We start from the raw sequence: 57,671 nt of genomic DNA, 5'->3' as shown, positions 1-57,671 counted from the left end.
CGGGTATTAGTAGTGTGTGCCGTGTGCTTCTTGAAGAAGGTATTGTTACAGTATGTGATTCGGTTAAAGGGCACGGATGGCGCATTGTTAATCAAAAAGATGGCTATGTAGTAGCCGGATCAGGTGAATTAAAAGCAATGCAGTGGGAACAAAAAATAATTTAAGAAAAAAACTTTACTTTTATTATATTGATATGATATAGTATATTTAAACCATTTTACTTTTAATAATATAGAGATTTAAATGAGCTGTAACTTCCGAGGAGGATAGCAATGTTAAATCTCCTCAGGGGTTGCAGTTTTTTAATATCTGGCTTATTATTGTAAGGTGGTTGAAAATGAATATGTACATATAGGTACATTGTAGGAGGATTTTTTTCATGCAAAACGGTAAAGTAAAATGGTTTAACTCAGAAAAAGGTTTCGGTTTCATCGAAGTTGAAGGCGGAGAAGACGTATTCGTTCATTTCTCAGCTATCCAAGGCGAAGGCTTCAAAACTTTAGAAGAAGGTCAAGAAGTTACTTTCGAAGTAGAACAAGGTAACCGTGGACCTCAAGCTACTAACGTAAACAAGAAGTAATTTTTGAAAAAAGAAGGGCTCGCCCTTCTTTTTTTTTGCATTTTTATAGATGTCCTCCTACTTACATATCATAACGAGACTGAATTTTCATTTATTTATTCGGAGTATTTTTGTATAAAGTACATGAATAAATAAATACTGAAAATAAAGTGTTTGTGTGAAAAGGAATTTAGAAAGAGGTAAATAAATTGAAAAACGCTACACATTTTATTGTGTTTGATATTGAGAGGAATTTCAGACCGTATAAATCAGAAGATCCGTCAGAAATAGTTGATATCGGAGCTGTAAAAATAGAAATAGGTACAATGAAGATAATTGAAGAATTTTCGGAGTTAGTAAAACCAAGTGCACGATTAACTCGTCATACAACAAAATTAACCGGTATTACGAAAAAAGATTTAATGGGTGTAGAAAAATTCCCTCAAATTATAGAGAAATTTATTCAGTTCATCGGCGAAGGTTCTATATTTGTTTCATGGGGAAAAGAAGATTATCGCTTTCTATCTCATGATTGTACATTATATGGTGTTGAATGCCCAAGTATAGAAAAAGAAAATAGAATTGATTTGCAAAAATTTGTTTTCCAAGCATATGAGGAATTGTTTGAACATACGCCAAGTTTACAATTTGCGGTAGAACAGCTCGCTTTAACGTGGGAAGGAAAACAGCACCGTGCTTTAGCAGATGCTGAAAATACAGCAAATATACTTCTTAAAGTGTATAGCGAGAGAGATATTAATAAGCGATACAAAAGACATGGTGAACTTGAACTTGTAAAAAACGGAAAACTAACAGAAAAAGCGAAAAAAAAGATGCGAAAATGGGTGTTTAAAGAACTAAAGAAAAATACAGAACGCCCTTTTGAATGGAGTACATTTGAAAGTGGTGACACGTGGGAAAGTATAACGGAAAGATATTATATAAGTGAAAATACAGTAGAACTCCTGAAAAAACATTTTCGTACAGCAGTGAGAAAAGCGGAACGGCAGATTAGGTATTTGGCTGAGGTGGAGGAGAATACAGAGGTTAAATGAATTGCTCCTCCATCTCTAACTACATACATGTAATAACAGCGTATTGATATTAAATAGGCATCAACTTGTTGTTGTGATTGTGCATTATAATTGCTTTGGGAGTGTTAAGACGTAATAAGAGTTTTAAACTGTATTAATAAAATAAAAATATATATAAAGAAAAGAGTGTAGTTTAATGGAAACAATCTTTAACATTTAAACTGTTTTAGTTTTTTGGATAATATTTACTACACAATTAGCATTAACTACACTTTCTTTCATAGTAAAGAAGAATTGGAAAAAACTTAATATCTCTTTAAGTTGTGGTGTATTAAAGTTTAAAATAGAAGAGTAAGATTGAGTTTTGTATAAGGGAGGTATGATAGTGGTAGACTTGGATATTAAAGATGTCACAGTAAAGATGGAATTAAACGGTGTCTTTTGGAATGAGGATCGGATTGCTGAAATGAAGGTGACTACAAAAGAAGAGCATTCTGTTATTCTTCGTCTAGTAGTTGATTTAGAAAGTAAAACTATTAGGGCGACGAGTGCGGAAATAGTGAATGGATTCTGCCCTCTGTGCAAACAGAAAAAGGACGAATGTAGTGAACTTAATGACTTGCAAAACAAAATGGAAATTTTAGAAGAAGCCTACGATTGGGTGAGAGAACATCCGGAATATCGTTTTCAATTATCTTTTTACGAGTATAATAAATTTGAGGTAGTAAAGTGAAATTTGTATTTTAACAACTTATAGAAGGACTTGGTCAACTAGAAATATTGAAGTAGATATTTCTAATAGAAATAAGCTTGTATAACAAGGAAGGGATATATTTGATTCTGCAACAAATGTCATCTTGCATCAAAAAAATTTGAAAATAAGCATGTTTTATTATAAAGCAGAAAAATCGATTCTTAGTAGAATCGATTTTTAATATAAATAAAAGAGCGCTTATTAAAAGCGCCCAGTAACAACAGTTATATGGAAGTATTTATCCCGTAAAAGCCCGATTGGTGAGGGCTAATAATTAGTGGGGATGAACAAAACCCCACTGATTAAAGTTTCACTTTATTCAATACCGCTCGGATCAAACGAATACTGCTGCTTATTCTCAATCCGCTCAATCACATCTTGCAGCTCATCCGGCTTCAGAAACTCAATAGGAGAGAAGCCTTTTTCAAATGTAAGTGTGTCTGCTTCAATCATAAGTACGTATCGATCATTTACCTTCGCAATATGTATTTGATCCCCGAAATCCGCAAGCAACGCCTTCACAGAGATATGATCGGCTTTTAGTTTTAATTCCACTTCAGGAGCATGCTCGACGATTTGAGCGGTTGCTTCCATTACTTCTTCGGTTGAAAATTGTTCCATAATTTCGCGTTTCGGACTGGCAGCCCATACTTCCATCGCTTGGTCGAATTGTTCGCGTTCTTCCGTACCTTCTTCAAATACATCTTCAATTTGGTCGTATACCATGTCCATTACTTGTGTTTTCATAATTTCAGGCATAGAGCGTTCATATTCGACGAATTTTAAGAAGTCTTCAAAGTAGCGGGCATGTGATGCTTGATGTATTTTTAGTTCGCCTACTTCAGCCATCCCTTCTTCAGGCATGTACGGATATTGGATAGATTTCATATTCTTTGTTGTGATGGCCATTTCAACGTTACGAATCAGTGTTGATTCATCAGAAATAGAAGCAACCTTTGGTTCGAAGTCGCATTTCATTACGAATACAAATGGATCATCAAAGTATTTGCGTAGTTTTGCCTGAGCAATTAAAAATACACCACCACGTACAGCGCTTGTGTCAAGATATGTATAAACGAGAGGTTCGCTCATATCTTTAAAGTTTTCTTTTGTTTCTGCAAAGCGAATACGATTAAAAAGGTTGTAATGAGGGTTTGAATCAAGTTCGTGCCCTTCTTCTACAATAAAGCGACCAATTTTTGTTGGGGCTTGTTCTGTTTTTGCATGACGTTCTACTTTTCGCTTCGATATTTTTAATAACTCACCATTCAAAAATTCTTTTAAGGAACTATCTTCATATTCTTCAGCGTCTAAAGTTTGAAAATGTTTGTAGCGTTTATCAACTGCTTCACCTTTTCCTTCTACTTGTACAACATAAAAGGAAAGATAATTTATTTCAAAATCCATATTTATCACCTTGTTTCATTTCATTAACTCTTATCAGTATAGAGATGGAAAAAACTTTCGTCAATTTATATAAGGAAGGGGGAGCCCCTTCCTTATATAATTTTTATTTTTTCAATTAAAATCCGTCTTCTAATGCTGCGAATGGAATGTTTAGTCTGTTTTCTACTGTGCGTAAACGTTGGTTTAAGCGGTTGAGTCTACGTGTATGGCGCTCAACTGTATTTTCTAGTTGACGTACTCTTTGTTCAAGCTCATTTACGCGTCTTTCTAATTGACGATTTCCAGTGCCAGGAAAAGAGATTGGAAGTTGGAATTGTCTATTTTGGTCGTATGGATTCGTGTGCTCTGCTTGATCTATATAAGATTGATATTGTGTTTGTAAGTCATACTGTGGTTGTTGGTACGCATATTGATTATATGGATCATATGGATTGTAGGGATACATAATAACATCCTCCATTTCTTTAAAATAGGTTGAATACACCATAATGTATGTGCAAAAGCGGAGCGGTGGCACGGCAAATACCTATTTATGTTGACGGGATTTCTCTTTATCCCGCTATTTGCTGGGCAATAAGACCCCCACTGATTACAGTTTCACTTTATAAAAAATAGCTTGAGGGTTTTTGATTTGTATTTCTTTTGTATGATGGTATATACTGGATAAAAGGGAGAGTTTACATAAAAGTTACAATTCTATCAAACTCAAACTTTTATGTAAATATGTATAGACATTTATAAAAGAAAAGAGTAATTTATATAGAGTGAAAAATAACTTGTAACATTTTATAAACATATTGTAAAATGATTGTAACAAAACATACATAAAAATGAAATAAATACATAATAGTGATGTTGGGGAAAGGGAGAGAGTATATTGTTCCGTAAAGTAAAGGGTATATTAGTTGGGGTGTTATGTGTAGCTATAATGAGTGGCTGTGGTGCAAAAGTAAGTGATGTTGCATTTGTAAGTGATATTGGTGGGCACACTGTAGAGGCTAAAGCAGAAGTACAGGATACTATTAGTTTAGTTGATGGTCGAACTGGTACTGAAGTGAAAAAATTAGATTTATCTAGTTTAGGCTATTTTGAAGATGAAGCGAAATTTAAAAAGTCTGTCACAAAGGTTGTTGGTGAGGTTGGAAAAAGCGTCGACAAAAAAATGGTTCCTTCACGTATAGCACCTGATGGAAGTTGGCAAGAAGGAAAACCTTCTTATGAATTAATGGAAAAAGAATTAGTAGATAAATTGTTAAACGTTGGTATGTGGGATGCTACGTATCAGTTGCCGATCGTGGAGAAAAAACCAGTCGCAACATTAAGTGATGCGCAAGGAAATGGTACGGTAATTGGTAGATATGAAACGAACTTAGGTGGTTCAACAGGTGGCCGTATTGAGAATATTCGTTTGTCAGCAGCGAGCATAAACGGAGTTGTGTTAGCAAAAGGAGACCGTTTCTCTTTTAATTCATTAATCGGTGATACAACACCAGATAAAGGATATCAATTAGGGAAAGAAATAGTTGATGGTAAATTAGTAGATGGATATGGCGGTGGTGTTTGTCAAACATCTTCAACTTTATACAATGCAGCAGATCAAGCTGGCCTGAAAATGGTGGAGAGAACTACACATTCTAAAACGGTAGGTTATGTTCCACAAGGAAGAGATGCTACAATTGCATATCCATATTTAGATTTAGTATTTGAAAATACGAATGATGCACCTGTGAAGCTTTATATGGGCATTCAGGGTGGAAAGCTAGTTGCTGAAGTACATAAAATGAGATAAGAGTTATAAAGCCACCTTTTCTGAAATTTAGAAAAGGTGGCTTTTTTATTATGAAAATAAAAATGTATGTAAATTCTGACTTTTCTTATTTACATAGGATGATTTTAGTTGTATCCTTCATAGTAACGGTTATATGTAATGGAAAAATATAGGGATAAGGAGATGGAGTTATTCATGGTACAAATTCATCCGAAAACACGTATTGGTCATGTTGAATTTAAAGTGAAAGACTTAGAGCGTCAAATTGCTTTTTATGAGAATGTTGTAGGATTAGAGGTAATTAAGCAAGAGGGGAATAAAGCATATTTATCTGGAAAAGGTGGAAAGAACGCGTTACTTGTTCTTGAAAAGTTAGAGGACGGGGTACTGCAAGAACCGCGTACGACTGGTATATATCATGTAGCCTTTTTAGTTCCGACTCGTGAAGCTTTTGCTTCTGCGCTATTTGGGGTTCTTCGTAATAAGAATGTAATTGACAGCCCGGATGAGCAAGAAGGGCGTTATACATATTCAAATGAAATTTTACCAATTTCAAGGTTTAATAGTGCAAGTGATCATACATATAGCGAAGCTTTTTATTTGCAAGATTTAGAGGGGAATGGTATTGAAATTTATGCAGACCGTCCGCGTGATCAATGGGGAGAAGGGTCAGGAGGAAGTACACCACTTGATTTAAAAGAATTGGCAACACTCGTTGATTATGAGTTTGATGGTTTGCCTGCTAATACTGTCGTTGGGCACGTACATTTACGAATAGCTGATGTAGAGAAATCACATGAATTTTATGTGGAAACAGTAGGTTTTGAAGTACAACAGCGTGAAGAGGATTGCTTATTTATTTCAGCAGGGGGATATCATCACCATATTGGTGCAAATACGTGGAACGGAGTAAACAATCCACACCCACCAGTATATGCAACTGGACTAAAGGTATATGCTATTGTACTACCGCATAAAGAAGCGTTAGACGATGTGAAAGAAAGATTAATAGAAAAACAACATGAAATAAATGAAACTACAAATGGGTTTGTGGTGGTAGATCCAAGTGGTATTACAGTGCAGTTTGAAATAGAAGCAGTGTAAAATAAGCGAGAAAGTGTATAATCACTTTCTCGCTTATTTGTGATCATTCATAGCTCAATCCAATATCTTCTTACTATATTCCCATCTTCCTCAGTGAAATCATCATCACGAAGCCCGCCGTTATGTAAAATCGTTTTTTCAGAAGCGGTATTCACTGCGTCGCAAACGACAAGTACTTTCGTGATGTCTAATTCCTTCGTTTTTTCTAATGATAATGCTAGTAATTTCGTAGCATAACCTTTTCTTCTTTCAGAAGGGCGAATACCATAACCGATATGACCGCCAGCGTTAAATAAATGTTTGGTTAAACTATGACGTATATTAACAGCTCCCACAATTTTATTTTCATCTGTAACAAGCCAATATGTAGAGTCTGGTACCCAATTTTTAGGGATATTTATTCCGTTATGCGCATCGAGAAGTTCTTGAACCATAGCTGGGAAGTTGGCAGGATTTTTTGAGATAACCCACGGAATCATTGTTTCACCGCTATCTTTCCATTCGTTATAGAAATCTAAGTATTCTTCTTGTAAATCAGTAGTAGGTGTGAGTAATGAGACGTTCATTGTTAGTAAGCTCCTTTATTTATATAGTTTTTATAAAAAATTACGATACAAAATGAAAGCGTTTTCTATAATTTCTCAACCTAATTTTATGTAATCCATCTTTGTTTTTTTAAAAAATTAGTGGAGGTTTAAAATTAGAAGTTATTTATTTTATGTTAATATTTTAAATATTAACATAAAATAGTCGGAGTATTAAGTGTATTTTAGTGGTATTCCTTCATGTTGATAAATGGATATTTGTGATAATTTTTGTTTTATCTATCTATAATGAATGAAAGGGGGAAGTGCCCGTGAGTGTAGATTTTGATTTTATTATACGAATCGGTGTTGCTGGCTTGTTAGGAGCAATGATTGGTATTGAAAGAGAAATTCGATCGAAAGAAGCTGGATTAAAGACTCATTTCCTCGTAGCGGTAGGAAGTGCGTTAATAATGGTTGTTTCGAAATATGCCTTTTCAGATATTGTGTTTGAAGAGCATATGTCTCTAGACCCAAGTCGTATTGCAGCACAAGTCGTTAGTGGAGTTGGTTTTTTAGGTGCAGGCACAATTATTATTCAAAAGCAGGCGGTGAAAGGATTAACGACCGCGGCTGGTTTATGGGCTACTGCCGGCATAGGATTAGCAATTGGAGCGGGAATGTATGTAGTAGGCATTGGAGCGACGATTCTCGTTTTAATTGGTTTAGAAATTGTAAGTCGTATTTTTAAGGTGCAATGTTTATTTCCACAAAATATAGCAGTGCAAATGTTTGTAAATAAACATGAAGCGGTACAACAAATATTAGAAACACTACAAGTGAAAGGCATCCCAATACTTTCATATGAGGTGGAAGCTTCACAGCAAGGTACAGAAACTGTTTATAAGGTAGGGATGCAACTGAAAAATATATCGTCAGAAGAAAAGAATGAGTTTATTCAGCATATACAAACATTACCGGAAGTTACATTTATAAAGTTAAAATCATAGTGTTGAAAACGGGGATAGATGTAGCAGGAATTTTGCTATTATCTATCTTTTTTTGATATAAAATGCACGGAAAGTCAAGCGTTAATTTTATATGGAATGGATACATGTGTGAACGTTACCTTATTTTTCTCAATACAGGACAAAAAGTAAAAATAGTAAAATAATGGAGAGGGACACTAAAAATGTAAGGTAGGGGAGAGCATGAAAGGCTATTCAAAGAAAATGTTAGTAGGGGTAAGTTTTGCTAGTTTAATGTTAGGGAGTTTTCAAGGGGTAAGTTTGGCAGAAGATACTAAGGGAGAGCAAGTTTCTTATCGAAATGTGCTCAAAATGGAGCCAGTCGGTGTACAACTACCAGTACAAGAATTAGCTCATTCATCGAAAGTGCTCGAAAGCAAGTCTTTTGAGAAAAGGTTACAATTTGCCGATTTATCACAAAGACCACCTGAGGTGAAAAAAGAAAGTAAGCAATTAGCTGTAGCGAAAACTTATACAATTGCTGAATTAAATCAATTAAGCAATCAGCAGTTAGTAGATTTACTTGTAACAATTGATTGGGAGCAAATTACGGGGCTATTTCAGTTTAATACAGACAGTCTAGCATTCTATCAAAATGATAGTAGGATGCAGGCGATTATTGATAAATTGAAGCAGCAAGGACAAGCCTATACGAAGGATGATTCAAAAGGGATTGAGACATTAGTAGAGGTATTACGTTCAGGATTTTATTTAGGATTTTATAATTCAGAACTTAGTAAATTAAATGAACGGAGTTATCATGATAAATGCTTACCTGCATTAAAAGCGATGGCTAACAATTCAAATTTCAAGCTGGGTACATTAGAGCAAAATAGAGTGGTATCATCATACGGAAAGTTAATAGGAAACGCTTCAAGTGATGTGGAAACGATAACATCGGCTGCAAAGATTTTTAAACAATATAATGATAATTTTTCTACATTAGTAGATAATCTTTCAGCTGGAAATGCTATTTACGATATTATGCAAGGTGTTGATTACGACATTCAATCGTATTTGTACGATACGAGGAAAGCACCGAAAGATACAGTATGGTATCAGAAAATAGATAGTTATATTAATGAATTAAGTCGTTTTGCATTAATGGGAACGATTACAGCAAAAAACGGTTGGCTTATTAATAATGGCATTTATTATACAGGTAGACTCGGTATGTTCCATAGTACAGGAACGAAAGGGTTACAAGTTGTAACAGATGCGATGAAAATGTATCCGTATTTAGGGGAGCAATATTTCGTAGCTGCTGAGCAAATTGCAACGAATTATGGCGGAAAAGATGCAAATGGTAAAGTGGTGAATTTAGATCAAATAAGAGAAGATGGAAAGAAAAAATATTTGCCAAAAACGTATACGTTTGATGATGGGGCAATTGTTTTAAAAGCTGGAGATAAAGTGACAGAAGAAAAAGTAAAACGTTTATATTGGGCGGCAAAAGAAGTAAAGGCACAATTCCATCGTACGGTTGAAAGTGATCAACCTTTAGAAAAAGGAAATCCTGATGATGTATTAACGATGGTTATTTATAATAGCCCAGCAGAATATCAATTTAATCGTCAATTGTACGGTTATGAAACGAATAACGGTGGTCTTTATATAGAAGGAACAGGTACGTTCTTTACTTATGAGCGTACGCCAGAAGAAAGTATTTATAGTTTAGAAGAATTATTCAGACACGAGTTCACGCATTATTTACAAGGTAGATATGAAGTACCAGGGTTATGGGGACAAGGGAAAATATATGAAAATGAAAGATTATCTTGGTTTGAAGAAGGAAATGCTGAATTTTTTGCAGGGGCAACGAGAACGGATAATGTTGTACCGAGAAAGAGTATTATAGGAGGATTATCTTCAAATCCAGCAGAGCGTTATACGGCAGAGCGAACGTTAAATGCAAAGTATGGAACGTGGGATTTCTATAATTATTCCTTTGCTTTACAATCGTATATGTACAATAAGAGATATGATATGTTCGATAAAATACATGATCTTATTAGGAAAAATGATGTAACAGCATATGATGCATATCGCTCTACATTAAGTAAAGATGCGAATTTAAATAAAGAATATCAAGACTATATGCAAATGCTAGTTGATAATCGTGAGAAATATAATGTGCCATTAGTATCAGACGATTATTTAGCGAATCATGCATCGAAGCCAGTTTCAGATATTGCAGCAGAAATAACAGCGGAAGCAAAATTGAAAAATGTATCAGTGAAGAAAAATAAATCACAGTTCTTTAATACATTCACACTACAAGGAACATATACAGGAACTGCAGCAAAAGGAGAATATGAAGATTGGAAAACAATTACACAAAACGTTAATGATACGTTAAAACGTTTAAGTGCAAAGGAATGGACAGGCTATAAAACAGTAACAGCATACTTCGTAAATTATCGCGTGAATGCATCAGGACAATTTGAATATGATGTTGTGTTCCATGGTATTAATACGGAAGAAGGGGCAGAGAATAAAGCACCAGCTGCAGTTATAAATGGTCCGTATAGTGGAAATGTAAATGAAGCAATTTCATTTAAAAGCGACGGATCAAAAGATGAAGACGGGAAAATTACTTTGTATAGATGGGAGTTTGGTGATGGAGCAGTAAGTAATGAGCAAAATCCAACTCACGTATATACAAAAGAAGGAACGTATACGACGAAATTAACGGTAACAGACGATAAAGGAGCAACTAATACTGCTACAGCGACTGTAACTGTTCAAAAGAAAGAAGATAACAGTGTAGAAAAAGAACCGAATAACTCATTCCAAACAGCAAACAAACTGCAGTTAAATCAAGTTTTACGTGCTAGTTTAGGAAATGGCGATACAAGTGACTTCTTTGAAATTAATATGGAGAATGCTAAAAACCTTCAAATTAACGTAACGAATGAAAATAATATCGGAATGAACTGGGTACTTTATTCTGAAGCAGATTTAAATAATTATGTTACGTATGCTCAGCAACAAGGGAATAAACTAGTAGGTAGTTACTATACGTATCCAGGGAAGTATTATTTACATGTGTATCAGTATGGCGGGGGGACAGGGAATTATACGGTGGAAGTGAAGTAGTAAAAGGGGAGTTATCTTGTTCAATGAATGGAAAAAGGTCTGTACTTTAATGAAAAAACAACTGCAGGCAATGTCTCTAATGATAATAAAAAATTAAGTGTCGCGAGATGTTATATTTATATTAAACCAATCTAATCAGTAAATAAGATAAAATCGATGAACTAGTATTTCATCACGATGTAAGAAAAGTTATAAATATTAAGTGTTTTTAATTGAATTAAACTAAAGGATCAGAGTGTATCTGTAACAATAGATAGGCTCTGATCCTTATTATATTTAATTAACGCATATGAATTTAAGATAATTAATAAGTAAGCTAGCTAGCGGGATTCTTAAAATTCATTTATGTAATTAACTAAACAGAAAATTGTTATCACATTAGCAAGGGATACTAATAGAAAAGCGTGTCCCTTTACCTAATTCACTCTCTATTTCTATATCTCCGTTTAATTCTCTAATAATACTATAAGCAATCATAGTACCAAGCCCAGTTCCTTTTTCTGTTGTTGAATAGAATGGCAAAGCAATTCGTTTTATTTGTTGAGATGACATCCCAATTCCTGAATCAATAATATCAATTATGATATTTCCTTTTACTTTTTGTATATTTATTTGTAATAATCCACCATTTTTCATAGCCTCAATTCCGTTTTGGATGATGTTGTTTAGACAGAGTTTGAATTTTTCGGGGTCCCCATTTATATAAAAGGAATCTGTACTATTTTGTTTGATTTCAACTTTGTATGATAGAGCGAGTGGTGAAATAGTATCTTTCACCTGATTTAAAATGTGATTAATATCTATTTTTTCTTTTAGGGTATTCTGTGGTTTGGTTAAAGATAAATAGTTATTAATAGTAGATTGTATTTGCTGCATTTCAATTAACATGATTTCTAAGTATTGATCCTGAGATAGCTTAGAGGCATGTTTTTCATTTAATAATTGAGTGAATCCATGTACCGTGGTTAGTGGATTGTGGATTTCGTGTGCAATTGACGCTGCTAGTTCGCTAGCTATATAAAATTTTTCAGCCCGTTGCAGTTTTTCTTTCATTTTATATTTCTCAATCATTTCCTCTATAAAATAAACTGATAATAATACTGTGAAAATATTAATGACTATATAATTTAATAAAAATTCTATGAGAGTAGAGTCTATTTTACCTCCTGTATTTATTTGAGTTACAATACCGCAAATAGAAAGGGAAGCTGTACATACTAAAATAAGAAGTAAGCTTAATAATATCTTTTTTTCTTTAAAATACATAGGTAATAAGTAACGAAAGAGCATTGTTATAACAGAAATGATAGTAAAGATAATAAATGATGGAAGAACGCCATTTCCGCCTAAGTAAAACCGGTAAGAAAGATATAAAATTCCTATAAAAACAATGTTTTTTGTATTTCCATATAGAAAAACTAATATTATAGGAATAAAACGTAAATCATAAATAAATCCCACATGTAAATGAAAAGGAAAAGTCATACAAAAAATAATAGCAATGGAGGAAAGGATAGAAAATAACATATTATTACATGTTATTTTTTCTTTAAACTCTAGCCAAAATACGTGATAGCTAAGGATACAAATTATTATAATAAAGGTATTTAATAAAAGAGTAGAAATTCCCATAGTTTTGCATCTCCGATAGTTTGTAAGTAGAATTATGTATGAGTTGGACATAGATGTTTAGTATTAGTAGACTTTTTATCTAAAAAAGGAAGGGTACTTGAAAAGTGCTGTTATATTACTCGTATTAAAATTGATAAGGAAAATAGAAAAAAATAATAGATAAAAAATCTATTTAAATTTATGTACATATGAAATCATAAACTAACTTTTGTATAGGTGAAATTTGGATTGAGTTACTGATAAAATAAGTCTTTTTAAGTATGAATATTCTGTGAAAAAGATATGCGTGGTGACTCCTGTTTTGTAGCCTTCGTTATATTAACATGGAATATATCAAATTACAAAGTGAAATTTTAGAAAAATTTTATTAGTACATTTTATCTGAAATAGAAATGCTATTTATTTGAGTATTTTGGTACTTACTCGTATAAAACTTTGTTAGAAAAAGACTTTAAAATTTACATGTTTTTTATGAAGTGTAATATTGTAGCTTTATCTATGGGGCTTTCTCAATAACTATTAAGGCGAAAAGTTAAAATATATAGGTTTATAGATATGAATTATTACATAAAAACGCACTTAAAAAAGGATGTATGATGGTAATAGAATACAAACATCAAGGGGGAACTTAAAATGAAGTTAAATAAACTAGTGCTTAGTTGTGGAGTAGTTTCAGCATTAACACTTGGTGTGTTAGGGAATAATACTTATGCTGAAGAAGTACACAAAACGAATGATCCAATTCATGTAGTTGAACATGTTTCTGCAGACTTATTATTAACCCAAACAATGAATTATAGTGGCGAGGCTGTAACTTCTTTCGTATATGATGGGAGTACTGACTTAAGCTTCTCTATGAAAAATAATGGTCAAAATACAATGGGATATAGTGTAAAAGGTCCAAATACAGAGCTAATTGTTGGTGGTTATATAAAACCTGGAGAACAACAAATTAATGTTACAAATGTACGGAATGCTTTATCTCCATTACCGAATGGAACATATAAAATTTACGTTTCAAATGATGATGGTTCTAAGGGGCAATTCCAAGTTTCAGTAAGATCTATGAATTAAATTTAAAACGCTTTGTTTTTAAGTTAATTTAATCTTTGCTTATTGGAAAGAAGCTAAAATGAATTGAGAATTACCGATAAAAATGAAAACGAGCACCTTATCTAATTGTGAGAGGGTGTTCGTTTTTTGCTATTAAACAGAAAATAATTATAAATATATTTTGATATCCCCATTGCTAACCTACTAGATTGTGTCAACGAGAGAATGTCTACTATAAAAGATATTTAAATAAAGATGATGTAACATTCTGCTAAATTATATGGGGAAATAGAAAAACCACCCTTATATGAGTGGTTTTTAGTAATTATTTTTAGGTTATACATTTAAAATTAGGCTAAGTTATAGAAATAATAAACATTTAATCCGTTGTTATTATTTTGGTTCTGGATAATGATTATAGTATGAGATTCTAATAAATTCTTGGTAGACATTTGTTAATTTGGCATCTCTAAGAGCATCGTTGAATTTTTGCATACGTACACTCCCTTGAGCGTAGCCTCCACCTGGAGTATAAGGGTTTCTAGCTTCAAAGTCATCCAAAAATACTTTTAATTTTTTATAGTCTTGAGATTGATAGAAAGCCACGGCCTCTTCAGGAGTGACATCAAAGTAAGAGGATGACGTTGAGTTATAAGAAGCTGCTTGAGCAGTAGGTGCCTCTAGCATAGTTGCAGCTCCACCGAACATAGTAAGCGCCATAGAAGATACAATAATTTTTTTAAACATAATAAAACCTCCATGTAGAATATTAGATTAATAGTAATCCTGTAATCATTATAGTTACAATGAAAATGATTATCAAATGCAATATTGCATAATATATCCCGTTATTTTTGGGCAGTAAGACTCCCGCCCAAAAATTCAATGAAAGCAAAGCAGTTAGGTGGGAATCGGGCGGATTAAAGTTTCACTTTATTATTTGAACGAGAAGTCACCTTTATATTTAAATGGAGGAGTGTAATAGATTAAAAGAGGTGTATAAATTACTCAGGTTAACAAGAAAATGAAAAGGCTATTTTTAATAGGGGAAAGCTTAATAACTGGAGTAAAGGAATTGCTATTTATATATTTAACATACATATTTGTCTTTTAAATTGTAGGCGTGTTTTAGAATTTGTATATAGTAAATTCGTTAAAAAACTTGATAAATAATAAAATGTGTAAATTTTTTGACTATTTCATTAAAATTATTTAATATTTGTAATTTATTGTTTTATAATGATAATTGGGTCGATCGTGAATGTTTTAGATATTGCGATATATACTCGGATTAATTTATTTTAGGGAGGTTACAAAATTGGGTAAGAGAGTCATTATAAGAGTTTTTACATTATTATCAGTACTGGCATTATTCCTTAATGTATTTTTACCTAGGGCTAGTGCAGAGGTTATGACGCATGAGAAATATTCAATGGACTGGAGTTATAGTAATAGTCTAGGTAAGTACATTCGCACTGAAATGATTAAAAATTCAAGTGGTCAAATTGCTTATTGCTTAACCCTTGGATTAAAATCACCAAATGGTGAAGATCTTCCTGAAATGGGGAAAACAGATAATGTAGTATATAGAGTCTTATTAAATGGTTTCCCGCAAAAAAGTGCTGAACAGCTGGGAGTAGCTAATAAAAATGAAGCGCATTATGCAACGCAACTTGCGGTTTGGAATGCATTAGGTCAACTCGATGTAAATGAATTAACACATGAGAATAAAAATGTTGAAAAAGCAGCTAAGGCTATTATTAGTAATGCTAACAATAGTGAAGAGACTCAAGATGTTTTTATGAATGTGATTCCTGCTGAAAAGCAAAAAGCAGAATTAAAGGGTGAATTCTTCGAAACAAATCTATATTCAGTACAAACAAATGCTAAGAGTGGTTCTTATAAGGTAGTAGTGAAAAATGCACCTAATGGAGTTAGAATTGTTAGTGAAAATGGAGAAGTGAAAGATCAGCTTTTAGTTGGAGAAAAATTTCGTATCCAAATTCCTAAGAATACAAAAACGGGTGAATTTAATTTAAGTGTTGCTGCTAATTTAACTAAAGTTCAAGCAATTGCTTATCGTGGTACGGATACTGTTCAGAATGCTACAGTACTATTAGAGAGAAATGAAGAAAAGCTTAGTAGTGATCTTGCAGTAAATTGGGAAGCAGCTGGTTCTTTAAAAATTAAAAAGGTTGGAGAAAATGGAGAAGTTTTAGCTGGTGCAGTATTTGAGGTCTTTAATGCAAATAATGAATCAGTCGGAAAAATCACGACTGGTGCTGATGGTATGGCAGAATTAAACAACTTACCAATTGGTACTTACACATTAAAAGAAATTAAAGCACCAACAGGCTATGTTTCAGATGATAAACCACAAACTATTGAAGTTAAGACAGGGGAAACAGGAGCTGTCCAAATAGTAAATAACAAAGTAAAAGGTAACATCGAAATTAAAAAGCTTAGTGATTCAGGAAAGATTTTACCAAATGTTGAATTCACAGTCTTCACTGAAGATGGAAAAGAAGTGAAAAAAGTAGTAACAAAAGAAAATGGAATTGCAAACGTTGAAGATCTTACGTATGGTAAATATTATTTCTTAGAGACAAAAACACCTAATGGATATATTGGAAATAAAACAAAGTATCCTTTTGAAATTAAAGAGCACAATAAAACACTTACTTTTACAGTGGAAAATACCGAAGTGAAAGGTAGTGTAAAATTACTAAAAGTAGATAATGAAGATATTAGTAAAAAATTAGAAGGTGCAGCATTCGAGCTAAAAGATGCAAGTGGAAAAGTAGTTGGGGAATATAAGACAGATAAAAATGGTGAGATTAACGTCAAAGATTTAGCGTATGGTAAATATTCATTTGTAGAAAAGGCTTCTCCAAATGGTTACGTTCTTGTTAAAGAACCGATTATGTTCGAAATAAAGGAACATGGAAAGGTTATTGAGTTATTGGCAGTTAATCATCTTATCAAAGGTGATCTAGAAATTACAAAGGTAGATGTAGCTGATGGAAATAACAAGCTTCCAAATGCAGAATTTACGATTTATAACGAAGCAGGAAAAGAAGTAGTAAAAGGAAAAACAGACGATAAAGGAATCGCTAAATTTGAAAAGTTACCATTTGGAAAATACACATATAAAGAAACTGTTGCACCAAACGGTTATGTATTAAATGAAGAAACGTTTTCTTTTGAAATTAAAGAGAATGGTCAAATCATTAAACACGTTGTCAAAGATGAGAAGATTCCTTCAATTAAAACAACAGCATCTGATAAAAAAGATGGTACAAAAGAAATGCACACTTCTAAGTCTGTAACAATCCAAGATAAAGTGGAATTCAAAGACCTACAAGTAGGTAAAGAGTACACTTTAAAAGGTAAATTAATGGATAAAAAGACTAATAAACCATTCGTTGTAAATGGTAAAGAAGTAACAGCTGAAACGAAGTTTACACCAAAAGAAGCAAATGGTTCTATTACATTAGACTTAACATTTGATGCAACTGGTTTAGAAGAAAAAGAAGTAGTAGTATTTGAAGAGTTACTGAAAGACGGAAAAGTTGTTACGACACATGCTGATATCAATGATAAAGATCAAACAGTTAAGTTCGTTAAGCCATCAGTAAAAACAACTGCTACAAACAAAGCTGATGGTGGAAAAGAGATTCATTCAAAGGATTCTATCACAATCCAGGATAAAGTGGAGTACACTAACTTAGTTGTAGGTAAAGAGTACACTGTAAAAGGAAAATTAATGAACAAAGCTATTAACAAACCATTACTAATTGATGGTAAAGAAGTAACAGCTGAGACTAAATTTACTGCAAAAGAAAAGAACGGTTTTGTAACATTAGACTTTACTTTTGTTGGTGCTGAACAGCAAGGAAGAGAAGTAGTTGTGTTCGAAGACTTATTACATGAAGGGCAAGTAATTGTAACTCACGCTGATATTAACGATGTAGGTCAAACAGTTCGATTTGTAGAGCCTTCTATTAAAACGACAGCTACAAATAAAGCTGATGGTTCTAAAGAGTTAGACGCTTCTAAAACTGTAACAATCCAAGATAAAGTGGAATACAAAGACTTAATCGTGGGTAAAGAGTACGTAGTAAAAGGTAAACTAGTGGATAAAGCAACAAACAAGCCATTATTAGTTGATGGTAAAGAAGTAACAGTAGAATCTAAGTTTACTGCTAAAGAGAAAAATGGTTCTATCACACTAGATTTCACATTTAATGCTTCTGTATTACAAGGTAAAGAAGTAGTAGTATTTGAAGAACTGTATCAAGATAATATATTAGTAGCTATTCACGCTGAAATTGAAGATAAGGGACAAACAGTGAAATTTAAAGAGGGAAAATCGGAACAACCAAAACCAGAACAGCCAAATTCAGGTAAAAATACGCCAACACCAGAGCAACCTAACGAGCAAGTAAAAGAACAACCACAACTTAAGAAAGAAATTCAATCTAAAATTGGATGGTTACCGCAAACAGGTACTAATCTTACAAGTTGGATCTCTATGGCCACAGGAGCATTACTGTTAATTGTTGGTGGAGTGATTTTCTTAAAACGTAAAAATGCATAGAAATTAAAAAATAAGCACATCTGTTTTTATAACAAGATGTGCTTATTTTTATCATTTTAGCCAAGAAGACTCCTATATTTAAGCGTGAATGGCATTTAAAATAGCAACTTTATTTGTAGTAAACAATACATAATTTTGTTTTACTGTTTTAATTAAAATACGGTCTGTTGTCCCATAAGCTGTTCCAATACGTATTACATCTACTTCTTCAACACCAGCATAGGTAGCATCTTCGGTAACCTCAATCACATCACGTAATGGAATTGTAATCTCCGCCAATTGCCATGAAATAATTAACTCTTCATTTGTTTTTTTTACATTAATGCCTAGCATTATACCAAGACCTTTCAATAATAATAATATGCTACACTTCTAATCTTATTATATAAATTTTTAGATTATTTATCTATATATAGGAATAGAATTTATTTCTATTTGTGAGCATCTTAATGATGTCAAACAAATAGAAGGATATAAAGTCTTTCTATTAAGAAATATGTTAAGAACAAAATTTTACTTCAAATTAATATGAATTTGATATGGTTGAGATATTATGAACGAGAAACAGTAAGAGTTGCAGGAAGGAAATGAATAATGAGACTTAAATTAGTAGGGATTTTCATTTGTGTAATTATGATGTTAGGTATCTTTATAATTTACACCAATCAATCTATTGGTAAAGAATCAGATAAGATGAACTATGAATCTCGTGAAAACTTCATAAATAAAGAGAAAGATAGTAGAGGAAAAAGGCAATCAAAATACAATGAAAGTTCTTTTGCTAGTATACAGGCTGTAGTTAATAAGGAATATGGATTACCCGAAGACTTAGTGGACAGGATTGTTACTGCATTAACAGATAAACCTAATGTGTAAATTATTCAGTGTTTATGAATTCTATTATTACTATTTAAAGCCTAATTTCTCAATGTATTGTAGAGAAATTAGGCTTTTTTTATCAATTCATTAAAGTTTTTATCATCCAAGGACTCAAGTTAATGATTATATTTTCAAGTATTCGTTTTGAGCTACATAGATATAGTTTTCGTTGCAACTGTTTGTTGAAATATTTTATCATGCTCAACAATAACCATTGTGGGATTAAATTGTTGAATAAGTTCTTCAATCTGCATGCGGGAATAGATATCTATAAAATTTAGTGGTTCGTCCCATATATATATATGAGCTTTTTCACATAAACTTTTAGCGATAAGCAGTTTTTTCTTTTGTCCACCAGAATAATGAGATATATCTTTTTCAAATTGAATTCGGTCAAAGTCCATCTTACTTAGGATGGACTTAAATAAGGTTTCATCAATCTTGTGCTCTTCAATAAAGCCTGATAGCGATCCCTTCAAATGAGAAGTATCTTGTTGGACATAGGAAATGATGAGTCCTGTACCTAAAGTAACTAAGCCTGTATGCTGTATCGGATGTCCTAGAATTAGTTTTAGGATACTACTTTTTCCGCTCCCATTCGTTCCATCAAGTACAATTCGGTCACCTTGTTCAACTATGAAGCTAATCGGCTCATTCACAATTTGATCATTGTACTTAACGGACACGTCAACTAAAGTAACCAATTCATTTGATTTAAATTGCAATTGTTCCAATTTTAATGACTCAGTTTTTTCCACATTTTTTAGTAATTTTGATTTTTCCTCAATAGCTTTTTGTTGCCTTGATTCAAGGTTTTTTGCTCTTTTCATCATCTTGGCTGCTTTATGTCCTACAAACCCCTTATCCAACTTAGAGCCTGAATTCCTCGTTCCATTTTTTGAAGCTTCCACGTCATGAGACCAACTTGCTGAACGTTTGGAAGACTGTTTTAATCGCCCTATGTCTTTTTGTAGACGCTCATTTGTAGCCTTCTCGTGTTCTTGCTGTCTATCAAAATTTAACTTCCAAGAAGAATAGTTACCACTTTGAACTTCAATATTTGCTCTATTAATAGATAGGATATGGTCAACGCACCCATCTAAAAAGATTCTGTCATGTGAAATTAAAATAAATCCTTTTTTCTTCCTTAGATAATCGGAGACTATCTTTCGTGCATCTGTATCTAAGTGATTTGTTGGTTCATCAATTAATAGAAATTGACCCGCATTTAAAAACAGTGCAGCAAGCAACACTTTTGTTTGTTCCCCATTTGATAATGTTTTAAATGGTCTGTACATGACCTCAGCATCAACATTTAAATAGGATATCTCACGTAGAAGTTCCCAATCTGCAGCTTGGGGACAAATTTCTTCAAGGATTTCATGAGTGAATTTGTTCTTATCTGAAACAGAGTAGGGGAAGTAATTGAATTCTACTGAAGCAAGGATTTTCCCGCTATACTCATAATTCCCTAACAATAAATTAAAGAATGTCGTTTTACCTCGTCCGTTTCTACCAATAAATCCTAGCTTCCAATCCGTATCTATTTGGAAGTTTACACTTTCAAAAATATTATCAAAGCTACCTGGGTATGAAAAAGTTAAGTCTTGGACCTTTATCATTGACATAATAATTCCTCCTTTATATATCGAAACGTTTCATATAAAGTCGGAACATCCATCCATTTTTTAATTCCTCTATATAAGTTTGATGGATATTAACGACTTATATAGAGCATTACATGTGTAACAATAGTATCTGAAGTACTCATTTTTCTCGCTCCTTTATTTGTGAAGTACATTTAACAATTAGTAAGTTTCAACTAAGACAAACGGGAATAAAAAAATCCCCCAATTTGTAATCGGAAGGATTAGTCTTTCGTCTATACTTAATAAGTACTTATTAATCATTTGAATCATGACAAATAAAGTATGAACTGAATTTTAAAAATGGATAGACTAACCCTATATTTTGTAGTTTGAAGTTATAAAATTCAACTTAAAATATAAATTAGTTAATCATTATTCATCCATCATTCCTTTCATAATTCTATTTTTAGAGTAACATTCTTTTTAGGGAGATGCAATATTAGCTTCAATTTCATCTAATTCTAAATCATTTATAATTCTTTGAGTAAGGAGATAAAACTTTACCGCCCTTTTTATAAACATCACATTTTTGTTCAATAGGTCATGTCTTTTGTCCGTTAAAAAGGGAGGATATGAAATTGACATCAACTTTTTGTGTAACTATAATAGTTACAGTTGGTTTCGTAAACTAATTTGAATTTCTATTTTAATGATAGTATATTTTCATTCCTTTTTAAGTGTGACAGATAGCAACTATAATCCAATAGAGGAGTAGATTCTATCTCATATGTAAAGAGTAGATAAGTTGTACCCGCCAAATTTACGATGCTCAAATACTTAAAAAATTACATTTTTCAGCTTATCCTTTTTAGAATCCTCAGTATTGATAATTGTAAACATCTACAAAAAGTTAATAAGATTGTTGTGTGTAGAAAGAAATCTTTTAAAAAGGTCATAATATGGATAATAGGTAGCACACATTTTAATTAGTAGGACTTGTGCCACCATCAAGCCATTTTTTAATAAAAGTATAGAAAAATCAAGAAGGTGAATCCATTGCGTAAACATGTATATGTGCAATTTTATGTATTGATATTGGCTTTAATAACTTATATAAGCTTTTGCTTTATATTTTTATTTGTTTTTCCGAATCATTATTTCGTATCAGATTTTAATATCCGACTATCATCTTTAGTCGTTGAAACTACTGTATTTATCTCATTACTGTATTCTATATTATTCCAAAAAATTAAGTTAGGAGTATTCTGGGTTTGCATTACTATTGCAATAGGGTGTTTTTTGATAGGGAATTTCATATCCGCTTTTCAAGTACTTAATGTAGAATTACCAATACAAAATTTTAATATTTCTGATGTATTTCTACTGTTTTTCTTATTCTTCTTTCTTTTTGCGTTCTTTTATAAAATTATGATGGAATGTAACAAATGGGAGAAAGCGTATTTACTTTGTGATTTATGCATTGTTGTTACTGCTATTTTTACATTAGAGTGGTACCTATTTAATAAACCATCTGCAAATATTTTATTCTTATCAATTGGAGATGTTTTTCTCTCATTTATTTTTCCGATTATAGATTTATTGCTTCTATTACTTGGAGTTACACTGATCTTTCGACCTGCTATTTTCAATGCAAAAAGTAAATTGTTTATTTTTATCCTAGTATTAACTGGATTGGCTATTACGGACTATTTGTATTTTTACTTACAAGGTGATTTGTCAGAGCGTTCAGTTATATTTTTAAGGTGTTTGTATAGAGTTTTCCTATTATTTATCGCTATTGCTGCTACAATCCCAAAGAATACTTCTTCTAAAAGAAATTATTTTATTATTAATCCGACATTTGGAGAGAAACTTCTTGGTATATTGCCTTATCTTGCAGTTGCAGTCTTAATTGGCTTTACTTTGAAAGAGCAAACTTCTTCAGCTACATTAATTACGGGAAATTGTATTGCTTTTGTATTTGTACTGATTCGTCATACAATCGTACGAATGCAAAACAAAGAGTTAACTAAAACATTAAAAGTGTTTAATAATCAATTAGAACAAACAGTATCTCAAAGAACAAGGGATTTAATAAATAAATCTAATGATTTAGTAAAAAATCAAGAGAGATTTAAGTCATTATATGAGTATCATCCGGATCCTATTTTAACGATTGATTCAAACGGTATCGTATTAAATATAAACCAGGCTGGAAGTATGTTATTAGGAAAAGAAAGTGCTGCATTGATAGGGAAAGAGTGCTTCTCTATTTTTTTAGATGAAGATAAATCTGAATTGGAAGCAGCTATAAAGAAAGGGAAACGATGTAGTTCATCTTCACTACAGTTACGTGTGAAAAATAACAATGAGAAGGATATACTCTTTTGGTATGTCACTATAGTTCCTATTATGATAGAAGGACAAACCTTTGGGAGCTATGTAATGGTAAAAGACATAACAAGGATGAAACAACAACAGGAAGAGATAAATTACCTTGCATTCCATGATACGGTGACGGAGATTGGAAATCGTATATTCTTCCAACAAGAATTAGATAGATCTATTAAGCGTGCACAAAAAACACAGGATAAGTTTGGGCTCCTGTATATTGATTTAAATCGCTTTAAGACTATTAATGATACATTGGGTCATTCGATTGGTGACAAGGTTTTAAAAGAAGTTGCCAAACGTTTTAGGACATGTCTGTCACCGACTATTCCTCTAGCAAGAATAGGTGGTGATGAGTTTGCGATCATTGTCCATAACCAAACAGAGCAACAGCTATTGGATTTGTGTAAAACTCTATTTCGTATAACTGAAGAACCATTTGTAGTAAATCAGCATAGTTTTTACTTATCTCTTAGTATAGGAATAGCAGTGTATCCATTTGGAGGAATAAATACTACTACACTTTTACAACACGCTGATATCGCTATGTATAGCGCAAAGGAAAAAGGTAACAATGCTGTTTGTATGTATGACGAGACATTATCTCAAAAAGTAACTCGTCGATTACGATTAGAACAGGATTTACCAAATGCAATTGAAAATAATGAGTTGTTTTTATTGTATCAACCACAAATTGATAGTAAGGCAGGTAAGGTTATTGGTGCAGAGGCTTTAATACGTTGGCAACATCCAGAGCTTGGGCTGATTTCTCCTTTTGAGTTTATACCTATCGCAGAAGAAACGGCGCAGATTATTTCAATTGGGAAGTGGACGTTACAGAAAGCGTGTCAACAACTGAAAGAATGGCATTCTGCGGGCTTTTCAAATCTAAAGATGGGGATAAATTTATCAGCTATAGAGTTTGAACAGAAAGATTTTGTTCAAACCATTATATCTACCATAGAAGAGATAGGAGTACCTGCTAATTCGATTGATTTGGAATTAACAGAGCGAATAGCAATGGTAGATGAAAAGGAAACCTTATCGAAGTTAAAAGCATTAAAATCATATGGTGTACATTTATCAATTGACGATTTTGGTACAGGTTATTCTTCATTAGCGTATCTGCCTCTTTATCCAATTGATACTTTGAAAATTCCAAGAGAATTTGTTAATAGGATTGGAACTTCTACTGATGGAGATGAAATTATACAAACCATTATTTCACTTGCTCATACTTTAAACATGAAAGTGATAGCAGAAGGGGTAGAAACGAAGGAACAATTAACAGTGTTACAACGTAATGCATGTTATCTAATTCAGGGCTATTACTACAGTAAACCTGTAAATGAAGATGAATTTATTGGTTTTTTAAGTACAATACAAAATGAATAAGTGAAAAATCAGTATATGTATGAAATAAAGTGAAAAGACGATCTATCCATATGGATTTGAACGTCTTTTCATTTTATTTTCAGTAGTTATGCAGCAAGGTTTCAGCCTTTGAAAGTAAAATAAGTATCTATATTCCTTGTATTTAGGGCTAATGGGATATGAGGTGAAAGTTGCTTCTTGTGAAACCGCATTAGGGACAGCTCGTATATTCTTAAAGCAATTTGAAAAAGCGGAAGAACATTTCAATCGTTCCATTGACCTTTTGCAAAAACATAATGAAGAAAAATTGATTTTAATAGTAAGGCATAATCTAGGACTATTATATGCAACTCAAAATTTATCTAAATTAGCAATTCGTCATTTATCAGAAGTCACAGAGAAGAATATTGCCCATTTTAAAGCAGTGTTCTTACAAGCGTGTGAACACTATAAGCTAAGAAAAACAAATATTGTAAAAGAACTTATTGAAAAAGGATTAGCAGTTTGTATGGAATTAGGAAATGAAGAGTATGTATATCATTTCAATATTTTACGTTCTCTTAATGAAGATGAAGCAATTAAACTCCTAGAAGAAGTGAAAAAAGTATTTCTTACTTCGAAAAGCAAGGTTTATGGGATTTCGTAGAAGAATATGCAGATCTAAAAAAGGAAGAAATTATACAATAATCACATGCTATCATTTTTAATAGCTAATTAACAAAAGGACTCCAATTATGGAGTCCCTTTGTTAATGGGATAATGCTTTAGTTTATCTAATTATAACAATATTTGTAAAAAGTGTAAAGGGGTCCTAGTTTGGAGGGGGAATTATTTAATCTTTTTTATTTAATAAAGGGATGATATTTAGTTATCTGCGCTTCTTAATTATGTTTTTTATCACAATTTGAAGTAAATTTCAGTTAATCTTATTTATTTTATAGGAATTATAAGTTATACTAAAAGTAGGTGCAAAATGTACCATTTGAAAAAGAGTGCATTGCAAAAAGGAATCCGTAAAGGATTCCTTTTTTGTTTCTTTTAAAATGAAGCAACGTTCTAATTATCTCTTTCTTTTTTTATGAATGAACTACCAATGTATAAATTTAAAAGGTATTTTTGGAAAATTGCCATATTCCTGTAACAAAACAAAGGTATGTTATGTGTGTTAAATATAAAGAGAAAGAAGGAAAAGTTGTGAAAAAAGTTTTGCCAATTGTTGCGTTATTAGGCATGATGAGTTTTGGAGTACAGGAAATGAATGTAAGAGCTGATACATACCACAAGGGCGATTCAAAAATTAGTTTTTGGGATTCGAAAAGAAAGGGTACTAATTTCATGAATAGTACGTCATTACCTGAAAACTATAAAAGTGCAAAAGAAGCTAATATTGAATATGTACGTTTAGCACCTGATAAATGGGCAAAAGATAAAGATTTTCTATTTGAGGATAAACCAGATACTTCTGGAAAGGATTTTCTGATAGGTAATGCAGATAACTATCGGGGATTAGTAAAGGAAGATCTAAAAAAATTAAAGGCGGATTTAGATGCCGCACAATCACAAGGAATGAAAGTCGTTCTTACAATGTTATCCTTACCTGGTGATCGATGGCGCCAATTTAATAATAATAAGAATGACGACAGAATATGGGAAGAAGAGAAGTATCAAGAACAAGCAAGTCAATTTTGGAAGGACCTCGCTCTGGAACTAAAAGATCACCCCGCGGTGGTTGGTTATAATATTATAAATGAACCACATCCAGAAACAGCTAAAAATAATAGATATAATGATTTTTGGACGGAAGATTACGAGAAATGGTATGCAAAAGTAAAAGGAACGACAGCTGATTTAAACAGATTTTATGAAAAGGTGATTAACTCCATTCGTGAAGTGGACAAAGAAACACCGATTATTTTAGATTCAGGTTTATATGCTACTCCATGGGCCTTTAAATATTTAAAACCAGTAGAGGATAAAAAAACACTATACGCATTTCATATGTATGAACCATATGAATTAACGAGCCAAGGTGAAAAACAAAACAAGGAATATCAATATCCAGGATTAGTAAAAGTAGGGGGTTTAGAGAAACCTGTAATGTGGAATAGACAGGGATTAGAGAAGTTTTTGAAGCCAATTCAACAATGGTCTAAGAAAAATCATGTACCATCTAATCGAATTATTGCAGAGGAGTTTGGAATTAACCGTACTGTTCCAGGTGTTACCCAATACATGCAAGATCTTATTTCTATCTTTAACCAAAAAGGATGGCATAAATCATTCTATGCATTCCGTGAAGACACATGGACAGGGATGAATTATGAATTGGGAACAGAAAAAATAAAATGGGATGAAGAGGGTAAACCGATGCGTCAAGATAATTCACTCTGGGATGTAATAAAAAAAGATTTACAAACGCGTAAATAGTTTAGAATATTAGGTTTAAGGACTAAATATAAGCATCTAATTCAAATAGAATTAGATGCTTTTTATTTCGAAAAAAGGTGGAGTTGAATTAAAGGTTCCATCTTTTCTTTTGCATAAAGGGTACCAATCAGGTTTATTTACAACGAAAAATAAGATTTTTAGAGAATAGCTTAGAAAAAATTGTGGAGGTTTAAACAAATGTGGTCACAATTGTTTAAACCTTTAAAGTAAAATGGAAGTTGGACAGTTGCTATACAGGCAGCAAATTTACAATATGTTTCGGCTGAGCCTTCGGGAAATATAATAGCAAATCGTAATGCAGTTAATGAATGGGAGAAATTCGAATTAATTCCGACTGGGGAATTATATACGTACGCTTTAAAAACTAAAAGTAATCGGAAGTATGTTTTGTTTGAGCCAAATGGTAGAGTAGTAGCAGATCGTACATCAATTGGTGCATGGGAAAAGTTTATCTTATATAATGGTGGAGACAATAGGATATATGTATTACAAGCACTAAGTAATAGTAGATATATATCAGCAAATGGTGGTAGAGAATTAACAGCTACTAGTTATGTAGCTGGAAGTTGGGAAAGATTTGTTATTGTATACTTCTAAACTTTGAAGTGTTATATATCTAAATGATAATGGCATGTTTAGTTGGTATAAATACCTAATACAATAAAGTTTTAAGCATGTAATACAAGTGTATATTAACGTGTAAAAGGGCTGCAAATAATTAGCAGTCCTTTTTGCATGGACTTACTGAGGTTATAATGAGAAGAAAAAGAACCCTATAGGGTTCTTTTTCAAGGCATATTAACAGTAAGGAGAATCATGAAATGCTACTTCAAATCTTTATTAGGGGAAAGATTTTGAAAAAGCTTAACATGTATTTATTTTTACATAAATGTAAGATGTAGTAAATTGATAATGTTTATACTTACTATTACTAATATTCAATTAAGATAGTTAATACTATTTATATAGTGTTAACTGGTGTATAGTACAGTATAGATTTAGAAATTTAATATTAGATTACATTTGTTAAAAAAGTTAATAGATATATTATTTCAAATTCTAACTAACATTTAAACGGTTTTAATTGAAATTGGTTGTGTATTAACCTTTATAAGCCAATAAAAGTAAATAAAATAAACAAAGACCCTGTAATAAATACAGGGCCGGATACAGGGTTAAGGGAACGCATAGTTTCTTAATATCATAGTAGCATATATTCTTTGTATAGCTACATGAGGATTTTGACAGAATTAAGAACAAGACAGAAAATCTGTAAGAAAGCAAATATAGTGCTGGAAATGTGATTTTAAATTAAGCTATAGGTATATTGAAATGGATGAAAACTCTTGAGTACCATGATTAAATTGCCTTTAATTATGAGGTTTAGGTTAGAGGGATAATTGGATCTTACTGAACAGAAAAAATGTTTTTTAGATTAAAAGAAGAAAAGACACCTTTTGGTTGTCTTTTCTTTAGGTAAACAGTTCACATATTGCTGAATTAGATACGAAACTATAATTCGACTACGAAGTAAATCCTAACATAATCTGAACAGAAAAAATATGTAATATTATATTTTTAGTTTTTAATTATTTTATTCAATATAGAGAAGCAACGTAAATAAAAGGGCATGCAGTCGTATCTGCAGCCCTTTTTAGGAGGAATTCAAGACACCATTAGGACACGTATCGGTAAACAGGTTCAAAAATAGTATGTGTGAAAAGAAAAAGTCCTATACCAAAAGTAGACAGGATCTTATCTTTTTTACATTTTTAAAAATGAAATGCTGTCCTTTTGAAATCAGTACAGCACACATTTGGTTTGTAATGAAATTAGAAAAAGTATACATGAAAATGGCAGACAACTATTTTGTTGCCTGCCGGTGCCAGTGGATTGAATGAGTTAGTCAATTCAATAAATTGTGCTATCTCATTACCAGAAGAGTGAAGCCGCTAGTTCAAACGGCTTAGACATAGTTTGTCTAATAAAGAAAAAATTATGAGTAGAAATTTTGTTTGCTCTATATGAAAAGATAAATAGATATTCATCAGACAAGGATAATTTAGCATATCTTGAATAGGGTGTAGGAACGAATTAAAGAAAGGGATATTTGTTTAGGAAGGGACTGACTCAGGAGTGGGACTTTCGGACAGGGTTTGGGGAGCGGTGATTGCCTTTGGCGTTGCGACTAATATCGTTGCTTGTATAATGGCAGTATACATTCAAAAATATGAGCTAATGATAAATCATCTTACAAATATTTTATTTTTAATAATTATCTCTTTAACGTTTATAAAGATGAAAATTAACAGATGGGTGGCTTTAGGATTTACATTAGTTGTAATAGAGAAAGGTATTAAAGCGGGCTATGACTTCTACACACATAATTATTATAGTGTCAGTTGGAGTTTAGCTATCATTGTCTATTGCATATACGAGATGGAAAAGTATCATATTGAAATAAACGAATAGGCGCAACAAAAAGGTGTTAGTAGGTGGAATTCTTTTTAAAATACTATAAAAAAGACACTACAAGAGTGTCTTTTTTTTGAAAATACTCTATAATTAACTTTGGGGAAGGTAATGTTAGAGTATTCGTTTAGCATTATCTTTATATTTGATAAACCATGAAATCGAAAGATTTTGTGGTTTATTTTATGAACAATAGATATTACAGTATTGGCAGTGAGTTATTAATCATTTTAAGCATTAGGGGAGAATGGATTAAAAGTCTAACATCGAATAACGGTTCCGGAATATAGTGTTGCGAAATGATCTCCCATATCCCAAACGGTACTTGCCTGTATATAGCCCTTAAAGCCTTCTGAAGAATAATAAATCTTTTTTGGTATACTTTCTTTAGTTTGGAAATGTGCTTTAGAGTACTTTACATAATGGTTTTTAACAACTTTTGCTTCTGGAACAATAGTGTTTTTTTGTTCCAATTTTGGCCTAGCACTAGAAGGTGGTATGAATTTTACATTGTCTTGGTAATTAGGATCTAAGGTGTCAGCTTGTACACTGTGTGACGAAACAAAGGTGCTTAGACTACTTCCCGCGATTAAAGTTGCAAATACTAACTTTGAGAATTTTGTTAATCTACTCATTCTATAATCTCCTTTTTATTATTTTGTAAGGTATCTCCTTACACCTCACAGTCTATATCCACTACAAAAGGGTGTACATACATATTGATAGACAAAATTCTACAAAATACCGCATGTTTTTGGGATTTATGTATAATAATCCAATGTCTAATAATCTATTAAAAGTAAAAAGGTAGGTCTTATATAAAAGAAAATGAATAATTTATGCAGGTAATGTATATGGGATTATTGTTTAAATATTCTAAAATGAGTTGATAAAGATGTTGGTAGGTTTTTTGGAAAACAAATAATTCCCTAGGTGAAATTTGGAAGGAAGATTCTCTGTTAGAGTTTTTATAAGGGAATTCATTTTCGTAGATTCAAAATGCAAAAATAACTAAAAGAGCAAGTGTTTCAATGGGTAAAAAGCTATGTTGAGTCTTTTTTCTCTGTCGGTGGTCGTCTAATCAATGAAATGACGGATGCTTATGATAGTTTGTGTCTAGCAACATTCGCGTATAAACGAATGAATTAAGAAAAGGGTGAAATATTGGATAACTCGAAATGGATGCCTTTAAGTAATGTTGATGAGGAAATTTGGATAGGAGCAAGAGTTAGGTTGTACAATGTTGGTATGAATAGAGAAGATAAAGAAAATAATTTCTATGAATATATTATTTCTTATATCTACGACAACACTAACTACTTACAACTAACTAATTTAACAACAGGAAAAGCAGGTTATATTATTTGTGTCATTGAAAAAGAATTACCAAATAATTATGCTTTGGGCAGAACATTAAAGCAAAGAATAGGTTTAGAAAATACCTATTTTAGATTTGAATAATCAACAAATAAGGGAAGCACCAACTCTAAGGTGTCTTCCCTTATTTTATACTTTTTATCAATAATCAATATTAATAGAGCCTAAATAAAAAAGTGAGAAAAATGATAAACACTCTTCTCACTTTCATCAATTAGGGTGGCATATACATAAATATGCGTTTGGGTGGATTTTAGATGAAAAATCCACATGCATAGTATAACAAAAAAATTATGGCTTTTCGCATGTAATATTGCATATGAAAAATAGTAAAATTTTAAATTTTAATATTAACAACTTATATATATGTGTTACAATGTAATTCTCTAATTTATTTTATTCTCCTATTTAGAATTTATAGTTTAGTGATTCAATAATACAAAAGTGGTTGTAATAAATAGATAAAACGATGAAATAATACAGTTAGAATGGTTAAAAGGCAGTTAAATATAAGTATTAAAAGAAATAAATTTACTTATTTATGTTTAGTGAATGTATTATGGTAAGAATTTCATCCGATTGGATTAGCGCTAAACTAGATTTTTATCCAAACAAATCCAATAATTATTTTTTAAATGAAGTATATGTTGCATCAAGTTTATTTGGAATAATTCGTAGTCTAATAATTGCTGAATCTAGAAAAATAACATATTCGAAAGGAGAGCAGATAAAACTCTGTCTGTGAAAATTAAATCTCTAAATTATAAAGTACGGATAATAGGATGTAATTGTGGTTTCATTTCGAATGGTACCATAAATGAATGTGGAAAAGTAAAGGAGAAAAATTTAAATAAACTATATAAGTAGTAAAAATGAAAAGGAGAAGTAGCTAGTGTTTAATATAAAAGAAAGATTGGGGCAAATAAAGCTTAAAACGAAGTTGTCTATGGCATTTATAGCAATATTAATTATACCAAGCCTTATCGTAGGAGTATCATCTTATAATAAAGCAAAAACAGATCTTAATGAAACAATTCTACAATCAGCAAAAGATAATATAAGTATTTTAGATAAGATTGTTGATGATGAATTAGAAAATAAGCATACAGATATCACTCATTTTGCAAAGGTACTCACACAAGGGGATTATAATCCTGAACAATCGCAAAATGTACAGAATAAATTTGATCAATATATACAGTTACATCCAGAGATAGAAACGATTTATACGGCATCCAGTAACAATCAATTTATTCATGCACCTGTTGGAAAAATACCAGAAGGGTTTAATCCGTTAGAAAGTAGTTGGTATAAGGATGCAGTAAAAGCAAATGGAGAGATTATTGTTTCATCTCCCTATAAATCAAAGTCTACAGGAAATATGGTAATTGCAATTGCAAAGCAGAATGCAGATAAAAGTGGTGTCATTGGCGTAGATTTGAATATTAAAGATATCGTAAAAACATCCAAAATGATAAAAATTGGGAAGCAAGGATTTGTATCTATAGTTAGTCAAGATAAAACTATAGTTGTTCATCCATCACTAAAACCTGGAGAGAAATTAGATAAAACTTTAGTGGATGAATTGTACAAGACAGAAGATGGAGTAATTACTTATAGCCTCAATGGTGAAGATCGAAACATAAGCTTTAAGACAAATAAAAAAACAGGTTGGAAAATAGCTGGCGTAATGCCTACGAAAGAAATTGAAGAAGCTACCAATCCTATTTTTTATAAAACGCTCACTATAATAGGTGCTTCATTATTGTTAGGTGGAATTGTAATTCTATTCATACTCAAATCTATAATTACTCCACTAAGACAATTAGTCATTTCAGCTCAAAGAATTAGTCAAGGAGATTTAACCGAGAAAATAGATATTCGTTCAAAGGATGAACTTGGTCAATTAGGTGGTAGTTTCAATACAATGGCAGAGTCGTTACGTAATATTATTTCTCAAATTAACACATCTGCAGGACATGTAGCTGCGTCTTCTGAGGAACTAACTGCTAGTGTAGAGCAAGCAAGTGTTGCGACAGAACAAATTACAAAAGAGATGGAAGAAATCTCGAACAGTGCAGAGGTTCAAAATAATGAAGTTGAGTCTGGAGCTGAATTAATTGGTGAGGTAACACGAAATATTCAATACGTAGCTGAGAATGCTTCTGAAGTATCGGCTTCATCCATATACACTAAACAAAAAGCCAATGAAGGTGAACAATTAGTAGAACAAACTGTAACACAAATGCAGTCTATCCATCACTCTGTTTCTCAATCCGATAATGTCATAAAATTATTAGATAAGAAATCACAGCAAATTGGCAGTATATTAGAAGCGATTCAAAATATTGCGGAACAAACAAATTTATTAGCATTAAATGCAGCGATTGAAGCAGCTAGAGCTGGGGAACAGGGGAGAGGGTTTGCAATTGTTGCTGATGAAGTTAGAAAGTTGGCGGAGCAATCATCCGAATCTTCAATGGAAATTGGAAGTTTAATTAAGGAAATACAAGCAGACGTACATGAGACTGTAAAAGCTATGAATGAAGTAGGCGTAGAAGTACAGTCGGGAATTAAGGTTGCGAATGATACAAAACAAAGTTTTTATGAGATTTCAAAATCTGCAAATGATATTGTATCAAAAGTGCATGGTATGGTAGAACTATCAAATAAAATGACAACTGATGCAATGAAAGTTGATACATCGATTGATCAAATAGCTATGGCTGTAAAAGAAAATTCTTCAAGTATGCAAACGATAGCTGGTTCATCTGAGGAACAACATGCTTCTATGGAAGAGATAAATTCTTCAGCAATACAATTAGCACAGATGGCGGAAGAACTTCAAGAGTTAATTGGTGGATTTAAGATTTAAGTTGAGATTCTAGGAGAGAATGCTAGAATCTTGTTACAGAGTGGAAATGAAAAATCTTATAACATAGTAAATAAGTATAATATGTACTCTCTATGCGTATTGAACAGGCAGATAAGCCATTTAAAAACCCTCCATTTGGAGGGTTTTTAAATACATTTACATTAAATTTTTGGTGGTGCACCACTATAATCGCCAACACTATATGAAGGAGCAGGATAATGCCCATGAGTAGCAAGCTGATCTGTTTTAGAAAACTGAAAAATTCCCACCGTTAATACCCCAATAAAAGCAATGCCTGATAATAATAAGCTAATTTTTTTCATTATTTTAACACTCCTTTTGCGATTGATTTTTGTCTTGCTTGATAACAAATATGGAAATAGTCACTTACTTTTTGGTGGTTCTCTAATTGTCTACATTTTGTGGCAAATAATTCGGCGTATTCGACAACATATTCCCATAATTCTTCTTCCTCAAAGTATAAGATTCCTTCTTGAATGATTTTTTCTAATTCTTCCAATGGAATATTTTCGTTTAATTTTTTTAAAATAGAGAAGTGGTGTGTGTATTCTTCGTTATGAATTTCTCTGCAAATCTGTAGACCCTTATCAATGAGTTGGCTGGCCGTTGATTGTTCTCCTAACTTATAATGTTCCTTAGCTTGTAGGAAGATGGCCTTGAAGTGTGTAGGGATTTTCTCTGTTACTTCTGAAAGGTGACGAATAGCTAAAGTAGACATACTTTGATCAGAATACAGCCACCCCATAGTATTTTTTACGTATAACAAGGAATCTTCTTCCCTATTTTTTTGTAGTAAATCAATTGCACAATGTAGATATTCTTCTGCTTGTTCGTACTGTTTTAAATAGATGCAGCAACCACCTAGCAAACTATTACAAAAGGCTGTTTTTACTTCATAACCTTCGTACTTTGAAAAGATTGCTCTCGATTTATTTGCGTATTCGATAGAAGCGAGATTGTTATAGGTATGGTGATAGAAAGTAGCAATTCTATAGTAAAATTCGGCGTGTTCAATTTCATCTGGTATAGCTACCAATATTTTTTCTGCTAGTTTATAATGTTCCTCTGCCTCAGTATAATTTGATATAAAAGTGGAATGAATGGATTTGAAAAAATGATAATAGAATTGTAGAAATTGATCTGTAGGCATATCATAATCGCTAATAGTATCAAAACTATTTTGTTGAATACCAAGGCTATCTGTTAAGACCTTGTAACGAAATTCGAGTAGTGAATAGTATAGTAACAAATTTTGATCCTGATGCTCTTGATTCGGTTCAATGCTTAACTTATTAATTTTTTCATCAATTTTCTTTTTTAGATTAGTAGCTTTTATAACTTGCTGAGATAGCATAGATCGATACCAGTCGTTCAATAGAGAGGTTAATTGCTCATTTCCTTTTACTGAGACACTCATAATATACGCCCCCATTTTCTAAAAAAATCCTAATCCAATTTAATTATAAACATCATAACAAAATAGAAGAAAAAATGGAGTGATATTACAATATTTTTCAAGAAAATTCATAAAAAACAATCAATTTGTGTCGAATATACGTAGAATAAAACATCCAAAAATAATCAAAAGATGATATGAGTCTTTATACGTTCTATTAGGTGAACTAAGAAACTGTGATTGAAGATTTATGAAATCTCTTTTTCTTAAAACGATCAATTATGTGTTAATTTTTAGATTATTTTATCGGATAAATATAGTATGTATCACCACCAAATGTATAAATCTTGCGTATGTAATAAGAAGAGAATAAAGGAAATAAAAAAGAACTTGTAAGAATTCCTACAAGTTCTTTTTTAGATAATGTAAAAGGTGAAACAGACTATGTCATTATTTGTAATAGTAAAATTATCTTATGTATGGTTTTGTTTTATTTTATCATTTTAGCCAAGAAGACTCCTTCCTCAAGGAGCGTGAAGGGTCACAGTCCAGTGAGTAGGCGGGAGATGAATTGGCCTCGAACAAGAGATGGCAGGAAGCCATCTTAATTGTTCGACATATAGAAAGTATTACTCTACTATCTATCGAATATATGTTTGGTGTATAATAGTCATATACCGAAATGGAGGTGAATCAAATAATGATTAATAAAGCCTATAAGTTTCGTATCTATCCAAATCAAGCACAAGCAATTCTAATCAACAAAACGATTGGGTGTTCTCGCTTTGTATTCAATCATTTTCTATCCTTATGGGATCACGCATACAAAGAGACAGGAAAAGGCTTGACCTATGGTATATGCTCTGCCAAACTACCTGCCATGAAGAAAGAGCTTGTTTGGCTAAAAGAAGTGGATAGTATTGCGATTCAGTCGTCTGTTCGCAACCTTGCGGATGCTTATACGCGCTTTTTCAAAAAACAAAACAGCGCACCGCGCTTTAAATCTAAGAAGAACAACGTACAATCTTATACCACAAAACAAACAAATGAAAACATTGCCGTTGTAGGGAACAAAATAAAGTTGCCGAAACTAGGCCTTGTTCGATTTGCCAAAAGCCGTGAAGTACAGGGACGTATTTTAAATGCTACGGTTAGACGCAACCCTTCTGGTAGATATTTTGTGTCACTATTAGTTGAAACAGAAGTACAAGAACTTCCGAAAACACATTCTTACATTGGAATAGATGTAGGACTAAAAGATTTCGCTATTTTGTCAGATGGAACACACTATGAAAATCCGAAATTTTTCCGATCATTAGAAGATAAGTTGGCGAAAGCACAGCGTGTTCTTTCTAGAAGAATGAAAGGATCTTCTCGCTGGAATAAACAACGAGTAAAGGTAGCTAGAATTCATGAATACATATCAAATACTAGAAAAGATTACTTGGACAAAATTTCAACTGAAATCATCAAAAACCACGATGTTATCGGTATAGAGGATTTGCAAGTATCGAATATGTTAAAGAATCATAAGTTAGCAAAAGCAATTAGTGAGGTATCTTGGTTGCAATTTCGATCAATGTTAGAATACAAAGCAAAATGGTATGGCAAACAAGTCATTGTCGTATCGAAAACATTTGCTTCCAGCCAATTATGTTCTTGTTGTGGATATCAAAATAAAGACGTTAAAAATCTAAACCTACGTGAATGGGACTGTCCTTCTTGTCGTACACACCATGATAGGGATATTAACGCAAGTATCAATCTAAAGAGTGAAGCGATAAGGCTTCTAACCGCAAGGACTGCGGGGTTAGCCTAATCAATTAGAGTTCGATAGAACTCTTTACTTAGGAATCCCTCACTTCTAAACGAAGTGAAAGTGGGGGTAGTTCAAAGAAGATGTACTATATTGAAGATTTGTTCTTATTGTTGATTAAAGGGAAATTTAAGAATGGTAAGGGGAAAGTGCATAAAAGAGAAAGTCTCCTTTATTTATTCTGAAAAGATAATTCAAAAAGCTATTTGTGTATAGAATAAGCTATGCATAAATTCATCAACATTGGTGATAATAAATAAGAGAATCAATATATAAGCATAAACTTGTTAAAGCTCAGTGTAATTCTATAAATAGTAGATGTAATCATCTGAAAAATAACATTATTTACTTTTCGAGTAGGATAAGTAGAAAAAAAGGAAGTTTTTCTTTGAAGAAAGCTCTTTTGACAGGAATAGATTTTTTCATAACTAGAACAAATAAATTAATAATCACATATACTGTATTGTCGTTAAAGCAAGACATTATTTTCTCAGAACAAGGGAATCACTAGAAAAATACGTGATTCCTTTATTCTTCAATATAATGTCAATAGTTGATTTGAAATAACCGAAGAAATAAAATTTTTGTTAATGGACAATCACATAATTTTAGGTATAGTAGGTTTATAATTTAGACTATAAAAATTAATGTATCTTTTATTATTTTAACCAAGAAGACTCCCTCCATAAGGAACTCACAGCAAGTATGGGTAAGTGGGAGTAGTTCAAAGCATGCAATATTGTTTGATTTGGCTAATACATAGATTTCTCATCTCAGAACTGGTGTAAGAATTATAATGTTTATACCATTCTATTGTATTTTCTAAAGTCTGTTGTAGGGACCATTTTGGCTGCCAATTAAGATTGAATTTTGCTTTGCTAATGTCAAGGTTTAGTAAATTTGCTTCATGAAAATTTATTGGACCTATATTTTCTGCTGTCCAATCCCCGCAGCTCCAAATATCTAGTAAACTGGTCACTAATTTTTCTACTGAAACAATATTGCTTAGGGATGGCCCGAAGTTCCATGCTCCTGAAAAAAGGATACCATTATTTATAATTTTTTCTGTAAGGAGTAAATACCCGCTTAAAGGTTCTAGTACATGTTGCCAGGGTCTAATAGCAGTAGGATTTCTAATAATAATCTTTTTGTTTGATTCTAATGCTCGTATACAATCGGGAATAATTCTATCTATTGACCAATCACCACCACCAATTACATTACCAGCTCGAACACTTGCAATTATTTTCTTGTGTTGAGAAAATTTTTCTTCTGAAAAGTAAGAATTACGATAGGAAGAAATTAAAAGTTCGCAGCATCCTTTGCTTGAGCTATATATGTCATGGCCGCCCATAGGGTCAATTTCACGATAACCCCAAGGCCATTCTTTATTCTCATAGCACTTGTCACTTGTCACCATAATTCCTATTTTAGCTGATTCATGTAATCGAATTGCCTCTAGTACATTCATAGTTCCTACAACGTTTACCTCGTATGTTTCTCTAGGATATTCATATGAATACTTAACTAGAGGTTGGGCAGCTAAATGGAATACAATTTCAGGTTTATAATCTGTAAAAACCTTATTTAATTTATTAAAATCTCTAATGTCTCCACGAATATCAATTATATTATTTTGAAGGTTAGTAATGTTAAAGTTATCATTTTTATTTTTAGGATCTAATGAATATCCGATTACAGCAGCACCTAATTCATTCAACCATAGGGATAACCAAGAACCTTTAAAACCAGTATGTCCAGTAATTAAAATTCTTTTTCCGTAAAAAGCATTATTAAAGTTTTGGTTTAACAATTAGTCCACCTCCTTTAGTACCCTATTTTTAGGGGGTTAGGTATAAATGTTTATTATTTTTATACCAATTAACAGTTTTTATAATTCCTTCTTCAATATTAATTCTAGGTTCCCAGGAAAGAGAGTTTTTTATTTTTTGCACATCCGCTTCAGGAACCCATCTTTCATTTGTTCTAGAGGAAATTGCACCGTAATTTGGTCTGGAATTGGTTTTCAAATGTTTGAATAATAATTCTACATAATGTTTCAAGGGGTGAATAGTGCCGCTCCCAATATTAAAGATTTCATTTTGTACAGTAGTATTTTCTACTGCTAGGATACAGGCATCTATTACATTTTCTATATAACAATAATCTCTTAATTGATTACATAAAGTTAAATTTACATCTTTGTTTTGTAATACTCGCAAGATTATATAGCTAAAAATTTTATGCGGCTCTTCGCCTTCTCCGAATATGCCAAAAGGTCTTAATGTTATAAGATTAATATTGTTTTCGCTAGCAATTTGATGGGCCAGTATAGTAGCAGCAGCTTTGGTACTTCCATAGATGTCCACAGGAGTTAGTAACATATTTTCATGAATAGGTTCCATCTTGTTACCGTATTCAGAACTACTCCCAAAATTGATGATTTTTTTACAATTCACCAATTTTGCTGCTTGAATAATGTTACAAGTCCCTATAACATTTGTTTCTATAGCATGGATGTAATCTGTATGGGCAGAATTTACACCATAGGCTGCCAGGTGAAAGATATAATCGGGATTAATTTTCTTTATTGCATCTTGTACTTGTTTTTTATCTCGTATATCTATTTCATAGGTTTCAATATATTTTAGAATATCCTTTAGTCTCCAAGAGTTTGATGGTGTTCTTATGAAAAGAACAATTTTTGCTTGTAAATTTAAAAGTCTTCGTGCCAAGTGAGAACCAATAAAACCGTATCCACCAGTAATAAGGAAAGTTTTATTTTTAAATGAAGCAATCATAGTGATAATCTATCCTTTATTAAGATGTATTTTTAGTTGCTGAAATAAATAGATTTATTTTTAAATAAGGAAAGTATCAGTCTTAATTGTGATGAGGGGAGGGGTATTTAAAATAATTTTTTATTGTTGTTGTATCAATTTGGTCAGCAAATAAAGAGGAGGGAGATTTTTGAAAAGTATTATGAAGGGTATGACATGTCTTGTTCAATTGTTCAATATAAGGAATGTATATATAATCTAAAACTGCTGGAGGTAATTCTAAAGTTTCTTGTTTCCATAAATCGAACTCATTTGGATTAATAATTTGCATACTTCCAAAATGAAAAGCTATTAATTCATCTTGATCAATAAAAACTTTATTATCTGTTTTGGATATAGAACTGCTATTTAAAATGACATTCCAAGGTGCTGCATCAATACCTTTATGAGTCATGATTTTTATATTAGAAAAGATGTTAGGAATGTGATTTAAATATTTTTGGTCACCCCATCTATTCATTTCAACATCATATTGATTATTGCAATATTCTAGGCATTTATCTTTCCACCATGTTAAAATTTCTTTACTATTTTGATCATTTTTGAAGCCTACTAAACCAGCTTGGTATATACCGTGTATGCTTTCAATTTCAGTAGAGCTTCTTTGAGGGCAAAGGAATACAGAGTACTTCCACCATTCATCAAGAATGATATTAGGTGCTGTAAAGAAATACATATCAGCATCACAATATATAATGTGATCAACTTCCGGATAAAGACTAAGGACATGTAGACATAGGGGCGCTTTTAATGTCCAACAATACTCTTGTAAACTTCTATCATTTTTTATACTGAGGAGTTCATGATTTTCAATTTCTTTTACCGGAATTAGTATGGCGTGCTTTAATTTTAATTTCTCTAATATTTGATACGTTAAATCATCCATACAACAGATCCATACAGTAAATTTAGCGTTGAAATTTTCTAAGGAATAATAAGAGGTCAATCCTTGAATTAATCGTTCTTTACTTATAATCATGGAAAAGTTCATAAAATGATTGGATTGATTCATTTTTCTTCTTAATTGTGAATCTTTATATAAAGTTTGAGCTTTATTTATATCTTTTTTACTTAAAAATTGTTTAGTATCTTTATTGAATTTATCCTTTAATTGCTTTAAAACAAATTGAATTCTCTCTAAATACGGAGTGTAAATATGGTTTAATATATTATTGGGTATTGAAATTTCTCCCAAAGACCAAAGATCAAAATCATTTTCAGTAAAGATAGTAATACATGCAAAATGGTAAACAACTAGTTTGTCGTTTTCAATAAATATATCGTTTTTAGTCTTGTCAATTTTATAATCGTTATTATATATACAGTTCCAAGGCGCAGCATTTATACCTAAGTTATTTGAAATTTTTACTTTTGGAAAATATATAGGGATATAATCTAAATACTTTTGGTCTCCAAATTTCCCCTCCTCAGCCTCGGCACTGCACCAATCTATACATTTATTTTTCCACCATCTTACACTTTTTAGTCCATAGAGATCATTCTTAAATCCAATTAGACCAGCCTGATATTTTCCATACATTTTTTCTACCCAATCACGATCTCTTTGGGGGGTTAGGAAAATAGAATGGTCACCCCATTCCTCAAAAATAATATTAGGGTCAGAGAAAAAGCATAAATCACCATCACAATATAGAATAGATGGTAAATCATAATTGACCAATAAATATTCTATCAAGACAGATTTTAAAGTCCAACAATATTCATTTACTTTTCTTTTTCTCTTAATTGCTTTTAATTCACGATCTTCCAATTCTTCAACTTGTAAAAGGTTTACATTAATTAAACTCATTTCTTTTAATAGTGAATATACAAAAGGATCTATACAACAAATCCACAATGTGAATTTTTCTGAGTACTGCATTAATGATTGCTGTAAAGCAATAATTTTCAAGACATACTCACTACCTACAATGACGCAGAAATGATTATTTAGATCATGTTGTTGATTATAGAATTGGGGATCAATTCTTTTTTGAGTATTTTTTTTGGAGAGATTTGAAGCTTTAATTCCTGTTGAAAGTGGGTTAACTATTTTCTCATTAGAGGGGATATACAATCGAGGTAAACTTATTTTTTTATCATTAGAGTTCAATGCTTATTCAGTCCTCTCCACTAAAATTTATTTGGATTCCAACTTTCATTTACAGTTTTTAAATCTTTAGGTGTATCGACACTAGCCCAAAAGTCATTGTGTTCATAGACTGCGAGCTCATTGTCTTTTATTAAATTTCGAAGAGGATCTTCTTCTAGAACACAATCATCATTATTACTTAAATAATCGAATATTTCTTTGTTAAATACAAAAAAACCGCCATTAATTACTTCATCAAGTAATGGTTTTTCTTTAAAATCAATAGCAATTCCATCTTCGACCGCCAATAGGCCGTATTGACTATTTTTTTTAATTCCAGTTAATGTAGCAATTTTTCCTTTTTCTTTATGGAATGCTATTAGTTGATCAATATCTATATTGGCTAATCCGTCACCATAAGTTAATAAAAAGGTTTCACCCTGTACAAAGGATTCAAGTTTTTTTAGTCTTGCCCCGGTCATTGTATCAATTCCTGTATCTATAAAGTGTATATTCCAATTTTCTAATTTCTGAAGTAGCGTATATTGACTGGTTTTAAAATTCAAACTAAAGTCATTCTCTTTCCAGCTAAAGTCCATAAAATATTCCTTAATTTTCTCACCTTTATATCCTAAGGGCAAAATGAAATCAGAATGTCCATATTTTCTATACCAATTCATTATATGCAAGAGGAGAGGCTTTCCTTGAACTCGAACTAATGGTTTGGGAATGTCCTCTAAAATTCCTTGCATCCGAAGCCCTTTTCCGCCACACAAAATTATGACTTTCATAGATTTATTTCCTTCCTCTCTATATATTTTACTAATTTAAACTATGTAGTTTGTTTGGTAAATGTATACACGGTTGTACCATAATGACAATCAACTAAAAAAAATATGTTAGATTTATAATTCAGATGCTGATTAAACGTGGAGAATACACATTGTAGTTTATCATTAATTATATGTAAATTAGGTTCTTTTAAAATCTATGCTTTAGTTTATTTAATATTAATGAAAGAAATTGCTTGTTCTTAAGATAAAAGAAGGGGAAGGAAATCAAGGGAATTGAAGAAGCTTATAATGAAATATCCAAGAAGACAAAATATAAGATAAAGTATGGAAGTAAGTAGTCGTGAATGCACTACATAAGCAGAATATGCTGATCGCATAAATGATTATACAGAAATCAACAGAAGAATAACAAAGGGAATTAGTCATTTGAAGGAAAATGGAACAACTATTTTTACATTTTATAAATTCAAAAAAGAGCACCGCATAAAGGTGCTCTAGTGATGGAACTAATTTTGTAAAGAACTATTTATTCAATAAAGAAGGACTTACGAATTATTATATGAACGTTTTGTTAATTAAGTGTGTATCAATTAGACAGGAATTTTATTTCTCTACACCTATTTGATTTTACGGGCCAAATCATGTTAAAAGTAAGAAGGAAATTATTAAGTTAATGTTATTTTGTTTAAAATAACATCCCAATCGGAATCATCACCTTCCCATCTATCCTGATAACGTGGGAGTTCAATTGAACAAACCCGCGATATTCCCCAATTTTGTTCAACAATATTAGATATACCCTCCTTGAAATTAACAATAAGGATATTAAAATCCTTATTTGTAATTTTAGATAATACGTTTTGTAATTCAACCGCTTCATCTCGATTTCCCCAAATTCTAATGAATAAAATGGATTCACTACTATTTATTTTTTCAAGGAATTGATTAATTCTAGTGTCTAATTTAGCTTTAAAAGAAGGATAGGTTGATTTCAAATCCTTTTCTGAATTAATAGGAAAATCATGCATTGAAAAACAATTATAATAAGTGTCCTTTATACAGTAGGTAATTCGTTCTGCCCATTTAATTTGATTATCAAATTCTGATTCAATAAGACCGTAACTTTCTGAACCTTCTATAATCATATTTTCCAACTTCATAAATTTTTTAAATCGATTTTGAAGTAATCTGTTTACATCTGAAAGTGATGGATAATAAAACCAATCTAAAGGTCCAGAAAATGTTCTTAAATTGTGTCTTTTGATTTGGTTGGTGACTTGACACAATCCTCCTAAACTTACAATTACGCCATAGGATTTTTGTATATCTTCTAGGTTCATCCTCATCATCCTTTATAAAAGTAATTTAAATTATCTGTTCAGTATATGATGCAATAACATATTGATGTGGACCTATATATCACAGTACATAGAGCTAAGACATTTGTATAAATTTAAAAAGTCAAATACCTAAGTTGAGGGATTTCATCTTTGATGTTATATCATGGAGTTACTATTGGAATGAAAGCTGGTAGGGATATTGCGCCAGAGTTATATTTTCTGCAGTAACTTAATTTAGAAAACTGTTCTTGATTACTGTAGTAAAATTGTTGTTTTTTAAACATTACTTATCCGGATTCATGAAAAGTATTTTAATGTATTATTTTATATAACAATATTTAGTTTTAATATTAAAACTAAAATATGGAAGTAACATAGGGGATTTACGCATATAGTAATGTTGATGGTAAAATTAACAAAATTTTCATTTAAATCAGATAAAACTATGGTGTTTTTAACTTATAATAATGTTACTACGATGAAAAAATGGCTACTAATTAGTTAATTTAAAAATCAATTTTAGATAGGAAGAGGATAATGAAGATCAGAGATAGTTATAAAATTATTGTAATTGGTGCTGGGACAGCAGGACTATCTTCTACTGCACATTTATTACGAAATGTACCCCTATTTAAAGAAAGTATAGCAATTATTGATCCATCAAAAAAACATTACTTTCAGCCACTATGGAGTTTAGTGGGGGGAGGAATTGTTTCAAAGGAAAGTACGATGCGTAATCAGGAATCGCTTATTCCAAAAGGGGCAACGTGGATCCCTAAAAGTGTTGTTAAGTTATTTCCATCTGAAAATAAGATACTTTTAGATGACGGACTGTTACTTGAATATGAAATTCTTATTGTAGCAGCTGGTATACAAATAAATTGGGACAGTATTAAAGGCTTAAAAGAGTCTATTGGCACTAATGGGGTATGTAGCAATTATTCTTATACATCTGTTGATTCTACTTGGAGAGAAATCGAAAAATTTAAAGGAGGAAATGCGCTTTTTACCCACCCTAATACTCCTATTAAATGCGGTGGTGCTCCACAAAAAATTATGTACTTAGCAGAGGAGTATTTTTGTAATAGTGGTGTAAGAAACAGAAGTGAAGTAATGTTTTATTCTGCAAACAATAACATATTTCAGGTTCCACGATATGCAAATACTTTAGAACAAGTACTAGAAAGAAAGCAAATTATAACGAATTATAATAAAAATTTAGTGGAAATTATCGCCGAAAAGAGAGAGGCAATTTTTGAAGATACGCAAACACTAAAAAGAGAAACCGTACCATATAGTATGATACATGTTGTTCCACCAATGGGGCCACCTAATTTTATTAAAGAGAGTGAGATAAGTGATCATCAGGGATGGGTAGATATAAGCCCTTATACTTTGCAGCATGTGCAATATAAAAATATTTTTGGACTTGGAGATTGTACCAATTTACCTACCTCTAAAACTGGAGCAGCAATTCGAAAACAAATACCCGTCTTAAAACAAAATATTATGGACGTACTTAGCGGAAGAGATTTACAGGCTAAATATGATGGATATACATCATGTCCGATTATTACAGGATATAAAAGTCTTATACTCGCTGAATTTAACTATGAACATGAGCCACAAGAAACGTTTCCATTTAATCAAGCGAAAGAAAGGTATAGTATGTTTTTACTTAAAAGATATATGTTGCCATATATGTATTGGAATTTAATGTTGAAAGGGATTCTATAGGAGAAGATAAAAAGTGGTTACAAAAATTGAAAATCAATTTGAAATAACTAATTGGAGGGAGTAGATATGCTTTTAAAATATTTTTATGATGAAAAATTAGCACATGCTTCCTATTTAGTCGGTTGTCAGAAAGAAGGCGTAGCAATCGTTATTGATCCTAGTCGCTATATAGAACAATATATAGAATTTGCTAAGAAAGAAGGGATGGAAGTAATTGCTGCGGCTGAGACTCATATTCATGCTGATTTTCTTTCTGGGTCTAGAGAACTTTCTACTCTTTATCATGCAAATTTATATGTATCTGATGAAGGAGATTGTGATTGGAAATATCAATATCTTAACGAAGGTCGATACAAATTGGTTAGAGAGGGTACAGAGTTTAAAGTAGGTCATATAAAATTTGATGTAATTCACACCCCAGGGCATACGCCTGAAAGTATTTCTTTTTTAGTAACTGATACAAGTCAAAATAACTATACGAATGATAAGCCGATAGGGATATTCACAGGTGATTTTATATTTGTAGGAGATATAGGAAGGCCGGATTTATTAGAAACTGCAGTCGGTATGAAAGATACTGCAAAAATAGGAGCAAAACAATTATTTGACTCTATACAAAAAATAAAAATACTTCCTGATTATTTGCAAATATGGCCATCACATGGTGCAGGAAGCGCATGTGGAAAAGCATTAGGAGCAATTCCAACTTCTACATTAGGTTATGAAAAGATGTTCAATTGGGCATTTCGGTGTAATGAAGAAAGTGATTTTATATCGACTTTATTGACGGGACAGCCAGAGCCTCCAAAGTATTTTTCATTAATGAAGAATTTAAATAAGTATGGTCCGCCAATTCGTAAGAAGAGAAAAAGTACTGCTATTAATACAGTAGAAGAACTTCAAGAAATTTTGAAGAGCGTTTATCAAATAGTTGATATAAGGGATGTAGAGAGTTTTGCTGCAGGTCATATCGAGAAGTCAATTAACATACCTTATAACAATTCTTTCACAACTTGGTGTGGATGGTTATTAGATTATAAAAAAGAAACTTTAATAATTCTAGATGAGGAAAAAGTTAAAGTAGAGGCAGTTATTAGAGAATTTGAATCTATTGGGTTAGATAATATTATTGCTTTTGCACCCTTAAAAGTAATACAAAGACTTGATAGATTTGAAAGTTACAAAGAAAAAACATCGATTGAATTATATCCGCATATAAAAGGTGGAAGCGTTAAGGTTATCGATGTGCGTAGTAAAAAAGAGTGGGAGGAAGGACACCTTCATGATGCAATACATATCACTTTAGGTAATCTATTTGAACAACTAGATTATATACCGAAAGATTTTCCAATAGTTTTGCAATGTCGAACCGGATTACGTTCCGCTATAGCAGCTAGTATTTTACAAAGAGCTGGTATAAAGGAAGTAGTGAATTTAAAGGGAGGATTTCTTGCATGGAAAGAAGAAGGGCTTCCTTATACAACATGCAATCTCAATGTGTAGGAAAATATTATATGCTAGGTAAGAATAATTAAAAGAAGTTATAGATGACGTGTTAGAAAAGGGAATCATAATTGTCGCAGATTCAGGAAATACATTAGGATTATTAATTGATTATCCAGTTAAATATGAAAATGTAATATTTGTTTTAGCATTAAATAATTTAACATTGGATCCATCTTTTATGGAATGGCAGTGTTGGAAGTACTTAGGTATTATCAATAAGAACCCAATTTAAAATTCTCTTTGATGCAAGAGAATTTTTTTATTGGGAATAGTAAGGGGGAGGGGAGGTGCATTACATATGGGAAAAGGTAGAAGTAATAATGCTGGTAAAAAGCAACCGAATTTTGATGATTCATCTAATTTTGCTAAACAAAGCCAACCGACAGAAAAGAAGAAGAAATAAGAACAGGAGCTCTCTTGATAAAGGGAGCTCCTGTTAAAAGTGGACTGACGTTTCAGAATAACATATCGATGGATTAACCCAATAGCCATAAATACAAGGTTTTAATTTTTCGAAGGGCACCTAATTTAATATTATTGTCCTGCTTTTTTATACTTATTGACGCGTTAAATCCATTTAAAATGCTCCTTAATGGCGTTGGGCGTGACCTTCATTAAAATTTTTTAAACCTAATGGGACTTACCATTAAGAGGGCGAGGATTAAAGTAATCCATGCATTACTATATGAAAACAATGCCATACCAGCCAATGATAATCCTGCAGCTGGAATAGGTAATCCCTTAAAATATCCAATAGTTGGTTTAATACTAAATTTAGCTAATCTTAAAGCACCCATTGTTGGGAATAGGATAAATGCCAAAGAAGTTAAAATAGAAGGTGTTGCTATCGTATGAAATAAAAGCGCAGGAGCGACGCCGAAACTAACAATATCAGCTAAGGAATCCAATTCTACGCCAAACTCACTGTTCACTTTTAATTTTCTTGCAATTCTTCCATCAAGAAAATCTAAAACAGCTGAAAAGAAAATGAGAATGGAGGCTGCTCCTAAATATTCACTCATATTCAAGGTGATTGAGAAAACACCGCACAATAAATTTCCAATCGTAAATAAATTCGGTATAACTTTTACAAGCTGATTAAACAAGTTTGTTCCTCCTAAATTAATTAAACTTCACATTTCTGTAGCAATTTCTATATATTCTTCCGTTATTCTTAAAAATATATGACCACTGTATTACTGTAAGCTAATTAAATTTCGATAAGAGAAAAATTGATTTCTTAAATGTTCCACGGGTTTATAAAAATGTTTAATCATTTTCAGTACGCGTTATTGAATATTAGCACTTGATAGTTGATCTTTCGAGTAGTCAGGGATTTTCCGGTTCTGGTGCAAAAAATTAAAGGTAATTAAAAATAATCTCTAAAAAGGAGACATAATGATACTATTATTTTAAAAAGGTTCGTGGTTGGTATCGAATATAAAAAAATAGAATTTTTATACAAAAATCACCCGAAAGGGTGCCTTTTGTACCTCTTAAAATGACTGAAGATGTGTTTACTTGAGTTCATTAGGTAGTTAGAGGTTGATAGACTATCTTTAACGAAAATGTTGAGTAGTTCATCTTCATTATATATCAATTTAATAATGATTGGGGATTTAGAAAGTTCCATGGAAAGTACATATCAACCTGATTGGAAGATTGGAAATTTAATAACTGGTGATACATTTTACTTAACGCAACATTTTGGTGCGCAAATGAAAATTTTTAAAGTCCACACAAATGGTACCCTAGAACGATTCCAAACAATAGAACCAGAATTAAAATAAAATTTTTGTAGCATCAATTAAATTCATTTCTTGTTATGCAAACACACTTTCAGCGGAACTAACTTCTTCACTATTTTGCGCTGGAAAGACTGTATAAAAAATGGTTACGTTTTCTGATCTTGAAATAACCCTTTCAAATTGCAATCCTGCTTTTTCTAAAAGCTTTACTGCATCAACAATAGAAGTAATTGCTACAAAAGTTTTTCAAATAAAATTTATAAAAGCTTGATAGGTAATACCAAGGGAAAAGACCGTAGCTACTATATGTGCAGTCCATTTAGGCATATTTAAATTTAATACGGTATTGTACAACATTCCATATACGATACAAATGATTAATATGAATGCAATGAATTGAAGAACTAATAAAAATAGCGGTTGTTCCATTTATTCTCACTTCCTTTATTTGATATATTAATATAATTTATTTAAATGTGAAAGTTTTATTTCTATGAATTTCCAAAAAATGTGATATGAAAGGCATAGTAGTAATCACAAGAATTACTGCAAAACTATAAATGGAACTAAAAGTATTATGACGAGATCAGTAAAATAGTAAAGAAGGTCACCATTCACGGCGACCTTCTTTACTATGCGTTATACCCAAATAATTTTAAATCTTCTCCTGAATCTGAAATGATTTTCTCAAATCGTAATCCTACTTTTTCTAAAAGCTTTCCTGAGGCGATGTTATCTACAGAAGTAATTGCTACAATTCGTTTCATGCCGAGCTTTTGTACACCGTATTCGATTATCGCAGAAGCTGACTCGTAGCCATATCCTTTTGAACGGAATGTCTCTAAAAAGGCAAACCCGATATCAACGTCTTCTAATGAATCTCTTTTAATAAGGCCACACATACCAAGTGGAGTGAGATCTTTTTTTCGTTCTACTAAGTAAAGGCCGAATCCAAGTTTGTTATACATATCGATGGGACCGTTTACAATATAATTTTTTGCATCTTCTAAGTTACTAACTCCTTTGTCACCGATAAACTGAATCCATGCAGGATCGTTTACTAACTCAAGAATAAAAGGAGCGTCTTTTATATCAAACCAGCGAAGATTAAGACGTTCAGTTTCAAGAACTATCAATAATTACACCACCTTTAAAAAGTTATAACAATTAGTATGGATTGTGTAAAACAAAAGTGCAACATATTTTAATGGGGGTGTTTGTTCACATAAAGTTCGTTTGTTTTGTATAGAGAGATATCTTATAATTAGGATTAATTGTAAAGAGTGAGATGCTTATACAATGACTCCTAGGTGACTAGGAGTTTTTACTATATAACTATCATTATTACTAAATATGACACACTATACATTCTACTCAAGGAGGTACATAATGAAGAAATTATATAATGCATCGTTTACGTATTTGATTATCGGTTTATTATCAGGGATTTTCGCTAGGGAGTATGGTAAGTATAAAGGGATTTTAGGGTCTACTTTGTTAAATCTTTTGCATACGCATACACTTGTACTTGGCTTTTTCTTCTTTTTAATTGCTTTAGGATTAGCAAAAGTATTCGCGTTTCATGAAGTGCAAGGGTTTAATAAGTGGTTTGTTTTACATAATATTGCATTAACATTAATGTTAGGTTCGCTAGCAGCGAGAGGGCTTCTTCAGTTAAATGGAGCTGACTTTAAAGGGTTAACTTATATTGTAGGATTTTCTCATTCGTTGATGGCAGTTACTTTAATTTGGTTTATGTTGTTAATAAAGAAATCGTTTAAAATGTAGTGAAAAAGAACTTGTAGCGTGTGCTGCAGGTTCTTTTTTGTATGTTCAGGTTTAATAATCTTATTTTTCTGATTATTTTGTATGAAGATGGTATACTTGTTTTAAAATTAAAAAGGAGAGTTGATTATGGAAATAACAATTGAACATGTAGTAAATGAATTAAAAGGCATACTTCCTGAAGATCGAGTAGTAATAAATATGACAGTACGAGAGTTACATAGTAAAGATGAATCTTACCATAGTAGTAGTTTACCTGATGTAGTTGTTTTTCCAAAAACGACCGAAGAAGTTAGCGCGATAATGAAAATAGCGATTCAGCACGGAACAGCTGTCGTTCCATTTGGAGTAGGGTCCAGTTTAGAGGGACATGTAATTCCTTACGAAAAAGGAATTACAATGGACTTTTCTCTTATGAACAAAATACTTGAAATAAGAGAAAAGGATTTTCTTGTGAGAGTACAGCCAGGGGTGACGCGCTCTCAGCTTAATAAAGAATTGAAAAAGTATGGATTATTTTTTAGTGTAGACCCAGGAGCTGATGCAACGTTAGGAGGAATGGCTGCTACAAATGCGAGCGGAACGACAGCGGTAAAGTATGGGGTAATGCGTGATCAAGTTCGAGATTTAGAAGTCGTTCTTGCTGATGGAGGAGTAATACATACCGGGAATTTAGCAGCGAAGTCATCATCAGGTTATCATTTAAATGGTATTTTCGTAGGCTCAGAAGGAACACTTGGATGTTTCACGGAGTTAACTTTAAAAGTATACGGTATACCAGAACATGTTATGGCTGCGAGGGCATCGTTTCCAACTATAAATGATGCAGTAGAAGCTGTAATTAACATATTACAAGCAGGTATTCCAATCGCGAGAATTGAACTCGTTGATGAATTATCTATGAAACAAGTAAATTATTACAATGAAACAAGTTACAGAGAAGAACCGACACTGTTTTTAGAGTTTCACGGCAATGAAGCAGGGTTAAAGCAAGATATTGAATTTACGAAAGAAATCGTTCTTGATCATAAATGTATAGAAATTGCGTTTGAGACGGAAACAGCAGCGAGAAATAAGCTGTGGGATGCAAGACATAACTTAGCGTACTCTTACGTGCATAGTTATCCTGGTAAAAAGCTAATGAGTACAGACGTATGTGTACCAATTTCGGAATTAGCTGGAGCGATTCAACATGCGAAAGAGGTATTACATAAAGTAGGGCTTATTGGCGGTATTCTCGGTCATGTTGGGGATGGGAATTTCCATGTACTCTTAATGATTGACACAAATGATAAGGAGGAAGTGAAGAAGGCAGACGAAATAAATGAAAGTATCGTTCAGTATGCTCTTAAACGAGGAGGAACGTGTACAGGAGAACATGGCGTTGGAATCGGGAAACGAAAGTATCAAGAAGAAGAACATGGGGCGGCATTATTTGTAATGGAGAAAATAAAGAAAGTTCTTGATCCGCAAAATATTTTGAATCCGAAAAAGGTGTTTCAATTAAAAGATAGGGGCTGAGTGGATGAAAGTAATATAGCTGGAAAGTATTTTGCATTTTGGACCGGTTGCTGCACTCCCAAGTGTATTAGCGGCAGTATGGCATAACATTGCAGGGCCAATATTAGCAACCATCTGGTCAAAAAATAAAAAGAATACTTTCAGCGATGAAAATGTATCAATAAATATAGAAAAATAGGAATGATAAATAATGCAAAAACGTATTGTACATTTTGAAGGAATGGTTGTATTTTTAGCCACGATTTATATGTATTCGATATATGAGTTTAGTTGGATTATATTTTTTGTATTCCTTTTAGCGCCGGATCTATCAATGTTAGCATATGGGATTAATAATCACGTTGGTGCGAAAATATATAATGTATGTCACACATATATCATATCCATATTAATTGTTCTAATAGGTGTCTATTTTAAGATGGATATCGTTATAATGATTGGCTTAATATGGACAGCACATATTGGAATGGATCGAATGTTTGGATATGGATTGAAATATGAGACGGATTTTAAGGATACTCATATTCAACGGTTATAATTTGTTTTGAGAAGAGGGGTACGTTGAAGCAGAGAATTGCTATCGAAGAATATAATGTCAAATGGGAAAGTGAATTTAATAAAATATACACTCTTATTAACAATGTAATGGAAGACAGCATTGTATCTATTGAACATGTTGGGAGTACATCTGTTAAAGGGCTTGCATCAAAACCAATACTAGATATTGATATTGTAATAGAAGAGTACGAAATTTTTCATGAGGTAGTAAAAAAACTTGAGAAGATAGGGTACTATCATCAGTTAGAATGGAGCTTTAAAGGAAGAGAGGCGTTTGGAAGAAAGGATACGTTCGTTCCATGGAACGAGAGAAATACAGTTTGGATGGAACATCATTTATATGTGTGTGATAAAAATAGTGAAGAGTTGAGAAGGCATATAGTGTTTCGAGATTACCTTCGTGAACATACTGAAGTAGCTAATGAGTATGGAAACTTGAAGGAAGAGTTAGCAAGAGAGTCGAAAAATCGATCTAGTTATATTGAGGGTAAGACCGTATTTATTACAAATATATTAGAAAAAATAAACTAAAGCAGCATGGAATACATGCTGCCTATTGTTTTGAAATAGAAAGCTGCCATTATAAAACAAATACAAACTGGCCCTGTTGATTGATGCGGTTACTAAATATAATAGGAAACAAAATAGAAAAGAGCGGAAAAGAGGGAGCTTATGTACATACCAAAATATTTCGCAATACAAGATGAAGAGATGAAGTACGAAATAATGGAACAAAATAGCTTTGCGACATTATTTTCTCAACATAACGGAGAACCATATGCAACGCACTTGCCGTTGTTATTAAATAGGGAGACCCTTACTTTACATGGTCACTTCGCACGGCCGAATGAACAGTGGAAAGATATTGGGACTCAGCAAGTACTAGCTATATTTCAAGGACCACATAGTTACATCTCTCCGTCATGGTATGAAACAAACAATGCAGTACCAACATGGAATTACGTTGCAGTGCATGTATATGGTGAATTAGAAATTGTTGAAGATGAGAAGACATTAGTAGATTCTCTTCAAGATTTAGTAAATAAATATGAAGATCCAGAGAGCACCTACTCACTTAATGATGTAGATCCGAATTATATGGGAGGATTAAGTAAGGGAATAGTTGGATTCAAAATAAAGATAAATAAAATAGAAGGAAAAGCGAAGTTAAGTCAAAATCATTCTGTAGAGAGACAGAATTTAGTTGTGGAGAAACTTGAGAAAGTTGGTAGTGAGGAGAGTAAGAGGATTGCGGAGTTGATGAGAAAATAAAGCCTACATGAAAGGGAAATATTCTAAATAAGCGTATTTAAAAAGACCTTCTTAATTGAAGGTCTTCCGTTTTTTAAAGTGCTTTTTCAGTTGTTGTTGAGTTGTAGTCTTTACTTACGTCAACGGATTGAACAAGGTCAGGTCTTTGGGGTGCCGGGGTGTCCCCAATGTTTAATGCTACATATCCTAACTGTGTTTTCGGTGTTTCTGAGGTGAAGCTTAATCCAAGAGTTGTGATGCTAATAACAGCTAAGCCAATGATGCTCAATTTAATCTTTTTCATTATATCAAAGCTCCCTTTTCTTCATGTTTTTTTCTTGCTTGATTGGCCATGTAAAAGTATTGACTAGCTTTTATATGGTCTTCTTTTTCATAAAACATATTTGCTAGAACATCAGTGTACTCTTGTATACATTCCCAAAGGTTTTCTGTTTTAAAGTAAGAAATTCCTTCCAAAATTATCATTTCTAAATCATTTATAGAAGTTTTATTATTTAGTTCTCTTAAAATCATGAAACGATATTGAAACTCTTTGTTTTCTAGTTTATTTGAAATGTTTAATCCTTTTTTTATAAGTTCTTTAGCCTGAGTATATTCTCCAAGCTTGTAGTATTCACGTGCTTCAACAAAAAGTGCTTTAAAGTGATTTGGTTGCTTAGTTGTAACCTCTGAAATATGACGCATTGCTAACTCTGAAAGGTTTTGACTTGCATATAGCCAAGCTAAATTATGTCGTACTCTTAATGATAAAGTCTCCTCTGAATACTTCTGTAGAATATTTAATGCTGAATCAAGTCTAATTTCAGCTTGTTCAAACTGTTTTAAATCAATACAAGATAAACCAAAGATGTTATCACACAAAGCAACATTAATTTCACAGTTTATATGTTTTGAAAAAATCGCTTTAGCTTCATTTGCAGATTGGATTGCTACTAGTGGTTGATATGTTTGATAATAATAGGAAGCTAAGCGGTAGTTAAATTCAGCATTCTCTAGTTCGTCAGATACGTGTATTAGCAGCTTTTTAGCGTTCTCGAAAAGGTGTTTTGCTGCATTGTAGTTTCCAATAATTGTATTGTGAATAGCCTTGAAAAAATGATAATAATAAGAAAATAGCCCATTCTCTGGAAGTGGGAAAGAATCAATTTTATTAAAATCATCTTTATTAATATTTAAACCATCTGTTAAAATTTTGTATCTGAAATTAAAAAGTGAATAATACAATTGTAGGTTTGTATCTTCTTCTGAATTAGAGATGATATTTTCAATATCTTTTTTTATTTTTGTTGCATGGGTAGTTTGATGCTGTAAGATAGCTCTATACCAGTCATTAAATAATTTTGTAATTTGTTCATTACCTTGTAGTTGAACGTTCATGAAATCCCCTCACTTTTTGAATATTCTTATAAAATATAGTATCAAAAATAAAAATATTTAGGAATGATGTTTTATATTTCTCAATATTTGTTTAACAAGCTTACGAGTAAGTCTATTGGAATAATGTAGAATTTGTTTTGGATTAAAGAAATGGCATCGGGGGATGTGCATTTTAAAGTTTTAGTTGAGTGGGGGATATAAAAAGGGTGCGTTCACACAATTTATATGAACGCACCTTTTTACATATTAAACAATCAAGTCCCACAAAAAGTACGATAAGGGCGATTCGTCGGTGCAGGCGGAATGCAGTATTCTTCTTGATCTGTAGAATACGCATAAGGATTTGATAAAGCTTCAAGAAGTTTCTCCATTACGCTATAATCGCCATTTGTGACAGCTGCTTCTAGTGCTTCTTCTACACGGTGGTTCCTCGGGATGATGGATGGGTTATTATTTTTCATCATCTCGTAGGCGTTTTCTTTCGAATGTTCTTGTCTTTCTAATCGAGATTGCCACAGTTTGTACCATTTTTTAAATTCAGGACTATCGAATAGAGGGATATTTTCTAACGTATCAAGAGTTAATGAACGGAATGTATTAGTGTAATCTGCTTTATATTTCTCCATCATTTTTAAAAGTTGCTCAATAAGTGGTTGATCTTGTTCTTCGGTACTAAATAGTCCTAATTTCTTTTTCATTCCAAGGAACCAATGGTTTTCATACTGTACGCTAAATTTCGAAATTTCGTCTTGGGCGATTTTTAATGCTTCTTCTTCATCTTCGTGCAGAATTGGTATTAAAGATTCTGCTAATCGAGCGAGGTCCCATGCGGCCATATATGGTTGATTTCCATATGCATAACGACCTTGTGTGTCAATAGAGCTAAATACGGTTCCTTGATTGTAATTGTCCATAAATGCACAAGGACCGTAATCAATTGTTTCGCCACTAATCGTTATATTGTCAGTGTTCATTACACCGTGGATAAATCCAACAAGTTGCCATTTTGCGATAAGACTGGCTTGTCTTTTAATGACTTCTTGTAGTAATGCAGTATATCGGTTTTCATGAGCTTCAATTTCTGGGTAATGCCTTTTTATCGTATAGTCAGCTAGTGATTTCAGGTCCTCTATTGAACCACGAGCTGCAGCATATTGAAATGTACCGACGCGTATATGGCTACTAGCTACTCTAGTTAAAATTGCTCCAGGTAACTTTGTTTCACGATATGTTGCTTCACCAGTTGTGACAACTGCTAAACTGCGAGTAGTCGGAATATCAAGTGCATACATTGCCTCACTAATGATATATTCACGTAGCATCGGACCGAGTGCAGCACGACCATCTCCTCGGCGTGAATAGGGAGTAGGGCCAGAACCTTTCAGTTGAATATCGAAACGCTTACCTGAAGGAGTAATTTGTTCGCCAATTAAAAGAGCACGACCGTCGCCTAACATATTAAAATGTCCGAATTGATGGCCAGCATATGCTTGAGCTAATGGATGAGCTCCTTCTGGGAGTGCATTACCAGCGAAAATAGCAATTTCAGCTTCCTTTTTCAGTTCTTCAGGGGTCAAGCCAAGAGATATCGCTAATGAATGGTTTAGTTTAACTAACTCCGGTGAACTTACGGGAGTAGGGGGGATTTCTGTATAAAATGATTGTGGTAAAGTCGTATAACTATTATCTAAATTCCAACCTGTTTCATTATTTTTAGTCATTGTATCTCCTCCTTTTTGTATTTTAAGTTATGTATTTGTACGTATGTATTCTTTGTAAAGTTAACTAAAAGTATAATATAATATTTCCCCTTGCAATCTATTGTAAGGACTTCATTGCACTATGTCTATTTAACAGCAAATTTAAAACCTCCATTTTAAGAAAATGGAGGTTTTTATTAT

The 57,671-nt window shown here is 32.2% G+C and carries 47 protein-coding genes and 3 pseudogenes (2 of these 50 running past the window's edge); 28 read left to right on the top strand and 22 right to left on the bottom strand.

What is annotated here, in order from left to right; genetic code table 11:
• The 4 genes from NST27_RS17295 to NST27_RS17280 form a co-directional block, all read left to right on the top strand.
• Window positions 1-164, top strand: the end of a protein-coding gene (locus NST27_RS17295; RefSeq protein WP_000449493.1) for a WD40/YVTN/BNR-like repeat-containing protein. 736 nt of this gene lie to the left of the window's left edge; the window shows 164 of its 900 coding nt (coding positions 737-900); its start codon lies off the left edge, out of view; it ends in the stop codon at window positions 162-164.
• Between the two features lie 215 nt (window positions 165-379).
• Complete coding sequence (gene cspB, locus NST27_RS17290) at window positions 380-580, top strand: cold shock-like protein CspB (protein WP_001179150.1); 201 nt, start codon at window positions 380-382, stop codon at window positions 578-580.
• Between the two features lie 188 nt (window positions 581-768).
• Complete coding sequence (locus tag NST27_RS17285; protein ID WP_000786418.1) at window positions 769-1,614, top strand: exonuclease; 846 nt, start codon at window positions 769-771, stop codon at window positions 1,612-1,614.
• 364 nt (window positions 1,615-1,978) lie between these two features.
• Window positions 1,979-2,326: a hypothetical protein gene (locus tag NST27_RS17280; protein ID WP_000227982.1), complete on the top strand. Its 348-nt coding sequence runs from the start codon at window positions 1,979-1,981 to the stop codon at window positions 2,324-2,326.
• A gap of 336 nt (window positions 2,327-2,662) precedes the next feature.
• Here NST27_RS17280 and NST27_RS17275 read toward each other — a convergent pair whose 3' ends face one another.
• Both NST27_RS17275 and NST27_RS17270 read right to left on the bottom strand, forming a co-directional pair.
• Window positions 2,663-3,754, bottom strand: a complete 1,092-nt coding sequence (locus tag NST27_RS17275; RefSeq protein ID WP_000345039.1) for a DUF3900 domain-containing protein — start codon at window positions 3,752-3,754, stop codon at window positions 2,663-2,665.
• A 115-nt stretch (window positions 3,755-3,869) separates the two neighbouring features.
• Complete coding sequence (locus NST27_RS17270) at window positions 3,870-4,199, bottom strand: hypothetical protein (protein WP_000283715.1); 330 nt, start codon at window positions 4,197-4,199, stop codon at window positions 3,870-3,872.
• Window positions 4,200-4,631: 432 nt separating this feature from the next.
• Between NST27_RS17270 and NST27_RS17265 the strand changes: the two genes are divergently transcribed.
• Together NST27_RS17265 and NST27_RS17260 are read left to right on the top strand one after the other, a co-directional pair.
• Window positions 4,632-5,543, top strand: coding sequence for a VanW family protein (locus NST27_RS17265; RefSeq protein ID WP_000488969.1), 912 nt, complete (start codon window positions 4,632-4,634; stop codon window positions 5,541-5,543).
• Between the two features lie 174 nt (window positions 5,544-5,717).
• A complete protein-coding gene (locus NST27_RS17260) occupies window positions 5,718-6,626 on the top strand; it encodes a VOC family protein (RefSeq protein WP_000249876.1) in 909 nt (302 codons plus the stop codon).
• Window positions 6,627-6,673: 47 nt separating this feature from the next.
• On the opposite strand, the gene NST27_RS17255 is transcribed toward NST27_RS17260, so the two are convergent.
• Entirely contained in the window at window positions 6,674-7,192 is a 519-nt protein-coding gene (locus tag NST27_RS17255; RefSeq protein WP_001103124.1) for a GNAT family N-acetyltransferase, read from the bottom strand.
• A 290-nt stretch (window positions 7,193-7,482) separates the two neighbouring features.
• On the opposite strand from NST27_RS17255, the gene NST27_RS17250 reads away from it, so the two are divergent.
• Both NST27_RS17250 and colA read left to right on the top strand, forming a co-directional pair.
• Window positions 7,483-8,160, top strand: coding sequence for an MgtC/SapB family protein (locus NST27_RS17250; protein ID WP_000109718.1), 678 nt, complete (start codon window positions 7,483-7,485; stop codon window positions 8,158-8,160).
• 201 nt (window positions 8,161-8,361) lie between these two features.
• Complete coding sequence (colA, locus tag NST27_RS17245) at window positions 8,362-11,277, top strand: collagenase ColA (RefSeq protein ID WP_000679522.1); 2,916 nt, start codon at window positions 8,362-8,364, stop codon at window positions 11,275-11,277.
• Between the two features lie 378 nt (window positions 11,278-11,655).
• On the opposite strand, the gene NST27_RS17240 is transcribed toward colA, so the two are convergent.
• Window positions 11,656-12,909 carry a sensor histidine kinase gene (locus tag NST27_RS17240; protein ID WP_000513017.1) on the bottom strand — a complete coding sequence of 418 codons (1,254 nt, stop codon included), beginning with the start codon at window positions 12,907-12,909 and terminating at the stop codon, window positions 11,656-11,658.
• A gap of 633 nt (window positions 12,910-13,542) precedes the next feature.
• Between NST27_RS17240 and NST27_RS17235 the strand changes: the two genes are divergently transcribed.
• Window positions 13,543-13,983, top strand: coding sequence for a hypothetical protein (locus tag NST27_RS17235; RefSeq protein WP_000773525.1), 441 nt, complete (start codon window positions 13,543-13,545; stop codon window positions 13,981-13,983).
• A 372-nt stretch (window positions 13,984-14,355) separates the two neighbouring features.
• Here NST27_RS17235 and NST27_RS17230 read toward each other — a convergent pair whose 3' ends face one another.
• A complete protein-coding gene (locus tag NST27_RS17230; RefSeq protein ID WP_000473483.1) occupies window positions 14,356-14,709 on the bottom strand; it encodes a hypothetical protein in 354 nt (117 codons plus the stop codon).
• Window positions 14,710-15,280: 571 nt separating this feature from the next.
• On the opposite strand from NST27_RS17230, the gene NST27_RS17225 reads away from it, so the two are divergent.
• A complete protein-coding gene (locus tag NST27_RS17225; RefSeq protein ID WP_000520170.1) occupies window positions 15,281-18,562 on the top strand; it encodes a VaFE repeat-containing surface-anchored protein in 3,282 nt (1,093 codons plus the stop codon).
• Window positions 18,563-18,640: 78 nt separating this feature from the next.
• Here the strand turns inward: NST27_RS17225 and NST27_RS17220 are convergent, their stop codons facing one another.
• On the bottom strand, window positions 18,641-18,895 hold the full coding sequence (locus tag NST27_RS17220) for a SunI/YnzG family protein (RefSeq protein ID WP_000900695.1): 255 nt from the start codon (window positions 18,893-18,895) through the stop codon (window positions 18,641-18,643).
• 261 nt (window positions 18,896-19,156) lie between these two features.
• Here NST27_RS17220 and NST27_RS17215 point away from each other — a divergent pair.
• Window positions 19,157-19,390: pseudogene (locus NST27_RS17215) on the top strand (hypothetical protein); the annotation flags it as partial.
• A 200-nt stretch (window positions 19,391-19,590) separates the two neighbouring features.
• On the opposite strand, the gene NST27_RS17210 reads toward NST27_RS17215, so the two are convergent.
• Complete coding sequence (locus tag NST27_RS17210) at window positions 19,591-21,069, bottom strand: Lsa family ABC-F type ribosomal protection protein (protein WP_000061795.1); 1,479 nt, start codon at window positions 21,067-21,069, stop codon at window positions 19,591-19,593.
• Window positions 21,070-22,086: 1,017 nt separating this feature from the next.
• On the opposite strand from NST27_RS17210, the gene NST27_RS17205 reads away from it, so the two are divergent.
• From NST27_RS17205 to NST27_RS17185, 5 genes and pseudogenes are all read left to right on the top strand, one after another.
• Window positions 22,087-24,816, top strand: coding sequence for a sensor domain-containing protein (locus NST27_RS17205; protein ID WP_047386593.1), 2,730 nt, complete (start codon window positions 22,087-22,089; stop codon window positions 24,814-24,816).
• 151 nt (window positions 24,817-24,967) lie between these two features.
• A complete protein-coding gene (locus tag NST27_RS17200; protein ID WP_047386592.1) occupies window positions 24,968-25,441 on the top strand; it encodes a tetratricopeptide repeat protein in 474 nt (157 codons plus the stop codon).
• A 512-nt stretch (window positions 25,442-25,953) separates the two neighbouring features.
• Window positions 25,954-27,222: a glycoside hydrolase family 5 protein gene (locus NST27_RS17195; RefSeq protein WP_001986412.1), complete on the top strand. Its 1,269-nt coding sequence runs from the start codon at window positions 25,954-25,956 to the stop codon at window positions 27,220-27,222.
• Window positions 27,223-27,453: 231 nt separating this feature from the next.
• Window positions 27,454-27,840 (top strand): annotated as a pseudogene (locus NST27_RS17190) (fascin domain-containing protein); the annotation flags it as partial.
• A gap of 1,539 nt (window positions 27,841-29,379) precedes the next feature.
• Window positions 29,380-29,715, top strand: a complete 336-nt coding sequence (locus tag NST27_RS17185; RefSeq protein ID WP_000524435.1) for a hypothetical protein — start codon at window positions 29,380-29,382, stop codon at window positions 29,713-29,715.
• A gap of 260 nt (window positions 29,716-29,975) precedes the next feature.
• On the opposite strand, the gene NST27_RS17180 is transcribed toward NST27_RS17185, so the two are convergent.
• The gene (locus NST27_RS17180) at window positions 29,976-30,350 is read right to left on the bottom strand and encodes a hypothetical protein (RefSeq protein WP_000088961.1); all 375 of its coding nucleotides are present in this window, start codon (window positions 30,348-30,350) and stop codon (window positions 29,976-29,978) included.
• A gap of 547 nt (window positions 30,351-30,897) precedes the next feature.
• Between NST27_RS17180 and NST27_RS17175 the strand changes: the two genes are divergently transcribed.
• On the top strand, window positions 30,898-31,176 hold the full coding sequence (locus NST27_RS17175; RefSeq protein WP_033689314.1) for a hypothetical protein: 279 nt from the start codon (window positions 30,898-30,900) through the stop codon (window positions 31,174-31,176).
• An 808-nt stretch (window positions 31,177-31,984) separates the two neighbouring features.
• The gene (locus NST27_RS17170) at window positions 31,985-33,967 is read left to right on the top strand and encodes a methyl-accepting chemotaxis protein (RefSeq protein ID WP_000481860.1); all 1,983 of its coding nucleotides are present in this window, start codon (window positions 31,985-31,987) and stop codon (window positions 33,965-33,967) included.
• A 161-nt stretch (window positions 33,968-34,128) separates the two neighbouring features.
• On the opposite strand, the gene NST27_RS17165 is transcribed toward NST27_RS17170, so the two are convergent.
• Both NST27_RS17165 and NST27_RS17160 read right to left on the bottom strand, forming a co-directional pair.
• Window positions 34,129-34,290, bottom strand: a complete 162-nt coding sequence (locus NST27_RS17165; protein ID WP_000724108.1) for a hypothetical protein — start codon at window positions 34,288-34,290, stop codon at window positions 34,129-34,131.
• On the bottom strand, window positions 34,290-35,405 hold the full coding sequence (locus NST27_RS17160; protein WP_000116962.1) for a Rap family tetratricopeptide repeat protein: 1,116 nt from the start codon (window positions 35,403-35,405) through the stop codon (window positions 34,290-34,292). The genes NST27_RS17165 and NST27_RS17160 overlap by 1 nt, the downstream gene beginning before the upstream one ends.
• Before the next feature lie 679 nt (window positions 35,406-36,084).
• Between NST27_RS17160 and tnpB the strand changes: the two genes are divergently transcribed.
• A complete protein-coding gene (tnpB, locus tag NST27_RS17155) occupies window positions 36,085-37,203 on the top strand; it encodes an IS200/IS605 family element RNA-guided endonuclease TnpB (protein WP_146738449.1) in 1,119 nt (372 codons plus the stop codon).
• Window positions 37,204-37,924: 721 nt separating this feature from the next.
• Here tnpB and rfbG read toward each other — a convergent pair.
• The 5 genes from rfbG to NST27_RS17130 all read right to left on the bottom strand — a co-directional run bounded on the left by rfbG (window position 37,925) and on the right by NST27_RS17130 (window position 44,266).
• A complete protein-coding gene (rfbG, locus tag NST27_RS17150; RefSeq protein ID WP_000934339.1) occupies window positions 37,925-39,013 on the bottom strand; it encodes a CDP-glucose 4,6-dehydratase in 1,089 nt (362 codons plus the stop codon).
• Window positions 39,014-39,041: 28 nt separating this feature from the next.
• Window positions 39,042-40,001 (bottom strand): NAD-dependent epimerase/dehydratase family protein, encoded by a 960-nt coding sequence (locus tag NST27_RS17145; protein ID WP_000561952.1) that lies wholly within the window; start codon window positions 39,999-40,001, stop codon window positions 39,042-39,044.
• 82 nt (window positions 40,002-40,083) lie between these two features.
• Window positions 40,084-42,153 carry a hypothetical protein gene (locus NST27_RS17140; RefSeq protein ID WP_001087526.1) on the bottom strand — a complete coding sequence of 690 codons (2,070 nt, stop codon included), beginning with the start codon at window positions 42,151-42,153 and terminating at the stop codon, window positions 40,084-40,086.
• 20 nt (window positions 42,154-42,173) lie between these two features.
• A complete protein-coding gene (locus NST27_RS17135) occupies window positions 42,174-42,923 on the bottom strand; it encodes a sugar phosphate nucleotidyltransferase (protein WP_000864432.1) in 750 nt (249 codons plus the stop codon).
• 668 nt (window positions 42,924-43,591) lie between these two features.
• Window positions 43,592-44,266 (bottom strand): papain-like cysteine peptidase, encoded by a 675-nt coding sequence (locus tag NST27_RS17130; protein WP_001047148.1) that lies wholly within the window; start codon window positions 44,264-44,266, stop codon window positions 43,592-43,594.
• Window positions 44,267-44,803: 537 nt separating this feature from the next.
• Here NST27_RS17130 and NST27_RS17125 point away from each other — a divergent pair.
• Both NST27_RS17125 and NST27_RS17120 read left to right on the top strand, forming a co-directional pair.
• The gene (locus tag NST27_RS17125) at window positions 44,804-46,003 is read left to right on the top strand and encodes an FAD/NAD(P)-binding oxidoreductase (protein WP_000701886.1); all 1,200 of its coding nucleotides are present in this window, start codon (window positions 44,804-44,806) and stop codon (window positions 46,001-46,003) included.
• Window positions 46,004-46,069: 66 nt separating this feature from the next.
• Window positions 46,070-47,506, top strand: coding sequence for an MBL fold metallo-hydrolase (locus NST27_RS17120; protein WP_000925327.1), 1,437 nt, complete (start codon window positions 46,070-46,072; stop codon window positions 47,504-47,506).
• Between the two features lie 617 nt (window positions 47,507-48,123).
• Here the strand turns inward: NST27_RS17120 and pssA are convergent.
• Window positions 48,124-48,615 carry a CDP-diacylglycerol--serine O-phosphatidyltransferase gene (gene pssA, locus NST27_RS17115; protein WP_000483080.1) on the bottom strand — a complete coding sequence of 164 codons (492 nt, stop codon included), beginning with the start codon at window positions 48,613-48,615 and terminating at the stop codon, window positions 48,124-48,126.
• A 501-nt stretch (window positions 48,616-49,116) separates the two neighbouring features.
• Between pssA and NST27_RS17110 the strand changes: the two genes are divergently transcribed.
• Window positions 49,117-49,299 (top strand): DUF5065 family protein, encoded by a 183-nt coding sequence (locus tag NST27_RS17110; RefSeq protein WP_002000399.1) that lies wholly within the window; start codon window positions 49,117-49,119, stop codon window positions 49,297-49,299.
• 204 nt (window positions 49,300-49,503) lie between these two features.
• Here NST27_RS17110 and NST27_RS17105 read toward each other — a convergent pair whose 3' ends face one another.
• Both NST27_RS17105 and NST27_RS17100 read right to left on the bottom strand, forming a co-directional pair.
• The gene (locus NST27_RS17105) at window positions 49,504-49,686 is read right to left on the bottom strand and encodes a hypothetical protein (RefSeq protein WP_000437513.1); all 183 of its coding nucleotides are present in this window, start codon (window positions 49,684-49,686) and stop codon (window positions 49,504-49,506) included.
• 203 nt (window positions 49,687-49,889) lie between these two features.
• Window positions 49,890-50,393 (bottom strand): GNAT family N-acetyltransferase, encoded by a 504-nt coding sequence (locus NST27_RS17100; RefSeq protein ID WP_000636208.1) that lies wholly within the window; start codon window positions 50,391-50,393, stop codon window positions 49,890-49,892.
• 253 nt (window positions 50,394-50,646) lie between these two features.
• Here NST27_RS17100 and NST27_RS17095 point away from each other — a divergent pair, with 253 nt between their 5' ends.
• The 6 genes and pseudogenes from NST27_RS17095 to NST27_RS17070 all read left to right on the top strand — a co-directional run bounded on the left by NST27_RS17095 (window position 50,647) and on the right by NST27_RS17070 (window position 54,393).
• Window positions 50,647-51,045 carry a DUF2871 family protein gene (locus tag NST27_RS17095; protein WP_000737896.1) on the top strand — a complete coding sequence of 133 codons (399 nt, stop codon included), beginning with the start codon at window positions 50,647-50,649 and terminating at the stop codon, window positions 51,043-51,045.
• Between the two features lie 126 nt (window positions 51,046-51,171).
• Window positions 51,172-52,563, top strand: coding sequence for an FAD-binding oxidoreductase (locus NST27_RS17090; RefSeq protein WP_000406571.1), 1,392 nt, complete (start codon window positions 51,172-51,174; stop codon window positions 52,561-52,563).
• A 34-nt stretch (window positions 52,564-52,597) separates the two neighbouring features.
• A pseudogene (locus NST27_RS17085) lies at window positions 52,598-52,741 on the top strand (bile acid:sodium symporter family protein); the annotation flags it as partial.
• 12 nt (window positions 52,742-52,753) lie between these two features.
• Window positions 52,754-53,101, top strand: coding sequence for a DUF4260 domain-containing protein (locus NST27_RS17080; protein ID WP_001172065.1), 348 nt, complete (start codon window positions 52,754-52,756; stop codon window positions 53,099-53,101).
• A 23-nt stretch (window positions 53,102-53,124) separates the two neighbouring features.
• Window positions 53,125-53,652, top strand: a complete 528-nt coding sequence (locus NST27_RS17075) for a GrpB family protein (protein ID WP_000813523.1) — start codon at window positions 53,125-53,127, stop codon at window positions 53,650-53,652.
• A 141-nt stretch (window positions 53,653-53,793) separates the two neighbouring features.
• Window positions 53,794-54,393, top strand: a complete 600-nt coding sequence (locus NST27_RS17070) for an FMN-binding negative transcriptional regulator (protein ID WP_000275795.1) — start codon at window positions 53,794-53,796, stop codon at window positions 54,391-54,393.
• Between the two features lie 73 nt (window positions 54,394-54,466).
• Here the strand turns inward: NST27_RS17070 and NST27_RS17065 are convergent, their stop codons facing one another.
• The 4 genes from NST27_RS17065 to NST27_RS17050 form a co-directional block, all read right to left on the bottom strand.
• Complete coding sequence (locus NST27_RS17065; protein ID WP_000721431.1) at window positions 54,467-54,676, bottom strand: hypothetical protein; 210 nt, start codon at window positions 54,674-54,676, stop codon at window positions 54,467-54,469.
• The gene (locus NST27_RS17060; RefSeq protein WP_001102728.1) at window positions 54,676-55,770 is read right to left on the bottom strand and encodes a response regulator aspartate phosphatase; all 1,095 of its coding nucleotides are present in this window, start codon (window positions 55,768-55,770) and stop codon (window positions 54,676-54,678) included. Before NST27_RS17060 ends, NST27_RS17065 begins: the two co-directional genes overlap by 1 nt.
• Before the next feature lie 254 nt (window positions 55,771-56,024).
• Complete coding sequence (locus NST27_RS17055; protein WP_000164925.1) at window positions 56,025-57,491, bottom strand: protein adenylyltransferase SelO; 1,467 nt, start codon at window positions 57,489-57,491, stop codon at window positions 56,025-56,027.
• A 176-nt stretch (window positions 57,492-57,667) separates the two neighbouring features.
• Window positions 57,668-57,671, bottom strand: the 3' portion of a protein-coding gene (locus NST27_RS17050) for an NADP-dependent oxidoreductase (RefSeq protein ID WP_000646448.1). The gene runs 998 nt beyond the window's last position; the window shows 4 of its 1,002 coding nt (coding positions 999-1,002); its start codon lies off the right edge, out of view; it ends in the stop codon at window positions 57,668-57,670.

Source organism: Bacillus sp. FSL W8-0770, assembly GCF_038008705.1.
GTDB classification, from domain to species: Bacteria; Bacillota; Bacilli; order Bacillales; family Bacillaceae_G; genus Bacillus_A; species Bacillus_A cereus.
Note: the sequence above shows the minus strand (reverse complement) of the source record. Positions and strands in the feature narration are given on the sequence as shown.

Bases quoted from the DNA above. Each gene is read 5' to 3' on its own strand.
- cspB (WP_001179150.1), top strand. From the start codon at position 380: ATGCAAAACGGTAAAGTAAAATGGTTTAACTCAGAAAAAGGTTTCGGT.
- NST27_RS17275 (WP_000345039.1), bottom strand. From the start codon at position 3,754: ATGGATTTTGAAATAAATTATCTTTCCTTTTATGTTGTACAAGTAGAA.
- NST27_RS17270 (WP_000283715.1), bottom strand. From the start codon at position 4,199: ATGTATCCCTACAATCCATATGATCCATATAATCAATATGCGTACCAA.
- NST27_RS17260 (WP_000249876.1), top strand. From the start codon at position 5,718: ATGGTACAAATTCATCCGAAAACACGTATTGGTCATGTTGAATTTAAA.
- NST27_RS17255 (WP_001103124.1), bottom strand. From the start codon at position 7,192: ATGAACGTCTCATTACTCACACCTACTACTGATTTACAAGAAGAATAC.
- colA (WP_000679522.1), top strand. From the start codon at position 8,362: ATGAAAGGCTATTCAAAGAAAATGTTAGTAGGGGTAAGTTTTGCTAGT.
- NST27_RS17240 (WP_000513017.1), bottom strand. From the start codon at position 12,909: ATGGGAATTTCTACTCTTTTATTAAATACCTTTATTATAATAATTTGT.
- NST27_RS17235 (WP_000773525.1), top strand. From the start codon at position 13,543: ATGAAGTTAAATAAACTAGTGCTTAGTTGTGGAGTAGTTTCAGCATTA.
- NST27_RS17230 (WP_000473483.1), bottom strand. From the start codon at position 14,709: ATGTTTAAAAAAATTATTGTATCTTCTATGGCGCTTACTATGTTCGGT.
- NST27_RS17220 (WP_000900695.1), bottom strand. From the start codon at position 18,895: ATGCTAGGCATTAATGTAAAAAAAACAAATGAAGAGTTAATTATTTCA.
- NST27_RS17210 (WP_000061795.1), bottom strand. From the start codon at position 21,069: ATGTCAATGATAAAGGTCCAAGACTTAACTTTTTCATACCCAGGTAGC.
- NST27_RS17200 (WP_047386592.1), top strand. From the start codon at position 24,968: ATGGGATATGAGGTGAAAGTTGCTTCTTGTGAAACCGCATTAGGGACA.
- NST27_RS17195 (WP_001986412.1), top strand. From the start codon at position 25,954: ATGTGTGTTAAATATAAAGAGAAAGAAGGAAAAGTTGTGAAAAAAGTT.
- NST27_RS17180 (WP_000088961.1), bottom strand. From the start codon at position 30,350: ATGAGTAGATTAACAAAATTCTCAAAGTTAGTATTTGCAACTTTAATC.
- NST27_RS17175 (WP_033689314.1), top strand. From the start codon at position 30,898: ATGCCTTTAAGTAATGTTGATGAGGAAATTTGGATAGGAGCAAGAGTT.
- NST27_RS17165 (WP_000724108.1), bottom strand. From the start codon at position 34,290: ATGAAAAAAATTAGCTTATTATTATCAGGCATTGCTTTTATTGGGGTA.
- NST27_RS17160 (WP_000116962.1), bottom strand. From the start codon at position 35,405: ATGAGTGTCTCAGTAAAAGGAAATGAGCAATTAACCTCTCTATTGAAC.
- tnpB (WP_146738449.1), top strand. From the start codon at position 36,085: ATGATTAATAAAGCCTATAAGTTTCGTATCTATCCAAATCAAGCACAA.
- NST27_RS17145 (WP_000561952.1), bottom strand. From the start codon at position 40,001: ATGATTGCTTCATTTAAAAATAAAACTTTCCTTATTACTGGTGGATAC.
- NST27_RS17135 (WP_000864432.1), bottom strand. From the start codon at position 42,923: ATGAAAGTCATAATTTTGTGTGGCGGAAAAGGGCTTCGGATGCAAGGA.
- NST27_RS17130 (WP_001047148.1), bottom strand. From the start codon at position 44,266: ATGAACCTAGAAGATATACAAAAATCCTATGGCGTAATTGTAAGTTTA.
- NST27_RS17125 (WP_000701886.1), top strand. From the start codon at position 44,804: ATGAAGATCAGAGATAGTTATAAAATTATTGTAATTGGTGCTGGGACA.
- NST27_RS17120 (WP_000925327.1), top strand. From the start codon at position 46,070: ATGCTTTTAAAATATTTTTATGATGAAAAATTAGCACATGCTTCCTAT.
- NST27_RS17110 (WP_002000399.1), top strand. From the start codon at position 49,117: ATGATTGGGGATTTAGAAAGTTCCATGGAAAGTACATATCAACCTGAT.
- NST27_RS17105 (WP_000437513.1), bottom strand. From the start codon at position 49,686: ATGGAACAACCGCTATTTTTATTAGTTCTTCAATTCATTGCATTCATA.
- NST27_RS17095 (WP_000737896.1), top strand. From the start codon at position 50,647: ATGAAGAAATTATATAATGCATCGTTTACGTATTTGATTATCGGTTTA.
- NST27_RS17090 (WP_000406571.1), top strand. From the start codon at position 51,172: ATGGAAATAACAATTGAACATGTAGTAAATGAATTAAAAGGCATACTT.
- NST27_RS17080 (WP_001172065.1), top strand. From the start codon at position 52,754: ATGCAAAAACGTATTGTACATTTTGAAGGAATGGTTGTATTTTTAGCC.
- NST27_RS17070 (WP_000275795.1), top strand. From the start codon at position 53,794: ATGTACATACCAAAATATTTCGCAATACAAGATGAAGAGATGAAGTAC.
- NST27_RS17065 (WP_000721431.1), bottom strand. From the start codon at position 54,676: ATGAAAAAGATTAAATTGAGCATCATTGGCTTAGCTGTTATTAGCATC.
- NST27_RS17060 (WP_001102728.1), bottom strand. From the start codon at position 55,770: ATGAACGTTCAACTACAAGGTAATGAACAAATTACAAAATTATTTAAT.
- NST27_RS17055 (WP_000164925.1), bottom strand. From the start codon at position 57,491: ATGACTAAAAATAATGAAACAGGTTGGAATTTAGATAATAGTTATACG.